This is a genomic window from Gammaproteobacteria bacterium (assembly GCA_029880545.1).
In the GTDB taxonomy this organism is placed as follows: Bacteria; Pseudomonadota; Gammaproteobacteria; order Acidiferrobacterales; family SZUA-150; genus JAOUOD01.
Genome location: JAOUOD010000003.1, coordinates 230,686 through 287,500 on the forward strand (window position 1 = coordinate 230,686; position 56,815 = coordinate 287,500).

At 54.5% G+C, this 56,815-nt stretch carries 60 protein-coding genes and 1 tRNA gene (2 of these 61 running past the window's edge); 49 read left to right on the forward strand and 12 right to left on the reverse strand.

What is annotated here, in order from left to right; translation table 11 throughout:
* On the reverse strand, positions 1–203 hold the 5' portion of the coding sequence (locus tag OEZ10_05065; protein ID MDH5632350.1) for a hypothetical protein. It extends 64 nt beyond the left edge of the window; 203 of the gene's 267 nt are visible here — the first part of the coding sequence; its start codon is at positions 201–203; its stop codon lies off the left edge, out of view.
* Positions 204–253: 50 nt separating this feature from the next.
* Here OEZ10_05065 and OEZ10_05070 point away from each other — a divergent pair, with 50 nt between their 5' ends.
* The 19 genes from OEZ10_05070 to trpC all read left to right on the forward strand — a co-directional run bounded on the left by OEZ10_05070 (position 254) and on the right by trpC (position 17,930).
* Positions 254–655, forward strand: coding sequence for a SirB2 family protein (locus tag OEZ10_05070; GenBank protein MDH5632351.1), 402 nt, complete (start codon positions 254–256; stop codon positions 653–655).
* 46 nt (positions 656–701) lie between these two features.
* Positions 702–2,336, forward strand: coding sequence for a NosR/NirI family protein (locus OEZ10_05075; GenBank protein ID MDH5632352.1), 1,635 nt, complete (start codon positions 702–704; stop codon positions 2,334–2,336).
* A gap of 215 nt (positions 2,337–2,551) precedes the next feature.
* Entirely contained in the window at positions 2,552–4,279 is a 1,728-nt protein-coding gene (locus OEZ10_05080; GenBank protein ID MDH5632353.1) for a nitrite reductase, read from the forward strand.
* A 117-nt stretch (positions 4,280–4,396) separates the two neighbouring features.
* The gene (gene cobA / locus OEZ10_05085) at positions 4,397–5,191 is read left to right on the forward strand and encodes a uroporphyrinogen-III C-methyltransferase (GenBank protein MDH5632354.1); all 795 of its coding nucleotides are present in this window, start codon (positions 4,397–4,399) and stop codon (positions 5,189–5,191) included.
* A 49-nt stretch (positions 5,192–5,240) separates the two neighbouring features.
* On the forward strand, positions 5,241–5,543 hold the full coding sequence (locus OEZ10_05090) for a cytochrome c (protein MDH5632355.1): 303 nt from the start codon (positions 5,241–5,243) through the stop codon (positions 5,541–5,543).
* Positions 5,540–6,715: a protein nirF gene (locus OEZ10_05095; GenBank protein ID MDH5632356.1), complete on the forward strand. Its 1,176-nt coding sequence runs from the start codon at positions 5,540–5,542 to the stop codon at positions 6,713–6,715. Before OEZ10_05090 ends, OEZ10_05095 begins: the two co-directional genes overlap by 4 nt.
* Positions 6,716–6,735: 20 nt before the next feature.
* Entirely contained in the window at positions 6,736–7,248 is a 513-nt protein-coding gene (locus OEZ10_05100) for an Lrp/AsnC family transcriptional regulator (GenBank protein MDH5632357.1), read from the forward strand.
* Entirely contained in the window at positions 7,245–7,769 is a 525-nt protein-coding gene (locus OEZ10_05105; protein ID MDH5632358.1) for an AsnC family transcriptional regulator, read from the forward strand. The genes OEZ10_05100 and OEZ10_05105 overlap by 4 nt, the downstream gene beginning before the upstream one ends.
* Positions 7,762–8,205: an Lrp/AsnC family transcriptional regulator gene (locus tag OEZ10_05110; GenBank protein ID MDH5632359.1), complete on the forward strand. Its 444-nt coding sequence runs from the start codon at positions 7,762–7,764 to the stop codon at positions 8,203–8,205. Before OEZ10_05105 ends, OEZ10_05110 begins: the two co-directional genes overlap by 8 nt.
* 51 nt (positions 8,206–8,256) lie before the next feature.
* On the forward strand, positions 8,257–8,751 hold the full coding sequence (locus OEZ10_05115; GenBank protein ID MDH5632360.1) for an Lrp/AsnC family transcriptional regulator: 495 nt from the start codon (positions 8,257–8,259) through the stop codon (positions 8,749–8,751).
* A gap of 10 nt (positions 8,752–8,761) precedes the next feature.
* Positions 8,762–9,961, forward strand: a complete 1,200-nt coding sequence (gene nirJ / locus OEZ10_05120; protein MDH5632361.1) for a heme d1 biosynthesis radical SAM protein NirJ — start codon at positions 8,762–8,764, stop codon at positions 9,959–9,961.
* 31 nt (positions 9,962–9,992) lie between these two features.
* Positions 9,993–11,558: a nitrite reductase gene (locus OEZ10_05125; GenBank protein MDH5632362.1), complete on the forward strand. Its 1,566-nt coding sequence runs from the start codon at positions 9,993–9,995 to the stop codon at positions 11,556–11,558.
* Between the two features lie 52 nt (positions 11,559–11,610).
* Positions 11,611–12,309: a hypothetical protein gene (locus tag OEZ10_05130; GenBank protein ID MDH5632363.1), complete on the forward strand. Its 699-nt coding sequence runs from the start codon at positions 11,611–11,613 to the stop codon at positions 12,307–12,309.
* Between the two features lie 131 nt (positions 12,310–12,440).
* Positions 12,441–13,133 carry a ribulose-phosphate 3-epimerase gene (gene rpe / locus OEZ10_05135; GenBank protein MDH5632364.1) on the forward strand — a complete coding sequence of 231 codons (693 nt, stop codon included), beginning with the start codon at positions 12,441–12,443 and terminating at the stop codon, positions 13,131–13,133.
* Positions 13,134–13,151: 18 nt separating this feature from the next.
* Positions 13,152–13,844, forward strand: a complete 693-nt coding sequence (locus OEZ10_05140; GenBank protein MDH5632365.1) for a phosphoglycolate phosphatase — start codon at positions 13,152–13,154, stop codon at positions 13,842–13,844.
* A gap of 160 nt (positions 13,845–14,004) precedes the next feature.
* On the forward strand, positions 14,005–15,480 hold the full coding sequence (gene trpE / locus OEZ10_05145; GenBank protein ID MDH5632366.1) for an anthranilate synthase component I: 1,476 nt from the start codon (positions 14,005–14,007) through the stop codon (positions 15,478–15,480).
* Positions 15,481–15,490: 10 nt separating this feature from the next.
* On the forward strand, positions 15,491–16,054 hold the full coding sequence (locus OEZ10_05150; GenBank protein MDH5632367.1) for an aminodeoxychorismate/anthranilate synthase component II: 564 nt from the start codon (positions 15,491–15,493) through the stop codon (positions 16,052–16,054).
* Between the two features lie 15 nt (positions 16,055–16,069).
* Complete coding sequence (trpD, locus tag OEZ10_05155; GenBank protein MDH5632368.1) at positions 16,070–17,092, forward strand: anthranilate phosphoribosyltransferase; 1,023 nt, start codon at positions 16,070–16,072, stop codon at positions 17,090–17,092.
* A 40-nt stretch (positions 17,093–17,132) separates the two neighbouring features.
* Complete coding sequence (trpC, locus tag OEZ10_05160) at positions 17,133–17,930, forward strand: indole-3-glycerol phosphate synthase TrpC (GenBank protein MDH5632369.1); 798 nt, start codon at positions 17,133–17,135, stop codon at positions 17,928–17,930.
* A gap of 291 nt (positions 17,931–18,221) precedes the next feature.
* On the opposite strand, the gene crp is transcribed toward trpC, so the two are convergent.
* Positions 18,222–18,848, reverse strand: a complete 627-nt coding sequence (gene crp / locus OEZ10_05165) for a cAMP-activated global transcriptional regulator CRP (GenBank protein MDH5632370.1) — start codon at positions 18,846–18,848, stop codon at positions 18,222–18,224.
* 189 nt (positions 18,849–19,037) lie between these two features.
* Between crp and OEZ10_05170 the strand changes: the two genes are divergently transcribed.
* From OEZ10_05170 to OEZ10_05205, 8 genes are all read left to right on the forward strand, one after another.
* On the forward strand, positions 19,038–19,463 hold the full coding sequence (locus OEZ10_05170) for an OsmC family protein (GenBank protein MDH5632371.1): 426 nt from the start codon (positions 19,038–19,040) through the stop codon (positions 19,461–19,463).
* A gap of 112 nt (positions 19,464–19,575) precedes the next feature.
* Complete coding sequence (locus tag OEZ10_05175) at positions 19,576–19,842, forward strand: phosphopantetheine-binding protein (GenBank protein ID MDH5632372.1); 267 nt, start codon at positions 19,576–19,578, stop codon at positions 19,840–19,842.
* A 10-nt stretch (positions 19,843–19,852) separates the two neighbouring features.
* Positions 19,853–20,512 (forward strand): hypothetical protein, encoded by a 660-nt coding sequence (locus OEZ10_05180; GenBank protein ID MDH5632373.1) that lies wholly within the window; start codon positions 19,853–19,855, stop codon positions 20,510–20,512.
* 5 nt (positions 20,513–20,517) lie between these two features.
* Complete coding sequence (locus OEZ10_05185; GenBank protein ID MDH5632374.1) at positions 20,518–21,864, forward strand: AMP-binding protein; 1,347 nt, start codon at positions 20,518–20,520, stop codon at positions 21,862–21,864.
* A 2-nt stretch (positions 21,865–21,866) separates the two neighbouring features.
* The gene (locus OEZ10_05190) at positions 21,867–22,823 is read left to right on the forward strand and encodes a dialkylresorcinol condensing enzyme (GenBank protein MDH5632375.1); all 957 of its coding nucleotides are present in this window, start codon (positions 21,867–21,869) and stop codon (positions 22,821–22,823) included.
* Positions 22,824–22,887: 64 nt separating this feature from the next.
* Positions 22,888–24,042: a beta-ketoacyl-ACP synthase III gene (locus OEZ10_05195; GenBank protein MDH5632376.1), complete on the forward strand. Its 1,155-nt coding sequence runs from the start codon at positions 22,888–22,890 to the stop codon at positions 24,040–24,042.
* A 21-nt stretch (positions 24,043–24,063) separates the two neighbouring features.
* Positions 24,064–24,477 (forward strand): hypothetical protein, encoded by a 414-nt coding sequence (locus OEZ10_05200; GenBank protein ID MDH5632377.1) that lies wholly within the window; start codon positions 24,064–24,066, stop codon positions 24,475–24,477.
* A gap of 5 nt (positions 24,478–24,482) precedes the next feature.
* Positions 24,483–25,508 carry a BtrH N-terminal domain-containing protein gene (locus OEZ10_05205; protein MDH5632378.1) on the forward strand — a complete coding sequence of 342 codons (1,026 nt, stop codon included), beginning with the start codon at positions 24,483–24,485 and terminating at the stop codon, positions 25,506–25,508.
* A 17-nt stretch (positions 25,509–25,525) separates the two neighbouring features.
* Here OEZ10_05205 and OEZ10_05210 read toward each other — a convergent pair whose 3' ends face one another.
* From OEZ10_05210 to OEZ10_05235, 6 genes are all read right to left on the reverse strand, one after another.
* Positions 25,526–27,124: a diguanylate cyclase gene (locus OEZ10_05210; protein MDH5632379.1), complete on the reverse strand. Its 1,599-nt coding sequence runs from the start codon at positions 27,122–27,124 to the stop codon at positions 25,526–25,528.
* 69 nt (positions 27,125–27,193) lie between these two features.
* Positions 27,194–28,144, reverse strand: a complete 951-nt coding sequence (locus OEZ10_05215; GenBank protein MDH5632380.1) for a hypothetical protein — start codon at positions 28,142–28,144, stop codon at positions 27,194–27,196.
* Positions 28,137–29,291, reverse strand: coding sequence for a hypothetical protein (locus tag OEZ10_05220; protein MDH5632381.1), 1,155 nt, complete (start codon positions 29,289–29,291; stop codon positions 28,137–28,139). Before OEZ10_05220 ends, OEZ10_05215 begins: the two co-directional genes overlap by 8 nt.
* 6 nt (positions 29,292–29,297) lie before the next feature.
* Complete coding sequence (locus OEZ10_05225; GenBank protein ID MDH5632382.1) at positions 29,298–29,570, reverse strand: phosphopantetheine-binding protein; 273 nt, start codon at positions 29,568–29,570, stop codon at positions 29,298–29,300.
* Between the two features lie 33 nt (positions 29,571–29,603).
* A complete protein-coding gene (locus OEZ10_05230; protein MDH5632383.1) occupies positions 29,604–30,893 on the reverse strand; it encodes an ABC transporter permease in 1,290 nt (429 codons plus the stop codon).
* 28 nt (positions 30,894–30,921) lie between these two features.
* Positions 30,922–31,908: an ABC transporter ATP-binding protein gene (locus OEZ10_05235; protein MDH5632384.1), complete on the reverse strand. Its 987-nt coding sequence runs from the start codon at positions 31,906–31,908 to the stop codon at positions 30,922–30,924.
* Between the two features lie 202 nt (positions 31,909–32,110).
* Between OEZ10_05235 and OEZ10_05240 the strand changes: the two genes are divergently transcribed.
* From OEZ10_05240 to OEZ10_05290, 11 genes are all read left to right on the forward strand, one after another.
* The gene (locus OEZ10_05240) at positions 32,111–33,427 is read left to right on the forward strand and encodes a tryptophan 7-halogenase (GenBank protein ID MDH5632385.1); all 1,317 of its coding nucleotides are present in this window, start codon (positions 32,111–32,113) and stop codon (positions 33,425–33,427) included.
* A 6-nt stretch (positions 33,428–33,433) separates the two neighbouring features.
* A complete protein-coding gene (locus OEZ10_05245; protein ID MDH5632386.1) occupies positions 33,434–33,715 on the forward strand; it encodes a hydroxymyristoyl-ACP dehydratase in 282 nt (93 codons plus the stop codon).
* A gap of 33 nt (positions 33,716–33,748) precedes the next feature.
* Positions 33,749–34,696 carry a lipid A biosynthesis acyltransferase gene (locus OEZ10_05250; protein MDH5632387.1) on the forward strand — a complete coding sequence of 316 codons (948 nt, stop codon included), beginning with the start codon at positions 33,749–33,751 and terminating at the stop codon, positions 34,694–34,696.
* A gap of 7 nt (positions 34,697–34,703) precedes the next feature.
* Positions 34,704–35,612 carry a lipid A biosynthesis acyltransferase gene (locus OEZ10_05255; protein ID MDH5632388.1) on the forward strand — a complete coding sequence of 303 codons (909 nt, stop codon included), beginning with the start codon at positions 34,704–34,706 and terminating at the stop codon, positions 35,610–35,612.
* Positions 35,587–36,225: an outer membrane lipoprotein carrier protein LolA gene (locus OEZ10_05260; GenBank protein MDH5632389.1), complete on the forward strand. Its 639-nt coding sequence runs from the start codon at positions 35,587–35,589 to the stop codon at positions 36,223–36,225. Before OEZ10_05255 ends, OEZ10_05260 begins: the two co-directional genes overlap by 26 nt.
* 11 nt (positions 36,226–36,236) lie before the next feature.
* On the forward strand, positions 36,237–38,591 hold the full coding sequence (locus tag OEZ10_05265) for a hypothetical protein (GenBank protein ID MDH5632390.1): 2,355 nt from the start codon (positions 36,237–36,239) through the stop codon (positions 38,589–38,591).
* 58 nt (positions 38,592–38,649) lie between these two features.
* On the forward strand, positions 38,650–39,840 hold the full coding sequence (locus tag OEZ10_05270; protein ID MDH5632391.1) for a beta-ketoacyl-[acyl-carrier-protein] synthase family protein: 1,191 nt from the start codon (positions 38,650–38,652) through the stop codon (positions 39,838–39,840).
* Entirely contained in the window at positions 39,840–40,643 is an 804-nt protein-coding gene (locus tag OEZ10_05275; protein MDH5632392.1) for a beta-ketoacyl synthase chain length factor, read from the forward strand. The genes OEZ10_05270 and OEZ10_05275 overlap by 1 nt, the downstream gene beginning before the upstream one ends.
* A gap of 2 nt (positions 40,644–40,645) precedes the next feature.
* Complete coding sequence (locus OEZ10_05280; GenBank protein ID MDH5632393.1) at positions 40,646–41,065, forward strand: hydroxymyristoyl-ACP dehydratase; 420 nt, start codon at positions 40,646–40,648, stop codon at positions 41,063–41,065.
* A 5-nt stretch (positions 41,066–41,070) separates the two neighbouring features.
* Positions 41,071–41,790, forward strand: coding sequence for a 3-oxoacyl-ACP reductase FabG (gene fabG, locus OEZ10_05285; GenBank protein ID MDH5632394.1), 720 nt, complete (start codon positions 41,071–41,073; stop codon positions 41,788–41,790).
* Between the two features lie 183 nt (positions 41,791–41,973).
* Positions 41,974–42,390: a hypothetical protein gene (locus OEZ10_05290; GenBank protein MDH5632395.1), complete on the forward strand. Its 417-nt coding sequence runs from the start codon at positions 41,974–41,976 to the stop codon at positions 42,388–42,390.
* 66 nt (positions 42,391–42,456) lie between these two features.
* Here OEZ10_05290 and coq7 read toward each other — a convergent pair whose 3' ends face one another.
* Positions 42,457–43,101 (reverse strand): 2-polyprenyl-3-methyl-6-methoxy-1,4-benzoquinone monooxygenase, encoded by a 645-nt coding sequence (gene coq7 / locus OEZ10_05295; GenBank protein ID MDH5632396.1) that lies wholly within the window; start codon positions 43,099–43,101, stop codon positions 42,457–42,459.
* Between the two features lie 50 nt (positions 43,102–43,151).
* On the reverse strand, positions 43,152–43,556 hold the full coding sequence (locus OEZ10_05300; GenBank protein MDH5632397.1) for a (Fe-S)-binding protein: 405 nt from the start codon (positions 43,554–43,556) through the stop codon (positions 43,152–43,154).
* A gap of 59 nt (positions 43,557–43,615) precedes the next feature.
* On the opposite strand from OEZ10_05300, the gene OEZ10_05305 reads away from it, so the two are divergent.
* The 9 genes from OEZ10_05305 (at position 43,616) to erpA (ending at position 50,537) form a co-directional block, all read left to right on the forward strand.
* Positions 43,616–43,933, forward strand: coding sequence for a (2Fe-2S) ferredoxin domain-containing protein (locus OEZ10_05305; protein ID MDH5632398.1), 318 nt, complete (start codon positions 43,616–43,618; stop codon positions 43,931–43,933).
* A gap of 484 nt (positions 43,934–44,417) precedes the next feature.
* Positions 44,418–44,846, forward strand: coding sequence for a 50S ribosomal protein L13 (gene rplM, locus OEZ10_05310; protein ID MDH5632399.1), 429 nt, complete (start codon positions 44,418–44,420; stop codon positions 44,844–44,846).
* Positions 44,847–44,867: 21 nt separating this feature from the next.
* Positions 44,868–45,260: a 30S ribosomal protein S9 gene (gene rpsI, locus OEZ10_05315; protein MDH5632400.1), complete on the forward strand. Its 393-nt coding sequence runs from the start codon at positions 44,868–44,870 to the stop codon at positions 45,258–45,260.
* Positions 45,261–45,326: 66 nt separating this feature from the next.
* Positions 45,327–45,400, forward strand: a tRNA-Gln gene (locus tag OEZ10_05320).
* A gap of 842 nt (positions 45,401–46,242) precedes the next feature.
* The gene (locus tag OEZ10_05325; GenBank protein ID MDH5632401.1) at positions 46,243–47,463 is read left to right on the forward strand and encodes a porin; all 1,221 of its coding nucleotides are present in this window, start codon (positions 46,243–46,245) and stop codon (positions 47,461–47,463) included.
* A gap of 206 nt (positions 47,464–47,669) precedes the next feature.
* Complete coding sequence (gene argC / locus OEZ10_05330) at positions 47,670–48,713, forward strand: N-acetyl-gamma-glutamyl-phosphate reductase (GenBank protein ID MDH5632402.1); 1,044 nt, start codon at positions 47,670–47,672, stop codon at positions 48,711–48,713.
* 164 nt (positions 48,714–48,877) lie between these two features.
* On the forward strand, positions 48,878–49,591 hold the full coding sequence (locus OEZ10_05335) for a hypothetical protein (protein ID MDH5632403.1): 714 nt from the start codon (positions 48,878–48,880) through the stop codon (positions 49,589–49,591).
* A gap of 20 nt (positions 49,592–49,611) precedes the next feature.
* Positions 49,612–50,031 (forward strand): polymer-forming cytoskeletal protein, encoded by a 420-nt coding sequence (locus OEZ10_05340; GenBank protein ID MDH5632404.1) that lies wholly within the window; start codon positions 49,612–49,614, stop codon positions 50,029–50,031.
* Between the two features lie 161 nt (positions 50,032–50,192).
* Positions 50,193–50,537 (forward strand): iron-sulfur cluster insertion protein ErpA, encoded by a 345-nt coding sequence (erpA, locus tag OEZ10_05345; GenBank protein MDH5632405.1) that lies wholly within the window; start codon positions 50,193–50,195, stop codon positions 50,535–50,537.
* A 77-nt stretch (positions 50,538–50,614) separates the two neighbouring features.
* Here erpA and OEZ10_05350 read toward each other — a convergent pair whose 3' ends face one another.
* Positions 50,615–51,727 carry an anhydro-N-acetylmuramic acid kinase gene (locus tag OEZ10_05350; GenBank protein MDH5632406.1) on the reverse strand — a complete coding sequence of 371 codons (1,113 nt, stop codon included), beginning with the start codon at positions 51,725–51,727 and terminating at the stop codon, positions 50,615–50,617.
* 13 nt (positions 51,728–51,740) lie between these two features.
* Complete coding sequence (locus OEZ10_05355; GenBank protein ID MDH5632407.1) at positions 51,741–53,132, reverse strand: peptidoglycan DD-metalloendopeptidase family protein; 1,392 nt, start codon at positions 53,130–53,132, stop codon at positions 51,741–51,743.
* 168 nt (positions 53,133–53,300) lie between these two features.
* Here OEZ10_05355 and tyrS point away from each other — a divergent pair, with 168 nt between their 5' ends.
* Together tyrS and OEZ10_05365 are read left to right on the forward strand one after the other, a co-directional pair.
* On the forward strand, positions 53,301–54,497 hold the full coding sequence (gene tyrS / locus OEZ10_05360; GenBank protein ID MDH5632408.1) for a tyrosine--tRNA ligase: 1,197 nt from the start codon (positions 53,301–53,303) through the stop codon (positions 54,495–54,497).
* Between the two features lie 239 nt (positions 54,498–54,736).
* Positions 54,737–56,815, forward strand: partial view of a PAS domain-containing protein gene (locus OEZ10_05365; GenBank protein ID MDH5632409.1) — the 5' portion only. The gene runs 348 nt beyond the window's last position; 2,079 of the gene's 2,427 nt are visible here — the first part of the coding sequence; the start codon lies at positions 54,737–54,739; its stop codon lies off the right edge, out of view.

The following is a 56,815-nucleotide window of genomic DNA, read 5'->3' on the forward strand; positions in this document are numbered from 1 at the left end:
GTCGCGCCCGGCTTGCCCGACGGTGTATAGAGCCTTATCAGTTCAAAGGAAAACATAACCAGTCCGAGAAACAGTGCAAAAAACACGATGCTTCGATATTCGGCAAATTCCTTGCCACGGAATTTTTCGATTTGTCGAAGCAGCCAGTCGGCAGCGAAATAGACCAGGATACCAACCAGGGTAAACGTCAGGACTTCAGTCATATGAATAAACACCGGTTCCGGATTAATTGTTGAATATAGTATAGCAAGCGATGTTGATAAAATTCTATCCGGTATTGTTAACAGTACATGTTTCCGCGGTGGCGGTCAGTATCAGCCTGTTTATTCTGCGCGGTATCTGGATGATGCAACAATCACCCATGCTTGCACGGAAATGGGTCAGGGTGGCACCGCACGTATCCGACACGGTTCTCATAGCCAGCGCCGGGCTGCTGGCTGCAGCCATTGGACAATACCCGTTTGTAAATGACTGGCTGACAGCAAAATTCATTTTGATGTTCCTGTATATAGGTTTTGGCTATTTTGCGATCAATCATGGCCACAACAGGGGCAGCAGAATCATCAATGGCGCGACAGCCATAGTGATCCTGGTATATATAGTATCTGTTGCAATAACCCATAACCCGTTCCCGTTAACCCTGTTGTTTTATTGACGGGATCGATACAGGACCCGCAGCACGTAATGGAGTGAGAGGCTCAATGCGTAGATCGCTCAATTACCCGAACACATTATTCCGCAATGGCATGATATGCCTGCTGCTGGCGCTGGTTCTGGTTCTGCCGCTCCCGGTTCATTCCGGCGAAAACGCTGAAACCGTGGACGCTCATGCTGATCGCTTCTTCCCGGGATGGCAGAGCGTCGGTGAGTTTGAGGGCGATCCGTTGGCAGCCGTCGTGCTTGGCAAGCAAGGCCCCATGGGCTACCTGTTCAGAACTGATGATATTTTTGCCATACCCGCTTACTCTGGCAAACCCATTTCCACGCTGGTCGGTATAGACCTGCAAGGCACGATTCGCGGCATTCAGATTTTGCATCACGAGGAACCGATTCTGGCCGTGGGTGTCAGCGAGGAAGACCTAGCCCGTTACGTAAACCAGTACAATGGGCTCAGAATGAATGAGCAGGCCAAGATTGGTGGTCGTGATCGTCCTGGTTACAAGGCTATCGATGGTATCAGTGGTGCCACCATAACAGTCATCGTAATCAATTCCACTGTCGTCAGGTCCCTGAAGGAGGTGGCCAGGAGCCGTGGTATTGCCGTTGAAAAGAAAATTACAAAGCCCGTAACAGCCGCAAAAAAACCCGGATCACAACCGGCGAGAAAAAGCGTTCAGCAAACCAGGCAAGAGCCCGGAACCAGGAAAACTCGGGAAGTGCCGGTTGGCAGGGAGTTCGAGGCGGATGAGCATGGGCCGATCTGGCTGACCACCTGGCGTGATCGACAATTGCAGATTGTCATTCTGATGTTGGCACTGGGTTCTCTCGGGTTGCTGCTGATATTCCAGGACTGGTTGGCGAGACATTCCGCAGTGTTGACTCAAATCCGGAATACGTACCTCGTGTTTACCGTGCTGGTACTGGGCTGGATCATGTTGGCGCAGTTGTCGGTCGTCAATGTTCTGACTTTTGCCAGTTCAATAATGCATGGATTCAGCTGGGACGTGTTCCTGATGGAACCGGCGATTTTCCTGCTGTGGGGATTTGTTGCGGTAACCCTGTTGTTATGGGGGCGTGGAGTGTATTGCGGCTGGTTGTGCCCGTTTGGCGCCTTGCAGGAACTGATCAACAAGCTGGCCCGTTACCTGAAAATCAGGCAGATCGAATTCCCTTCGGTTGTGCATGAGCGGTTGCTGGCACTCAAGTACATTATATTCATCCTGCTCTTTGGGCTGTCGTTGCAGTCCATGGAACTGGTGCTGCCCTATATTGAAATTGAACCATTCAAGACTGCGGTGATTATGCATTTCAACCGGGATTTGCCGTTTGTTGCCTATGCAGTCGGACTGCTGGTTATCACCATCTTTAACCGAAAATTCTATTGCAAGTACCTGTGTCCGCTGGGGGCGGCCCTGGCCATTCCATCACAGTTGAGATTGTTCGACTGGCTGCGTCGACGCAAGGAATGCGGCCGCCCGTGCCAGACCTGCGCCAGCGAGTGTGAGGTGCAGGCGATTCGGCCCACTGGTGAAATTAATGCTAATGAGTGCCATTACTGTCTGGATTGCCAACTGAGCTACTGGAACCCCCATAAATGTCCACCAATGATTGAAATCCGCAAGCGCCAGGAAAAGCGTGAACAGGCGACCGCTCGCCTGGCAAAAAAGACTACCTGAGTCCGGAATTTCCGCGGTTTCATTCAGATTTCACCGTCCCCGGCTTGTTGCGGTCGAGCGGGCAATTCTTGACTAAAACAGGTACAAAAAAGATATATTTGATTTGCATCAATGAAGTAATAAATATCGATGGGTATGGTTGCGATGCTTAGGAGTGCTCGCGGAGCGGCAAGATCGGGCGTTGGCGAGTTTCAGGAAATTGAGGAGATCAAACCATGAACAAAAAACTAGGTAGCGTTGCGGCTGCCGCGATTTTGGCGTTGTCGTTTGGCGGCATTAGCCAAGTCGTGTTTGCGGCCAAATCCGAACACCCGGGCACCACCGAAGGTGAAATGCGTTACAAGGGTGCGCCTGTGCCAGAGCGTGATACCACCCAGACGCGCACACCCGGCGCGCCAGCCATAACCGAAGCGGAATTTGCACGGGCAAAGAAAATATTTTTTGAGCGTTGCGCCGGCTGTCATGGTGTATTGCGCAAGGGTGCAACGGGCAAGCCGCTGACACCCGATATCACATTGAAGAAGGGTACAGATTATCTCAAGGCATTTATCGGCTATGGATCACCGGGCGGTATGCCAAACTTCCAGACCTCGGGAACCCTGTCGGCAGCAGACGTGGACCTGATGGCCCGGTACCTGCAACATGAGCCGCCGATGCCGCCGGAATATGGCATGAAGGAAATCAAGGAAACCTGGAAAGTGTACGTGCCGGTAAACAAGCGGCCGAAAACCAAGAAGAGCAAGTTCAATATCGAAAACCTGTTTTCAGTCACCTTGCGTGACAGTGGTCAGGTTGCCCTGATTGACGGTGATACCAAGAAAATTGTCAGCATTATCGACACCGGTTATGCCGTACACATTTCGCGTCTGTCTGCTTCCGGCCGCTACCTGTTCACTATAGGTCGTGATGCCAAGATCAACATGATTGACCTGTGGATGAAGAATCCGAAAACTGTAGCTGAAATCAAGATTGGCATGGAAGCGCGTTCTGTTGAGACATCCAAGTACAAGGGTTTCGAGGACAGGTACGCTATTGCCGGATCCTATTGGCCACCGCAATACGTCATCATGGACGGCGATACGCTTGAGCCAAAGAAGATCGTCTCCACCCGTGGCATGACCGTGGATACCCAGGAATATCATCCTGAACCTCGCGTTGCCGCGATTGTCGCCTCTCACGAGCATCCGGAGTTTATTGTCAACGTCAAGGAAACCGGCAAGATCCTGCTGGTCAACTACAGCGATATAGACAACCTGAAAGTCACCACCATTGGTGCCGCCCGGTTCCTGCATGATGGTGGCTGGGACTCTACCAAGCGTTACTTCCTGACAGCGGCTAATCAATCCGACAAGATTGCCGTGGTCGATTCCAAGGATCGCAAGCTGTCAGCATTGATTGATGTCACCAAGATTCCGCATCCGGGTCGCGGTGCCAACCTCAATGATCCCCAGTACGGTCCGGTATGGGTCACGAGCGCCCTGGGTAACGAAAACATCACCTTTATCGGTACTGATCCAAAGGGTAACTCCAAGAACGCCTGGAAAGTCGTGCGCACGCTCAAGGGTGCAGGTGGCGGATCACTGTTCGTCAAGAGCCATCCCAAGTCTACAAACCTGTGGGTGGATGCTCCGCTGAATCCCAATGCTGCAATCAGCCAGAGTATTACGGTCTGGGATGTAAACAGCCTCGACAAGGGCTTCAAGACCCTGCCTATTGCTGAATGGGCTGGTCTTGGTGCGGGTCCGAAGCGAGTTGTCCAGCCTGAATACAACAAGGCCGGCGATGAAGTCTGGTTCTCTGTCTGGAGCGGCAAGAAGGAAGAGTCAGCCATTGTTGTTGTTGACGACAAGACCCTGAAACTGAAGAAAGTCATAAAGGACAAGCGCCTGATCACTCCTACAGGCAAGTTCAACGTATATAACACCATGCATGACGTCTACTAACTGAAACAGAACTGCAGGGGCCAGGCGCCCCTGCAGTTCTTGCCAGGTTGTCCTGGGCTGGATGCCTGCAGTGCAACCTGGCAAGAACCGGACAAGTCAAAAAGGGCGAAAAACTGTATGGGGAACAAAGTTTATCTCGTAGGTGCCGGACCCGGTGACCCTGACCTGCTGACAGTCAAGGCGCTGCGCCTGATCCGGAATGCTGAAGTAATTGTCTATGACCGGCTGGTATCGCCTGAAATCCTTGAGCTGATCCCGCCCGGGGTCAAGCGTATCTATGTTGGCAAGGCCACTGGCCAGCATCACATGAACCAGGACGAGATCAACGACGTATTACTGAACCTGGCCCAGACCGGCCATCATGTTGTGCGCCTGAAGGGTGGTGATCCGTTTACTTTTGGCCGTGGTAGCGAAGAAGCGCAGTACCTGGTGCGCCACGGTATCGAGTATGAGGTTGTTCCGGGGATCACTGCCGCAGCCGCGTGCAGCGCCTATGCTGGCATACCGTTGACCCATCGCGGCCTGGCACGCGGCGTTCGGCTGATGACCGGCCATTGCCGTTCCGATGAACCGCTGGACCTGGACTGGCGCAGTCTTGCTGATGCGGAAACCACGCTGGTCTTTTACATGGGCCTTGCCAATGCCGACCAGATTAGCGAAAAACTCGTGGCCGCCGGTCGTGCCGACAGCACACCGGTCGCAATCGTGGAAAACGGAACCAAAAGAGCGTCGCAACGAAGTTGTATCACGACTTTGGGCAAGTTGCCCGAAACCATTCGTGATCAGTCTATCCAGGCGCCGGCAATCATAATAATTGGAGATGTAGTGAGCTTTGCCGATGAACTTGCCTGGTTTAACATGTCGACAAATGAACCAGGTGACGTCTGTGACCAGCAAAACTCGGGAAGATAAATCCTCTTTTGCCGCAACCTTTGCCGGTTTTGCTGTTGCGTTCCCGCTGTTGTTGCCGGTTGCCGTATCCGGCTCTGATCTCGCTGCTGCAACTGCAGTGCCCCAAAGCCGCCAGCAGGAACTTCGCCATCTTCTTTTGCATGATTGTGGCTCCTGTCATGGTATGACCCTTAAGGGCGGCCTGGGCCCGGCTTTGTTACCGGAGACTCTCCGGGGAAAATCAGTCGAATTTCTTGTTTACACCATACTCGAGGGACGCAGCAACACTGCCATGCCGCCGTGGCGCGGCCAGTTGACAGAGGCTGACGCCAGGTGGCTCGCCGTAACCCTGCGCGAAGGCATAAAGCCATGAAGCTTGCCTCCCACGCCAGCGCAGTATTGGTAATCACGCTGCTGTCTGCATGCGCCATGCCGCTGCGTGGTACCGGCGACCTTGGCGTTGTCATTGAGCGTGCCAATGGCAGTCTGGCCATTGTTGAAACCACGACCCGTACTCGCCTTGGCCAGGTCAACGGTCTCGGTGACCTGTCTCATGCTTCTGTTGTCTATTCTCGTGACGGCCGCTATGCCTTTGTCTTTGGTCGAGACGGCGGCTTGAGCCGGGTAGATGTACTGCGCCAGCGTATCGACAAGCGCATTATTCAGTCGGGCAACAGTATTGGCGGTGCCATTTCCCAGGATGGTCGACTGGTAGCGGTATCCAATTACACGCCTGGAGGGGTGCGCGTTTTTCGCAGTGATACCCTTGAGCCGGTTGCCGATATACCGGCGAGTTATGGCAACAATGGCAAGTCATCAAAGGTGGTGGGATTGGCCGATGTTCCCGGAGGTGGATTCGTCTTTAGCCTGTTTGATGCCGGTGAGATATGGCTGCTTAATTTTGACGGGCAATACAACCCGATGTTAACGAAATTTAAACATGTCGGACAACAACCCTATGATGCCCTGATTACGCCGGATGGTCGCTATTATATCGCCGGCCTGTTTGGTGAGGACGGCATGGCCATGCTGGACCTGTGGTACCCGGACAAGGGTGTGCGCCGGATCTTGCACGACTACGGTCGTGGTGACAAAAAGCTGCCCGTATACAAGATGCCGCACCTTGAAGGCTGGGCCATGGCCGGTGACTACATATTCGTACCGGCGATAGGGCATCACCAGGTGCTGGTTATCGACAGGCAATCATGGAAGGTTGTCAGGAGAATTGATGTCCAGGGTCAACCCGTGTTTGTGATGGCTCGACCGGATTCACGGCAGGTATGGGTGAATTTTGCCCACCCGGATAACTCGGTAGTTCAGATTATTGACGTGGCCTCGATGGCACTTATCAAGACGCTGACGCCAGGCAAGGCGGTTCTGCACATGGAGTTTACGCCACGGGGCGAACATGTGTGGGTATCAGTTCGTGATGATGACAAGGTTGTTGTCTATGACACGGCCAGTTTCAGACAGTTGGCGCTGGTGCCGGTCGCCAAACCCAGTGGCATTTTCTTTTCCAGTCGTGCCGGCAAGATCGGGCTATAGCCGTGCAACGGGATCAATCCATGAACAACACGATTCTGTCCGAACTTGAAAAACACCTGCTGAACGACTACCAGCACGGCTTTCCACTCACTGCTACGCCCTATGCCGACATCGCTGCACAGCTGGGCGTATCGGAAGCCGAAGTATTGCAGGCACTCGAGACGTTGACCGAAGCCGGTGTTGTCAGCCGCGTGGGCGCGGTATTTGCGCCAAACCATGTGGGTGTCAGTACGTTGGCCGCCATGTCAGTACCTGCCGAACTGGTAGATGAAGTCGCTGGTTTGATAAACAGCTATCGGGCGGTAAATCACAATTATGAGCGCGAGCACGCGTTTAATATCTGGTTCGTGGCCACGGCGCCGGACCAGGCCAGCCTGGATGCAACTCTGGCAGACATTGAAAGACGCAGTGGCTACGCCGTGATGTCGCTACCCATGGTCGAGGATTACCATATTGATCTTGGTTTCCCGCTGCAGTGGGGGCACGGGCTGATTGAAGACTATGACGTCAATGGCGGCGGAGGCAGGCGATGAAAAAATTGACTGATCAGGATCGCGCATTGATCGAGGCCATTCAGAAGGGGCTGCCCCTGGTCAGCCACCCCTATGCCGAGATTGGCGAGCAACTGGGATTGACCGAGCAGGAGGTGATCCAGCGCCTGCAATCCCTGACCGGGATTGGCGCCATACGACGCATGGGTGTGGTGGTTCGTCATCGCAAGCTGGGTTATCGCGCCAATGCCATGGTGGTGTGGGATGTGCCGGATGCGCGTATCCGTGACCTTGGCCGCTGTTTCGGCCAGTTCGAGTTTGTTACCCTTTGTTACCAGCGCCCAAGGCGTTTGCCGCATTGGCGTTACAACCTTTTTTGCATGATTCATGGCCGTGATCGTGAAGCGGTACTGGCTAACCTTGACCGGCTGAAGACCGCCTGTGGCGCCGATGCGATTCCGCATGATGTTTTGTTCAGCAGTCGCTGTTTCAAGCAGCGTGGCGCGCTGTATGTTCATGGCGGTCAGTCGTCTGAGCCCGACACGAGGCTGAATTATGGATAGCGTGGACCGGGATATCATCAACGGCCTGCAGGGCGGTTTTCCCGTGTGCGAGCACCCATTCAGGGAAACGGCAGCCCGGTTTGGAATCGAGGAGGCTGAACTGATCAGCCGAATCCAGCAGCTTCAGCAGGAGGGATTTATCAGCCGGTTCGGACCGATGTACCATGCCGAGCGACTGGGTGGCGGCCTGACTCTGGCGGCCATGGCAATAGCTGAACGCGACTTCGGACGAGTCACGCGCATCGTCAATGCCTACCCGGAAGTGGCGCATAACTACCGGCGTGAACACGAATTCAATATGTGGTTTGTACTGGCTACGGAATCACCGGCGCGTATCGACAGCGTGATCAGGGAGATCGAACGGCAGACCGGGTACCTGGTATACAACATGCCAAAGCTGGAGGAGTTTTTCATCGGACTGAAGTTCGAGGTTTGATGTGTTATGGCGAGTGCAAGCGCAAAACCTGTTCCGAGACTTGATATCGTTATGAGCGAAGCAACCGTGTATCGTCCTGATGAAAAAGACCTGTTGATCATCGAGGCAACCCAGGGTGGTTTGCCGGTGTCACCGACGCCGTATCATGACATAGCTGAAGCCCTGGATATGGACCCGGAAGATGTGATGCAGCGTGTACGCACAATGCAGGAGCACGGCGTGATTCGGCGAATCGGTATTGTGCCCAATCATTACAAGCTCGGTTATACGGCCAACGGCATGTCTGTTTGGGATGTTGATGACCGGCATATACGCGAACTGGGGCGAAAGATAGGCAGGCTGGATTTTGTCAGTCATTGTTATCATCGACCGCGACATTTGCCGGAATGGCCGTATAACCTGTTTGCCATGGTGCATGGCAGGAACCGTGATGAAGTGTTCAGCAAGGTCAAGACTATTGCTGATATGCTGGGTGATGCCAGGCGTGAATACCAGGTATTGTTCAGTACCGAGATTCTGAAAAAGACCGGATTGAGATTAAGCTGAGGAGATCGCAATGTTCCGTATAACCCGATACATGCAGGAGCTGGTCTCGCCGACACCACTGCTGCCGGCACGGCAACCGGCCGGGCCGGTAGTGATATGGAACCTGATCCGGCGTTGCAATCTCAGCTGCAAGCATTGTTACTCCATTTCCGCGCCGAAGGATTTCCCCGGTGAACTGAATACGGACGAGGTGTACACGGTAATGGATGACCTGCGCCAGTTCCGCGTACCGGTGCTGATTCTGTCCGGCGGTGAACCATTATTGCGACCCGATATTTTCGATATATCCCGGCGCGCCAAAAACATGGGGTTTTATGTCGGCCTGTCCACCAATGGCACGCTGATTGATGAATCCAATATTCAGCAGATTGCCGACATGGGCTATGACTATGTGGGCATCAGCATAGACGGTATTCGTGAAACCCATGACCGGTTTCGCCATCTTGACGGCGCGTACGAGGCATCGATGCGCGCGATTCGCCTGTGCCGCGATCACGGCATCAAGATCGGCATGCGCTTTACATTGACCCAGGACAATGCGCACGAGTTACCGGAATTGCTGAACATCATGGAACAGGAAGGTGTGGACAAGTTTTACCTGTCGCACCTGAACTATGCCGGTCGTGGCAACATCAACCGCAAAACCGATGTTGTGCACCAGATGACACGTAACGCCATGGACCTGTTGTTCGATACCTGCCTGCGCTTCATCAACGAGGGCCGTCCGCGTGAATTTGTTACCGGCAACAATGATGCCGACGGCGTTTACCTGCTCAAGTGGGCGGCATCACGCTTCCCGGACCGCCTGGATCACTTGCATGCCTTGCTTGCCCAATGGGGCGGCAATGCCAGTGGTGTCAATATTGCCAATATTGATAACCTTGGTGTTGTTCATCCTGATACCTTCTGGTGGGATTATCCCCTGGGTAACGTCAAGGATCGTCCGTTCTCCGAAATCTGGCAGGACGTATCCGATCCGTTAATGGCTGGCCTGAAACAAAAGCCTCGACCATTGAAAGGACGGTGTTCGGCCTGTCATTATATGGATATCTGTGGCGGCAATACCCGCGTGCGCGCCTGGCAGCTGACACAGGATCCCTGGCAAGAGGACCCGGCGTGCTACCTGTTTGACGAAGAACTGGGCATTGAAACGGTTGAAGGCCAGGAGCGACTCAAGGCGACGCCATTCAAATGGCATGCTCGGGGCTGAATTCGAACATAACAAGAACCGGAAATACATCATGCGTTACGGGTTACTGGTTGCATTACTGGTCAGTGTTCCCCGGGTCCTGGCTTCTGCGGAAGCCGGCAATCCGGGCACTGCCGACGTTGCCAAACTGTACACAACTCATTGTGCATCCTGTCATGGCACTGATCGCCTGGGCTCCATGGGGCCGGCGCTGCTACCGGAAAATCTTGGTCGACTGAAAAAGCCCATGGCCGAGCAGGTTGTTGCCAAGGGGCGCGCGGCAACACAAATGCCGGGCTTTGCCGACAAGCTCAAACCGGGGCAAATCACTTCGCTGGTGGATTATGTCTATTCGCCCCTGGCCAGTGTGCCGGACTGGGGCATGAAAGAGATCAAGGCCAGTCATGTACGCCATTACGATGTGAACAAGCTGTCTTCATCCATGACCTACAAGGCCGACCCGCTGAACCTGTTTATTGTTGTTGAACTGGGTGATCACCATGCCACGGTGCTGGATGGCGACAAGCTGGAACCGATTCATCGTTTTGCCACGCGCTTTGCCCTGCATGGCGGACCCAAGTATTCACCGGATGGCCGGTTTGTCTATTTTGCCTCGCGCGACGGCTGGATCAGCAAGTTCGACATGTACAACCTGAAGACCGTTGCCGAAGTGCGTGCCGGTATCAATACCCGCAATCTTGCCGTGTCCGGTGATGGCCGTTACGCCATGGTGGCCAATTACCTGCCGCATACACTGGTGGTGCTGGATACCGAAACGTTACAACCCATTAGCGTCATCCCGGTCAGGAACGAGCAGGGCAAGAGTTCGCGTGTCAGTGCCGTGTATACGGCATCACCAAGAGAAAGTTTTGTTGCCGCGCTTAAGGACATCCCGGAAGTCTGGGAAATCAGTTATTCGGACAATCCCGAGCCGGTGTACAAGGGCCTGGTGCATGACTACCGCTACAAGGAAGGCCTCGCAGACGAGAGCCGGTTCCCGGTTCGCAGTATCCCGCTGGAAGATTACCTCGATGACTTCTTTTTCGATCAGTCCTACACGCACCTGATGGGCGCGGCGCGCAACGGCAAGAATGGCCAGGTGGTTAACATGAATATCCGGCGCAAGATTGCTGATCTTGATTTGACCGGCCTGCCGCACCTGGGTTCAGGAATTACCTGGGACTACAAGGGCAAGCCGGTGCTGGCGACGCCCAACCTGAAAAAGAATGAAATCAGCATCATTGATATGAAGACCTGGAAAACCATCAAGCGCATCGAAACGCAGGGCCCGGGATTTTTCATGCGCAGTCATGAAAACACAGATTACGCCTGGGCCGATGTGTTTTTCGGTCCCAACAAGGATGTCGTGCATATCATCGACAAGCGCACGCTCGAGATCGTCAAGACGCTGCGACCAGAGCCGGGCAAAACCGCGGCTCACGTGGAGTTTGATCGTCACGGGCGTTACGCCTTATTAAGCATATGGGACGATGACGGCGCGCTGGTGATTTATGACAGCCAGAGCCTGAAAGAGCTGAAGCGCATTCCCATGAAAAAGCCGTCCGGCAAGTACAACGTCTATAACAAGACACGGCTGTCGTCCGGAACCAGTCACTGACGGGGATCGACTTTACTAGACCCGGTTCCGGCAGCGGTTTATGCTCCGGCCCATGTCAGAATTGAGTCAGCTAGATTTATCCCGCCTGCGCCAGTACCGCACCCACCTGTTTTACGAAGGCAGCAGTACCCGTCCGGAAGTGGCCTTGATCGAGTACCAGGGTGAAAAAGCCGTGCTCAAGGACTTCAATGCCGGTCACGGCGGCTTTGGTTTCCTGTTCGGGCCATTACTCATCTGGCGCGAGGTCCGCGCCCTGCGATACCTGGAAGGCGTTCCGGGTATCCCGAGACTGCTGTCCCGGCCCAATCGCCGGGCGGTATTGATGCAGCACATTGACGGACGCACCGCCAAGGCCGTGCCCAAGGGTGAGTTGGGCGCCGACTTTTTTGTGCGTATGACCGAGCGGATTAATGCCATGCATGATCGTGGCGTGGTGCACTGTGACCTGCGCAGTGGCGGTAACACTATAATAGATAATGATGGAAACCCGTATTTTATCGATTTTGTCTCGCACCTGCGCCGCGGTGGTCGCTGGAATCCCGTCGGTCGCTGGGTATTTCGCCAGTTTGAAATTGCCGATCACATTGCCATTATCCGGCTCAAGCGCCGGCTGGCGCCGGGACTGCTGACCGAGGCGGACCAGGCGCTGCTGGATCTGGACAAAAACCATCCCATTGCCCGTAGTGCCCGCTTTGTCGGCCACGGTATTCGCCGGGTATTGCAGTTGATTCTGGGCAAACCCCGACTTTAAGGGTTTTTTCCCGGCCCGTTGGGGCTGCAAAGCCCGGAATGTTCGGGTAAAGTCCGCGTTCACATTTTTTTGGCCGCGCCACGGCAGTGCCGGTTTGGGCGCGAAAACTGACATTTTAGGAAGGCAAGCTCATGGCTGATTTCAAGATTGCACCGTCTATTCTTTCCGCGGATTTCGCCCGCCTGGGTGAGGAAGTGGACAACGTCATCAAGTCCGGTGCCGATATTGTGCACTTTGATGTCATGGACAATCACTACGTGCCCAACCTGACTATTGGCCCGCTGGTGTGCGAAGCCCTGCGCAAGCATGGCGTAACGGCCGAGATCGATGTGCACCTGATGGTGAAGCCGGTGGATCGTATTATCCCGGATTTTGCCAAGGCCGGTGCCAGCTACATTACATTCCACCCGGAAGCCTCCGAGCATGTCGATCGCTCGCTGCAACTGATTCGTGAATTGGGCTGCAAGTCCGGCCTGGTATTCAACCCGGCGACACCGCTGGACGTACTGAAGTACGTCATCGACAAGGTCGACATGGTGCTGCTCATGTCGGTTAACCCCGGCTTTGGCGGCCAGTCCTTCATTCCTTCAGCGCTGGACAAGCTGCGCGAGGCACGCAAGATCATCGACGACTCCGGTCGCGATATTCGCCTGGAAATTGATGGCGGCGTCAAAGTGGACAATATTCGTGAAATCGCTGAAGCCGGTGCGGACACCTTTGTTGCCGGTTCCGCCATCTTCGGCGCCAAGAATGACTCCGATGCCAATGTCTACGACACGGTGATCAAGGCCATGCGAGACGAGCTGGCCAAGTCTGGCAAGTAACCGGAGTACCAGGGAGCCATGATCAACAAACCGGAAATGATCCTGATCGACGTGGATGGCACGCTGGTGGACAGCGTGCCTGATCTTGCTTATTGCGTCGATGAGATGATGAAAGCCGTGGGTCGCCCGGAACATGGCGAGGCTGCAGTACGCAACTGGGTAGGCAACGGCGTTGAGCGACTGGTACGGCGGGCCCTGGTCGGGCAGCTGGATGGCGAGCCGGATGATGCTGACTTCGACGAGGCCTACCCGATATTTCTCGACCTGTATGCGGAAAATACCAGCAAGCGCAGCTGCCTGTACCCGGGCGTGAAAGAGGCGCTGGACTATATGAAGGGCGAAAGTTATCAGCTTGGCTGTGTAACCAACAAGGCGGCACAGTTTACCGAGCCGTTACTGGCCGACCTGGGCGTGAAGGATTATTTTGGAATTCTGGTTTGCGGTGATACGCTGATGAAGAAGAAGCCGGACCCGCTGCCGCTGCTGCATTCGGCCCGGCATTTTGGTGCGGCGCCGGAGCGCAGTCTCATGATTGGTGACTCCATCAGCGACGTCAAGGCGGCCCGGGCAGCCGGTTTCCAGATTGTGTGCATGAGCTATGGCTACAACCACGGCGTTGATATCCGCGAGGCTGAACCTGATGCGGTCATGGACTCCATGATCGAGATCCGGGAGTTGCTGGAAAATGCGCAAGAACTGAAAGCCGGGTAAGATAGCTGGCAGAATGTCACGTTGACAGGATCATTCCAAAAGCATCACCAGGAAAGAATATGAAACAACAACACATGGAATTGCTGAAAGGTCGATGGCGGGGTTGGTAGTTACCGTTTCGGTTTTGTGTTGTTGTCAGAAATTATAATGGTGATCATTCATGGACAAATTACGTTTTCAGGCGCTGGCCGCCGAGGGCTATAACCGCATTCCGCTCATGCGCGAGGTGCTGGCCGACCTCGATACACCCTTAAGTACCTATATCAAGCTGGCCAAGGGGCCATATTCCTATCTTTTTGAGTCAGTCCAGGGCGGCGAGAAATGGGGGCGTTACTCCATTATCGGACTGCCTTGCCGTACCGTGCTCAGTGTTCGCGGTTTTGATATCGAGATATCGCGTGACGGCAACGTGATTGAACGCGAAACCGTTACCGATCCGCTGCGTTATATTCGTGACTTCAGGCAACGTTACCGTATGCCCGAGATTGACGACTTGCCGCGATTCACCGGCGGACTGGTTGGCTACTTTGCCTATGAGACTGTTCGCTACATTGAGCCGCGCCTGCGTACCGAGCGCAAACCGGACACCATTGATTCGGCAGATATCATGTTAATGGTATCGGATGAAGTAGTGGTGTTCGATAATCTCGCCGGCAAGCTTTATATCGTTATTCATGTCAACCCTGAAATTGATGATGCCTATGACCGCGCCAATGCGCGACTTGATGAACTGGCAGCACGCCTGCATGGCCCGCTCCCGGATTCGGGCAACGACCATGAACCAGGCAGCGTAAATGAAGACGATTTTGCATCCGGTTTTCCCGAGCAGAAATTCATGACCGCGGTCGAGCGTGCCAAGAAGTACATTCATGACGGCGATATCATGCAGGTAGTGCTGTCACAACGCATGTCGATCCCGTTTGCAGCGCCACCGCTGGATCTGTATCGCGCGTTGCGCAGCCTGAATCCTTCGCCGTACATGTACTTCATGGATATTGGCAACAGCCATATTGTCGGTTCATCGCCGGAAATCCTGGCTCGCCTGGAAGATGGCGAGGTTACGGTTCGGCCCATAGCCGGGACACGCCGGCGCGGCCATACGGAGGCCGAGGACAAGGCCATGGAAGTCGAGCTGCTTGCCGATCCCAAGGAGCGCGCCGAGCACATCATGCTGATGGACCTGGGTCGTAACGATATTGGCCGTGTGGCAGAAATCGGTTCGGTAGAAGTGACTGACCAGATGGCCATCGAGCGCTATTCGCACGTGATGCATATCGTGTCCAATGTCACCGGCAAGCTGGAAGATGGCTATGACGCCATTGATGTATTGCGCGCAACATTCCCTGCCGGTACCGTCAGCGGCGCGCCCAAGGTAAGGGCAATGGAGATCATTGATGAGTTTGAACCGGCCCGGCGCGGCATTTATGCCGGCGCGGTCGGTTATATCGGCTGGAACGGCAACATGGATACCGCCATTGCCATACGCACCGCGGTGATCAAGGACGGCATGCTGTATATTCAGGCGGGCGCCGGCATAGTCGCCGACTCGCAGCCGCAGATGGAATGGAAGGAAACCATGAACAAGGGTCGGGCTATATTTCGTGCTGTCAGCCATGCTGTAGCCGGATTAAGGTAAGGGGATCGCCATGTTACTGATGATTGATAATTACGATTCCTTTACCTACAACCTGGTGCAGTACCTGGGTGAGCTGGGGCAGGATGTGCACGTTTATCGCAATGACCAGATCGGCATTGAGCGCATGGAACAGTTGAACCCGGATCATATCGTGATATCGCCGGGACCTTGTACGCCCAATGAAGCCGGCATCTCCGTTGCGGCGATCAGGCACTTTGCCGGCAAGGTACCGATACTCGGAGTGTGTCTCGGCCATCAGAGTATTGGCCAGGCATTCGGCGGCAAAATCATTCATGCCAGGCAAATCATGCACGGCAAGACGTCAATGATTCATCATGATGATCGCGGTGTATTCTTTGGGTTAAGCAACCCCTTCGAGGCGACTCGTTATCATTCACTGGTTATCGAGCGCGAAAGCCTGCCGGAGTGCCTGGAAATTTCAGCATGGACCGATGATGGTGAAATCATGGGTGTGCGTCACAAGCAACTGGCAGTGGAAGGTGTGCAATTTCACCCGGAATCAATACTGACCAGGCACGGCCACGACATGCTGCGCAATTTTGTTGGCAGCTAGGACAAGGGGGTAACAATGGATATGCAACAGGCAATCAAGGCGCTAACCGAACGTCGTGACCTTGGCAGTGATGACATGCGCGCGGTGATGCGCTTGATCATGACCGGCGAGGCAACACAGGCGCAGATCGGCGGCTTCCTGATTGGTTTGCGCATGAAGGGCGAAACCGTGGATGAAATTGCCGCTGCCGCAACGGTAATGCGCGAACTGGCCGCCCATGTTGGAGTTAGTGGACCTCACCTGGTGGATACCTGTGGTACCGGCGGTGATGGCGCCAGCACGTTTAATATTTCCACGGCGTCGGCATTTGTTGCTGCAGCGGCCGGCGCCCGGGTGGCCAAGCATGGCAATCGATCGATCTCATCGAAGTCGGGCAGTGCCGACGTACTGGAAGCGGCCGGGGTGAATCTCGAATTGACGCCGGAGCAGGTGGCGGAATGTGTGAACGAAATTGGCGTCGGGTTCATGTTTGCACCGAAACATCATGGCGCCATGAAACACGCTATTGGACCACGCCGGGAAATGGGTGTGCGTACCATCTTTAATGTGCTGGGCCCGTTGACCAATCCGGCCAATGCGCCAAACCAGGTGCTGGGCGTATTCAGCAAGGACCTGGTCGAGCCCATGGCGCAGGTGTTGCACAAGCTTGGCAGTGAACATGTTATGGTGGTGCACGCCGACGACGGCATGGATGAAATCAGCATTGTCGCACCGACGCATGTCGCCGAACTGAAGGATGGCAAGGTAAAGACGTACACGCTGAAACCGGAAGACCTGGATATTGCCGCCGGTGATATCAAGGCGCTGGCGGTTGATGGTGTTGAAGCAAGCCTGGCGCGGGTCAAGGCAGTACTGGAAAATGAAGCCGGGCCGTCGCGCGACATCGTTGCGCTGAATGCCGGCGCGGCCATTTACGTGGCAGGGTTGACAGACAGCCTGCAGGCAGGTGTCGACAAGGCATTGCAGGTTATTGCTGATGGTAGTGCCCGCAAAAAACTGGATCAACTGGTTGAATTGAGCAGCAGGCTCGGCCAGTAACAGCAGTCAGTAACAACAGATAGAGAGGCAGCTCGGTAAAGTGTCTGATACACCGGATATACTCAGAAAAATTCTTGCCCGCAAGCACGAAGAAGTTGCCGAGCGCAGCAGACAGGTTTCGCTGGCACAAATGATTGTGCATGCCGAGCAGGCACCAGCAGTACGCGGTTTTGTCGAGGCGCTGCAAAAGAAGATCGCCGCGGGCAACTCCGGCGTTATTGCCGAAATCAAGAAGGCGTCACCCAGCAAGGGCGTGTTGCGTGAAGATTTCAGGCCCGCCGAGATTGCCGACAGCTATGCAAAGAATGGCGCGGCCTGCCTGTCAGTGCTCACGGATATTGATTTTTTCCAGGGCGCGGACAGTTACCTGGTGCAGGCGCGTACTGCCTGTGACCTGCCGGTGTTGCGCAAGGAATTTATTGTTGATCCCTACCAGCTATATGAAGCGCGCGCCATGGGTGCTGATTGCATTCTGTTAATCGTAGCAGCCCTGGATGATGTCCAACTCGCGGAATTCAGCGAACTGGCATTGCGCCTGGACATGGATGTGCTTGTGGAAGCGCATGATGCCGGTGAGCTGGAGCGGGCGTTGCTTCTGAATCTGCCCATGATCGGTATCAATAACCGCAACCTGCATACTTTCGAAACCCGGCTTGATACCACCACGCAGTTGCTCGGTCGCATCCCCGGGCATGTACTGGTTGTTACCGAAAGCGGTATTCACAAGCCTGACGATGTGGCGTTCATGCGCGAGCATGGAGTCAATGCGTTTCTTGTTGGTGAGGCATTTATGCGCGCCGATGATCCGGGGGCGGAACTGGCCAGGTTATTCGAATAGCGTCGGCAACGCCGTCAGGCGCGTTTCTCCCAGTGAGCCATGCCCGGCATGGCTCGTTCAAAATTCCCAGGTATCGGATTGGCACCGAGGGCGATGGCGGGAAGATTTTGTATTCAGCAGGAGCAGGCCAGCCTGTTCTTTCACGGGAATCGTTAGTGCCTGGAATTCGTCTGCTGCGGTCGACAAGCGATTTGCTGACTACAGGCCCAGCCGAAGCCGGAATGGCCGGGTTGCCGTACACGCGAATATCAAACGCGGAGCCATCCCCCGATCTCGAGGCGGAACGCTCCTCTAGCGGGTGTTGTTGACCACGATATTGCGGCCATCAATCTGGACCAGGCCTTGGGTTTCCAGGTTCTTGAGTACCTTGCCGGCCATCTCTCGCGAGCAGTTAACCAGTTTGCCCAGCTCTTCACGAGAAATGCGTACCATCATGCCGTCCGGGTGGGTCATGGCTTCGGTATCCTTGGCCAGATCCAGCAATGCACGGGCCACGCGACCGGTGACATCAAGGAATGCAAGCTGTCCGAGTCGGCGACTGGTTTCCTTCAGGCGCTCGGCAGTCTGGCCACATAGTTGTGGCCACATGTCCGGTTCTTCCTTGCAGAACGCGCGGAAGCTGTCGTAATCAATGCTGGCTACCTCGGTTTCGGTGCGAGTCTTTACCCAGGCGGTACGGCCTTCGCCCTTGTCGAACAGGCCCAGTTCGCCAAAGTAGGTGCCAGGGCCCAGGTAAGCCAGGATCAGCTCATTACCATCATCATCTTCCATGTAAACCATGACCGAGCCTTCGGTAATGTAATAGAGTGACTTGGGTACTGCGCCAGCGCGAACAATGAATTCCTTGGCTTTGTAGCGGCGGCGAACCGATTGTGCCAGCAGTTTTTGTACTTCGGGGGTAAGTTTGGATTCTACAATTTTCGACACAACGTCTTCGTCCCTAGTCCGTGATTTTGTGCTAATTATCTAATTATATAGTGAAACGACACGTCATACCGCGGTATCGCCCGTGACGGTTCCTGACCGATTTTTTGTATTGCAGGCGGCGACTTCGCCTTTGAAGTATTCGGTAATATACTCCGCCTCCATTGTTAGTCGGGAGGCGCCATGAAAGCAAGTATTGAATGGACTGGAGACGCCGGTTTTATGGGAAAAACCGGCAGTGGCCACAGTGTGCAAATGGATGGGCCACCGGATCATGGTGGCAAGAACCTGGGACCTAGGCCTATGGAAATGCTGTTGCTGGGCCTGGGCGGCTGCGCCGCGTTCGATGTGACGCTAATATTGCGCCGTGGTCGACAGGAGATTATGGCTTGTCGCGCTGAAATTGAGGCCGAGCGCGCCGAGGAGGATCCAAAAGTTTTTACCCGTATCCACATGCATTTTGTGATCGAAGGTCGAGACGTGGACCCGAAACGGGTGGAGCGGGCTATTTCCCTGTCTGCAGAAAAATATTGCTCTGCCTCCATCATGCTGGCCAAAACCGCTACCATCAGCCATGATTTTGAGATTGTCGAGCTTTCAGGGCGATAATTTCTGATGGGGTCGGGCAGATGGCTGTGGTAAAGTCAGCCCCGCTGGAGACCTTGGCCGAAGGCCGGAATCAGCGTGGCAGTATGGTTGTATTGAAGCAGGTGAGTGATAGATGAGCGAAAAAACCCAGTTGGAAATAGAAGTGGCAGAGCTGATTATTGAAGCGCTGAACCTTGAAGACATTACCGTGGATGATATCGAGCCTGAAGCTGCCCTGTTCCGCGAGGGCTTGGGCCTGGATTCGATCGATGCCCTGGAGCTGTCCATGGCAGTATCACAAAAATACGGTTTCAAGATTGATTCGGATAATAAGGAAAACGCGGCTATTTTTTCCTCGTTGCGAGCCTTGAGCAAGCATATCGAGGAAAACCGGCAATAACCGGGAAACCATGCGTGCTGGCGTGCTGGTTATCACCACGATTGCCGGATTGTTGCTGTATCCACTGGCAACCCATTTTTTAATCCTGATTAACGCCGAACATTTTGCTTTAATCGGGCTTATGGGGCTGAGTGCGCTGGCCGTGACCTGGCGCTGGTGGAAGCAAAAGAGCATTGCTTTGGGAGGCGTGGAGTTGTATCTCATCGTTCTGATTGTGGGGACGATCAATCTGTTTACCCTGTCCGCGCAGGCCTTGTCTGTGCCGTTCGTCGTCGTCAATTTCATGCTGGCGATTTTTGTGCTGCGCTCTCTGGAGCCGGCCAGGGTGCCGGTATTTGAGCGAATAGTGCGGTTGGCGCATGGCGAGAATCTGCCTGCCCGGGTTTGTCGCCTGGCCCGGTTGTTCACCCGTATCTGGGGCTGGTATTTCATGTTGGTTGCAGCGGTGTCATTAACGTTGGCGCTGGTGGCGCCATTGGCGTGGTGGTCGTGGTTTTCCAATATCGGCTATTTTGTTGTCACTCCCCTGGTCGTGGGCGTCATGCATGTTTACCAGGTAACTGTGTTTCGTCGCCACGGTGTAGCCATGACCTGGCGCGAGCTGTTGCGAGTGGCAAAAACGCCGGTATCTGACCCACGTCACCCCCTGTCAGGATTCAGAAGGGGGTAGTTGTCATGAATTCATATTTGTCGGTGTTTGCACAAGGCGATAGCGCTAGCCCGGTTGCCTGGCGCGATGGCAGCAGGATCAGTCGCGGCGAGATGATCGCTCACGCCAGCGCGCTCGCCAAAATGTTGCCGGACAGTGGCTGGATGCTGAATCACTGCGAGGACAGGTACCTGTTTGCCATCGGCTTTTTTGCGGCGATGATGCGAGGCCAGGTGAGCCTGTTCCCGTCCAGCAAGGCGCCACAGGTGCTGGAACAATTAACGGTTGATTACCCGGGAGTGTATTGCCTCACCGATCAGGATGAGCATCCTGCTTCCATGGAGACCGTGTTGATTACCGAGCCGCCGTTGGCGCATCCGAACGGCGACTCGGATATTGCTTTTGCGTCGGATCAGTTGGCCGCCATTGCCTTTACTTCCGGCAGTACCGGCAAGCCCAAAACCTATCGGCGACACTGGGGCGCGTTCGTACGCGAGGCCGAGGTCGCTGGAAAAGCTCTGGCCCTGGACAGTCAGCGCGGTGGCCACGTTGTCGCAACGGTGCCATCGCAGCACATGTATGGCTTCATGACCGCTTTTATTATGCCGCTGAAGTGGGGTTACACCCTGGGTGCCGAGCGACCATTTTATCCGGAAAATATTCGTAAGGTGCTGGTCAGTCGGCCGACCCCGTCGGTACTGGTGACCACGCCGGTGCAGTTGCGCGCCTGCGTACTGGAAGATACCCGGTTACCGGCGACCGAGTTTATCCTGTCTTCGACAGCACCGTTGTCAGCCGATATGGCTGAAAAAGCCGAAACCGCTTTTTCAGCCACCGTGAAAGAGTTTTACGGCAGCACTGAAACCGGCGCCATTGCCGTCAGGCGCCAGGCGGATGGCCAGGTCTGGACGACATTTGATGATGTATCGGTCAATCCCGCAGATGACGGGTTCGAAGTGCATGGGCGATATTTTTACCAATCCCCCATGGTTCTCGGTGATTCTGTCGAATTGCTGGATGACAGGCAATTCCGCCTGTTTGGCCGTAACGCCGACCTGGTTAAGGTCGCGGGCAAGCGAATTTCTATTGGCGATCTCAATCAGAAACTGCTGTCCGTTGATGGCGTTGAGGACGGCGCATTTTTTCTGCCTGATATCGGCGCAGACGGCCGCGAGCCGCGCCTGACAGCTTTTGTCGTGGCGCCGGGTCTGGGACGCGAGCAGTTGATGACCGCGCTGCGCGATAAAATTGACGCGGTATTTCTGCCGCGACCGCTGCATATGGTCAGCAGCCTGCCGCGTAACGATACCGGCAAATTGCCCAGACAGAATCTTGTGCGGTTACATGAACAGCAAATCGCAGAGGCGGGGTAACAATGCCGAGAATCCTGGTACTGCATTATTCCCAGACGGGGCAATTAACCGAGGGTATCCGCCAGATGATGGCGCCCCTGGAGGCCCGGGATGATGTCGAAGTGGTCTGGCAGGAACTGGTGCCTGAGCAGGCGTCGCCATTCCCTTGGCCGTTGATGACCTTTTTTGACACATTTCCGGAGTGTGTTTACATGGATGCGCCACCGAACCGGCCGGTGGCATTTGATCCGGATAGCCGCTTTGACCTGGTAATCCTGGCCTACCAGGTGTGGTTCCTGTCGCCATCGTTGCCAATCAGCGCATTTCTGAATTCACCGGAAGCCAGGGTGCTTCGTGATAAGCCGGTCATGACTTTTATCGCCTGCCGTAATATGTGGCTGTCGGCACAGCAAAAAATGGCGCGCAAGTTATCGGAACTTGGCGCCCATTTGATTGATAATGTCGTATTGATTGACCGGGGGCCAGCATGGTCTACCTTTATCACCACACCGGTATGGATGCTGACGGGAAACAAGGGACCCCTGTGGGGTATTTTCCCCAAGGCCGGGGTCTCGGAACGTGAACTTGAGGCCGCGAAACGTTTCGGTAAAGCTCTCGCTGACGGACTGCCTCTGCTACAATCGGTGCCACCGGTGCCCCTGCTGACAGGATTGGAGGCGGTGAAGGTAAATCCCCGGTATATTGCCGGAGAGAAAATCGCCCACCGCAGTTTTCAGATCTGGGGGCGTTTGCTGAGGCATTTGGGCAAACCGGGAAGCCGCTTGCGTCGGTCTGTCCTGGTGATTTATATCCTGTTTTTGATCCTGATGATCTTGACGGTAATGCCCTTAGGTATGATAGTGCGGGCCCTGCTTCGCCCGCTGATGCGAAAACGCCTGGATGACCAGGTGCGCAGGCTGGAGCAGCCTTCGGGTTCTTCCGGAGAACGGATGGCGCAGTATGCGTCGGATTTGAAGTAGACTCGGGTGGCGCGAGACCTGGTCAGCGCAGATTATTTAGCACGTTAAAGGTAGTAGAGTGGTAATGCAGCTTCGGGACGTTTACATCACAGATTTGGCCATTTTTCTGCCCAATGACCCGGTCGATAACGATTCCATTGAATCTGTTCTTGGCATGGTTGCCGGCAAACCGTCGCGTTCGCGCAAGATCGTGTTGCGTAACAATGGCATCAAGCGTCGTTTTTATGCCATTGACCCAAATACCCTGAAGTTGACCCATACCAATGCGCAATTGGCTGCCGAGGCCGTGCGCAAACTGATTGACAAGGCCGGCATTGAGGCCGCAGATATTGAATGCCTGGCCTGCGGCACATCCAGCAGCGACCAGGTTGTCCCGGGTCATGCCAGCATGGTGCATGGCGAGTTGGCCAACCCGCCTTGTGAAATCGTATCCACCGCCGGAATCTGCAGCGCCGGGGTGACGTCGCTGAAATACGCCGCCATGGATGTTATGACCGGCCAGGCCAGGAAAACAGTGGCCACGGGTTCCGAGCTGGCATCCAAGCATTTACGCGGCACCAGCCTGGAATCAGAAATTGAAGCACGTATTGACGCGCTTGAAAAACGCCCGGAAATTGCATTCGAAAAAGATTTTCTGCGCTGGATGTTGTCTGACGGCGCCGGCGCGGCGCTGCTCTCCGATACACCGAATCCCGATCGGTTGTCGCTGAAAATTGAATGGATTGATGGCTATTCGTATGCCAACGAATTGCCTGCGTGTATGTACAGTGGCGCTATCAAGCTGGAAGATGGCAGCCTCGAAGGCTGGTGTGTGCCGGAAAACCAGCGTGATATTGTCGACAAGGGTTACATGCCATTGAAGCAGGATGCGCGCCTGCTGGATGAACACATTATGCCGATTTCCGGCCGGGCACTGGCAGGCCTGGTCAAGCGCCACAACCTGGACCTGGATGATGTCACCTGGTACCTGCCGCATTATTCGTCAGAATACTTCCGTTCCAGGCTGCATGATCAAATGGTGGCCCATGGCGTAGCTATTGAGTACGACCGCTGGTTCACCAACCTGCCTCAAATCGGCAATATCGGGTCCGCCTCCATTTACGCAATCATGGAAGAGCTGATGTACTCGGGCAAGCTCAACAAGGGCGATACGCTGTTATGCTATATCCCTGAAAGCGGACGCTTCTCGATTTACTATATGCTGTTGACCGTGGTCTGATCTCATGCGCAATATAGGCGCATGAAGAAGTCGGACGTCCCTCAGAAAGAGAATTCCATGCTGCACGGCCATCGCCGTGCCTGCTATGCCGTCGATGATGATGGTCGATATACCATGGTGCCCAGCAAGGGCTGGGATGTGGAAGACATTGTCAATGGCCAGGCTGTTGACGCCATGGAGCACCATATTGAATCTGTCCGGCAGCAGGCGTTGGCCGGTGAAGTCAGTCCGTTGGCCTACCATATGGCCCGTTGTCATATGGATGTGGGCCTGCTGGCAGCCAACGCCGGGTTCTGGCGCTGGCAGGTAAAGCGTCACTTGACGCCAGCAGGCTTCAGCAAGCTGGATGATGACAAACTTGCCCGTTATGCCCAGGCGTTGGGTCGTGATGTGGATCGCCTGAAAACCATTCCTGAACCGGAACCTGCGAAGTAATCGATATGCAAACCAGTACAGCGGCAGTGGCCCCGGAAAATTTCGAGCACCGACATGCAGCTCATTGCGAGTCCGGAACAGTGGCGACACTGCTTCGTAGTCGCGGGCTGGATCTCAGCGAACCGATGATATTCGGAATTGGTAGCGGACTGTTTTTCTTTTACATGCCCCTGATCAAAATGGGCGGTATGCCGTTGACAGCCTATCGTGATGCACCGCGAACCATTATCAAGCACATCAGCAAGCGCCTTGGTATCCGGTTCGAGAGCCACCGTTACAAGTCACCGGCACAGGGCAAGGTGGCGCTGGATGCCTTTCTCGCCAAGGGCATGTCTGTCGGAATCCAGGTCAACGTTTTCTGGCTACCCTATTTTCCACCGGAAATGCGTTTCCAGTACAACGGTCACAACATGGTGGCATACGGCAGGCAAGGCAACGATTACCTGATCAGTGACCCGGTCACAGATCATCCCGTGACCTGCGACAATGATTCATTGCAGCGTGCCCGGTTTGCCAAGGGCGCTTTTGCGCCCAAGGGTTTAATCTATTACCCGGTGCAGGTGCCGACAAATCCGGACATCAAGCCGGCTGTCATTGATGCCATCAACTACACCGCCAAACGTATGCTTGATATCCCGATGCCGTTTTTCGGCGTTCGCGGCATTCGCTGGCTGGCGAAGCTGATGGAGCGCTGGCCCCGGCGGCATGGCGAGAAGAAGGCCGCTGCCATGGTTGGCAACGTTGTTCGCATGCAGGAGGAGATTGGCACCGGCGGGGCAGGTTTCCGTTTCATGTACGCGGCCTTTCTGCAGGAAGCGGGTGAACTGCTGAATAATGACAAACTGAAACAGGCGTCGTCCATGCTTTCGGATGCGGGTGATCGTTGGCGCGAGTTTGCCCTGCAGGGTGCAATGTTATGCCAGGGTCGCAATTCGGGCGCGGATGCTTACCTTGGTCTCGCCGAGATCATGCGTGATTGCGCTGACCGCGAAGAAAAAGTTTACCAGTTGATGCGTGAAGCAGTGAGCTGATAAATGTGTCCGGCTGATCAGCCGGACACCAGCACCACCTGGTTTCTTCCCTGCTGCTTGGCCTTGTAGACGCCCTGGTCGGCACGCTCAAAAGCCTGTTCCGGTTCATCGCCTTTTACAAATTCACTGACACCGCAAGAAATGGTGATAGGGACGCGCGACCCATGATAGTGAAACTCGGTAAGTTCAATTTTTTTGCGAACAGCGTCGGCCGCGGTATACGCATTGCTGCCATCGGTGTTGGGCAGCAACACGACAAACTCCTCGCCACCAAAACGGGCAATGAAATCAGAGCTGCGCATGTGTTTTTTCAGTGAGCGCGCAATGAGCGCCAGTGTCTTGTCTCCGGCCTTGTGACCGTAGCTGTCATTGATCTTCTTGAAGAAATCGATATCAATAACTGCCAGTGACAGCGGCTGGCCATAACGCGACCAGCGGTCATACTCCTGTTGCATGCGTTCATTATAGGCAAGTCGGTTGGGTAGCTGTGTCAGTGCATCGGTATGCGATCGAGCGCGTTCCTGTTCAAGTTCCTGCCTCAATTTTCCGGCAATACTGTTGGCCTGGTCGAACTGTTGTTTCATGGAATGCAGTTCTGACAGGAGTTCGGCGTGACTCTTGAGGCCGCTGGTTCGGAACTGGCCCAGGTGTTCATGAATTATATTGATGCGCGTGCTCACCGACTGCTTGAGTCGATCAAGATCGTCGGCCTGGTCAAGATCATGACGCATACTCCTGATTTCTGCGGCCATGTTTCGATCAAACTGTTCGGCGCTGTTCTGAAGTTCGGCGCTGAGTTCGCTGGTTCGGCTGATGCCCTTGTCTATTTCCGCCAGTTCAATGTTCAGTCGGCGCAGGAATTCCCCGATCTCGGCCCTGTCCTTGTCAACAGACTTGCGCAAGTCGGACACCAGCCTGGCAATGGCTTTGAGTGCAGGTGATAAAGAAGCATCGCTGGCTGCCGACTCGATACGGTTGCGTAAAAGTTCGGCCTGCCTGTTCAGTGAGTCCGGCAGGTCCAGTTGCTCAAGTAATTGCATGAGCAGCTCTTTTGATGACGTGGTGCCAGTTGTTTCGACAGTGCCGACAGCTGTTGACGTCTCGGTTGGGTCGGCAGTCCTGGATTGGTCATGACCAAGCAACAGCTCGACAAACTCGTCAACGATTGATGTGGCCTGTTCGGCTGAAGCGCGGCTGCTACGGGCGCGCAACGCAGCGCTTGTGCGACTTTTGCCAAATTTGCGGTCATGGATGTCAGCGATGTGAACCAGCAGGCCGCTGACGATACGGTTGCTGTCCGCAGCGGAAGCTGGTTCGGTTTCCATTTTTCCGGAACCGGCGTTGCGACGCAATTCAATTTCCTTCAGGTTATCGGCAACTCTATCCAGTAACCGATCGATTTCCCCCAGTGACTCGGTGCGCTTGGCCAGGTTGCGCAATTTCTCAAGATGCTTGTCCAGTGCCGGATGCTGGCCCAGGGCGGCAACCGGCAGGCGCGACAGGCTGTTGCGCAAGGTGCTGGTAAGCTGTTCAACACGCCTTTCGTTGCTCTCGATTTCATCAAGCGCGGAATAGTATTTTTGTTTCCACTGATCTGGTCTGGATGTGTTCGTCACACGAGTGCCCCTGGCGCATGGCTGCTATGTCATCCAGAGTTTTCGGCAACAGGGTGGCCGAGCTTGAGCTTATGCCAGTGTATTTGCCAGGGTAATGGCCGAGTTGCCGATGGGATCGCGGTTGATGTGTACCAGCGTGGTGCCAGCGGCCGCGTTGTTGACGGCGTCAGCAATACCGAACGCTGCAGCCGTGTGATAGCAACCGCTGTATTGCACGTATGGCCTGACCTGGTAGCCGAGTTTCTCCAGATTGCTGATGGTCTCGGGGGTGATACGGAATCCTGGCAGAATCACCGGGTTATTGTATGGTTCCGGAATGGCCGGCAGAATGCTTTTCAGCCATTCATCGTTGCTTGCAGGATTGTTACCGGCAACAAATACCGGTGCTGATATGGTGGCGCGCGCGCCGGACGACTCCTGGCTCAGGTACAGCCAACCGCAGCCTTCGCCCAACACCTGGTCGTTACGAATCTGTATGCGTCTCAGCTGGTAATCAATATCCAGCGATCGCTCGTCCAGTCCGCCCGCGAATGCATGGGTATACCCGTCAGAGACGATGTCATCTATCGCCAGTTTCAATGCGTATTCAAATGAAAACTCATCCTGGCTGATGGTCAGGTTGCGCGTGCTGAGGCCGAGAATCTTGGCCACATAGAATGCGGCAATGTTGCTCGATGAGTTGATGAAATCAAAGGGTGACGCCATGCCATTGGCTGGCGGCATGACCTGCTCAAACAGGCCACGACACTTGTCCATTTCGCCAAGGCCGGTACCCACGTATATAGCGGCATTGTTGTCTACCGGCAGCCTCACCTGTTGCCGGCACGACATGATTCCAATGACCGCCATTTTTACGAGATGAGACGCCTGTCGCAGCGGGTCGCCAATCAGCTGTTTGACCCTGGCGGTGGCGTCAGCTTTTTCCGGTAAACCGGTTAACGCTTGCCGTGACGATGGGTCGGTATTCAGTGCCGGGTCTATAGCTGATGCGGCGTGAATATAAACTGTCGACTCAGTCATAACTGACCACCAGTGACGCGTAATTGCCGCCGAAACCAAAATAGTTCAGCAGGTAATGCCCTTGCCTGGCAGTTATTGCCTGGGCCAGCGGCGATACATCAAGCCTGGCGTCGTACTGGTCATAGCCCGCGGTAGCCGGCAAAAAGCCGGCCTGCAGGCAGCCTGCAAAACCGGTCAATTCAACAACGCCGCAGGCGCCCAGAGTGTGCCCGATGTAGCGCTTTATTACGGTGAAGTCCGGTATCTGGTGATGAAATACGCTGTGCATGGCAGCAGACTCGGCGGTGTCGTTGTCATTACTGCCGGTTCCGTGGGCCTTGATGCCGACAATATCGCTGGCACTGATATCCGCATCGTGCATGGCATTGGTCATGACGCGCGCCATGCTGCTGCCATCAGGACTGGCGCTGGTGACGTGGTGAATATCACACAGGTTGGCACCTCCGCGCAGGACCAGTTTGCTATTTATGGAATCCGCATCCAGCAATACGGCACCGTAGGCTTCGCCGAGTTGTAATCCGCGCCGCCGGGTATCAAATGGATGGCAGCCGTCCGGGTCCAGTAACATCATTGAATAAAATCCGCCCAGGGAAATGGCGCTGAAACCTTCTGCGCCGATGACAATGGCGCGCCTGACTTCACCGCGGGCGATCATGTCACGGGCAACGATCAACGCATTGGCGCTGGAGGAGCAGGCTGTATGGATGGCCAGTACCGGGCCGGTGACGCCAAACTCCCGCGCAATCGGGCCGGTGACATCTGCTGAACTGCCGGCTTTTCGTTTGCCGGGATCGCTGTAGATATCAAGATGCTTGCGGTACTCGGCTTCACCGACAAACAGGAAGCTGGTGGCACCGAAAATCATGGCACAGTCGGTAACAGCTTCGTCCGGGTTGAGGCCGGCCTGGACCAGCGCCTGGCGTACGCAGCTCTTTATTATGGCCAGTATGCTGTCGCGGCCTTCGCCAAAGCGCTGGCGATCAACCTGGTTGGTCTTGATGTTGGCGGCAAAACGAAGATCCAGCGCGGTGAGTGGCGAGATGCCGTCGCGCCCTTCGCGCATCGCATTAACGCAGGGTTCCAGCCCCTCGCCGAAACAGGAAACCATGCCCATGCCGGCAATCGGGATAGCTGCTGGACGGGTCATGCTGTGTCAGTCGCCGGGCTGGATGAAGTCGGCAAGGGTGTTGATATTTTTCATCACCCGCCGTGCATGCTTGCTGTCATCAATGCGAATATTGAATTCATTCATGATAGCAACATTGATCTGCAATACATCAAGAGAGTCGAGGCCGACATCGGAGCGCTGGCCGATCAGTGAATCGGTATCACCAATACTGGCGGGATCGATATCCTTGTTGCAGGCCTGAATAATCATTTGTTTCAGCTTGGTCTTCAATGCATCGTCTTGCGAGCCGGCTGGCATGTCTGTAAATCCTCTTTGACATTAATCCGCACATCAGCCGTGGCGGAGTCTGTAATTAAATCTCTGTACGCCGATGAACAGGCATATTGCCCCAAGCGCTACCAGTGCACCAGCCTTGTCCAGTATGCCGATAGTGTCGGCGCCGCGAACAAAAATATCCACGTATCCATCCAGTGCCCAGGATAGTGGTGAAATCACCGTAAGCTCCTGCATTGCCGGCGGCATAACCATCTTCGGTACCATGATACCGCCCAGTGCCGCCAGTACCAGCACCGAGGTGGCGCCGAAAATGGTGGCTTGCTCGGGTGTTCGGGCAAAGGCCGCTACCAGCAGGCCGTAGCCTACTGCGGCCAGGCTGACACAAATGGAAAGCACGGCAATCGCTTGCGGGTGTGGTCCCAGCTCCAGTTGTTCGCCACCAAGCAAGGGCAAGACCACAACCCCTTCGAGCAGGATCAGTGCAATCTGTATCTGGTTGATCACGAAGTAGGGCACGATCTTGCCCATCAGGATCATGCTGGTAGGCGCTGCCATCACTTGCAATCGTGTCAGGCTGCCTTCCTGGTGTTCACGCGCCAGGGTGCTGGCCAATGGTATCACCAGGAAAAACATCGCCAACAGCCCCCATCCCGGTGCGTTCACCTGCACCGACGTCGGGGTCGGGCCGGTGGACGGGCTTTTGTCGGAGCCCAGGTAAGGGTCCGTGACCTCGGCAAACAGCGAGGCTTGCTTGGGTGGCTTCGGGATGGGCACGCTGCTCATGGCGGCAACGCGATCACGAAACTTGGAAAATGCCTGAAGCATCAACCGGGTTTCAATGCCCTGGAGTACACGGTTGATGATGGAGGCCACCAGGCTGCGGTAATCACCGCGTACTGCCGGATCGGCGAACATGCGAATGGCAATTTCATCCACGCGCGTCTGGCCACTACCGGTGCTGAGTTTCAGCTCCTGTTCGGCGCGACGGATGGCAAGTTGTGTCGAATTTTCGGGGATGTAGATAGCGAACTGAATATCGCCCGCGGTAACACGTTTTTGCAGCTCGGTTTCGTTGAGCTCGTCGTCGTGGCGCACGACAAAGCTGGCGCTGGCTGCAAAAGCTTCGGTCAGCCGCTCCCCGGTTTCGCCCTTGTCTTTATCAATAATGATAATTTCGAATTTGATACCGCCCTGTTCGCGAAATGCATCCTGCAGTGCCAGTGACATGATCAATACGAAAATGGATGGCATGATAAACAGGATAGCCAGGGCCTCGCGGTCACGCAGGATCAGTTTGGTTTCCTTGATGACCGCAGCCAGGAGTTGGGATAACCAGGTAGACATGGAATGTTTGCCTCTTTTGACCGGTTATTCAATCACGCAGGCTGGTGCCGGTGATTTGCAGGAAAACCTGCTCCAGGTTCATCACGCCCACGGAAAGCGATAGCGCCTCAATCCCGTGTGCCGCCAGCACTTCCATTGCCTTGCCAAGGAGCTCCAGCGGTTCCGTTGCGGTGATGGACAGCTGCTGGGAGACGCATTGAACAGCGCGCACTCCGGGCAGTTGAGCCAGGGCGCGGATTACGGGCGCGTCAGTGGCCAGTGCCACCGCGATGCGCATGTGCACGGTATCGCCGTTACGTCCCGTCAGCAGGTCGTTGAGCGCGCCAATCGCGATGATTTCACCCTGGTCCATGATGGCGACACGATGGCAGAGTTGCTCGACTTCTTCCATGTAATGGGTGGTGTAAACGATTGTCATTCCAGCGTCATTCAAATGGCGCAGGCTTTCAAATATAAAATTCCGTGACTGGGGGTCGATGCCCACGGTGGGTTCGTCCAGGATCAGTAACTCGGGCTCGTGCAGCAGTCCGATGGCCAGGTTCAGTCGACGCTTTAGTCCCCCGGAATACGTTGCGGCGCGGCGATCGGAATAGTTTTGCAGTCTCGCAATATCGAGACAGGCGTCAATGCGTCGGTTGAGTTCGGCGCCTTGCAGTCCTTGCATGCTGCCGAAGAATGCCAGGTTTTCCCTTCCGGTGAGGTTTTGATACAGCGCCAGTTCCTGGGGAACAAGTCCAATCAGTTGTTTGGCGGCCGCTGCAGCATGGCGAAAGTCCTGGCCCTTGATTTCAATTCGACCGCTGTCGGGCTGGCGCAATCCGCATAACATGGAAAGCAGGGTGGTTTTGCCGGCGCCGTTGGGGCCGAGCAAACCAAAGAATTCGCCCCGGGCAACGTCCAGCGACACGCCATTAACTGCCGCCCGGTCAGTACCTGGGTACTGTTTGACGAGGTCGGCAAGTCTGACCATCGGGCTCGGGGATACATCGGTCCGGGCGAAATCAGTCTGTGACATAAGGTGTTCTGGCGATTCAGCTGGCTGTTTTTATGTGGCCAGAGAATACCAGTTTGTTCGCTGGTTGCCTAAATCATTGGATCACTTGCAGTCAGGTGGACAAATTCGGGATAATTCGCGGCCTGACGCCGGCGGGTACTGCCGATCAGGCTGTATAGTCAGCCGGCGCGAATCCGCAGTTTTGCATTTCGGGTGTAGTGATATGAATCAAAAAAGCAAATCCCAGGCTATCAGCGTAGATGTCGCCGTTATTGGCGCCGGCCCTGGCGGTACTGCCGCCGCCTGCTACCTGGCGCGTGAAGGCCTGAACGTCGCGGTTTTCGAGCGCGATCCGTTTCCACGTTTCCGCATTGGCGAATCGTTGTTGCCGCACAATATGCCGATCTTCAAGGAACTGGGTGTGGCCGAGGAAATGGAAAAGCGATTTATCCGCAAGTATGGCGCTCACTTTGCTGATCGAACCGGCAATCGTCGTTCGCGCTATCCTTTTGCCACAGCCATAGACAAGACTTATCCCTATGCTTACGAAGTGGAGCGTGCCGAGTTCGATCAGGTATTGCTGGACAAGGCTGTTGAAGATGGCGCAAAAATCTATATGGGCTGGACAGTTCGCGAAGTCCTGTTTGACGGTGACCAGGCAGTTGGCCTAAAGGCAGTAAATAACGAGTCCGGGGAAGAGCTGACAGTCAATTGCCCGATGCTGGTTGATGCATCAGGGCACAGCTCGCTGGTCAATCGCACCCGGGGCAACAAGCACAAGAGTGTTCTGCGTACACGCGCCGCGTTCTTCTCTCATTTCGAAGACGCTTACCGCGAACAGGGCGATCAGGAAGGCGATATCCAGATTGTTGCTTTCCGATACGGATGGTTCTGGATGATTCCGTTCAAGGGTAATACCACCAGTATCGGTGCCGTGGTCAATGAAAAGTTCCTGTCTGAACGCACCAAGGATGAGGATGCGGAAGCATCCATGTGGCGTGCTATCAATGATACGCCGTTTGTTGCCAACCGCGTCAAGAATGCCAAACAAAAGTGGCCGGCCAAGACCATTGGCAACTATTCTTATGGCTCGACCAGCTATGCCGGTAATGGCTATGTCACTATCGGTGACGCTGGTGCATTCCTTGACCCGGTGTTTTCGTCAGGCGTATTCCTGACCATGAAGTCTGCACAACTGGCAAGTGTGGCTATCCAGCAGGCTTTCAAGGAAAAGGATTTTTCGCGCAAGCATTTTATCAGCTATGAAAAGCGTATTCGTGACGGCCAGGCTATTTTTCTGAAGTTTATCCAGGGCTGGTACGACCCGGCATTCCTGGACCTGTTCTTCTTTCCCAGCAATATCCTGGGCATTCGCACTGCCATTGTTACCGTACTGGCGGCCGACCTGTTTAATCCGAAGTACCTGTGGAGTCTCAAGCTGCGTATTCGCCTGATGTTTGTGTTTACGGCGATTCACCGCCTGCGGCTGAAGTTGTTCCGTCGCGGCTCCCGGTCATTGATCCAGCAGCAACCGGTCTGATTCGTTGTGATTATTGCCGCAGATCATCCGTCGCTGGCAGGCCACTTTCCTGGAAACCCGATAGTTCCGGGTGTGGTACTGCTGGATGAAGTTATCGCGGCACTGGCGGCGTTTGTCGATGGTGCGCCGGTTGTTACAGCAATGCCGAATATAAAATTTGTTTCACCGTTGTTGCCGGATCGGGAATTCAGTATCGACTTTGAACAGAAAAAGGATGATCTGGTCAATTTTTCCATGACTGCCGGTGACAGCGTGATCGTTACCGGGAGCATGCGTTACACCCTGTAGTGCTTGAATCTCTTTTGCCAGGCGGATCAACAAGTGACTAACCAGGCATGGCTGCAACATAAAGAGCGGGGCAACCTTCTTGGTCTTGTATTGATCGCAACCATTGCGCGCGTATTCGGGCGCCGTCTTACGAGTTTGTTGCTGCATCCTATTTGTCTGTACTTCCTGCTGTTCCATCCAAAGGCGGTAGCGGCTTCACGCGGCTACCTCGCACGTGTCCTGGACGTACGACCCGGCCTTCGCCATGTTTATCGTCATCTTTTCACTTATGCGCAAACGCTGCTCGACCGGGTTTACCTGTATACCGGTACGCTTGATGTATTGCAGATTCGTCGTTGCGGTGATGAAGTGAACAAGAAGATGAAGCAGGAGGGTACCGGCGCATTGTACATCAGTGCCCACATGGGCAGTTTCGATGCGGCGCAGATTTTTGGCAGCGATGATCTCGACCTGCCGATACATATGATGATGTACGAGGACAATGCCGAGAACTTTCGCCGGATCCGGGACTCGTTGTCAAAAGGCAAACAGATCCCGGTTATTCCCCTGGGTTACCCGGACACCATGATTCGCGCCAAGCAGGTGGTCGATAACGGTGAGGCGGTGGCGATCCTGGGAGATCGAACTTTTGGCACTGATGCCGGCATCGTCGTGCCATTCATGGGTGGCAGCGCGCGCTTCCCGCTTGGGCCGTTCATGGCTGCAGCCGTGTTGAAAGCGCCATTGATTCTCTTTATTGTGTTGTATCGGGGCGGCAATCTTTACGAGGGCCACTTTGAACTACTGGCGGAAAATATTGACCTGCCGCGCAAGAATCGTGAGCAGGGTGTCAGGCAGCTGGTCGAACTGTACGCGCGACGGCTTGAATACTACTGTCGAATGGAGCCGTACAACTGGTTCAACTTCTATGAGTTCTGGGTTGATGACAGCGACGATAATGCCGTCATCGGTAGCGGCAAGGATACGGCAAGGTCAACCTGAGAGATAAATGAAACAGGCCTGGTTACAACAAAAGGAGCGTGGCAGTGTAACAGGTTTGGTCATTGCGTCATGGCTGGCGCGCATTCTGGGTCGCCGTTTTTGTCGTGCCATACTGCATCCGGTCTGCCTGTATTTTGTATTGTTTGCGCCGGCTGCCCGCCGGGCATCAGTTTCCTATCTTGATCGTGCCCTGACCCTGGCGGTAGGCCGGCGCGCGCGGTGGCGTCATGTTTATCGTCACCTGTATTGTTTTGCTTCCACCATTCTTGATCGTTTCTACTTTCTCGTTGGCGCCATGCGTTATTTCGAAATCAACAAGTATGGCCTTGATGTTTTGCGCGATACACTAGATCGTCATGGCGCCTGCGTTTTTCTTGGCGCGCATGTTGGCAGCTTTGAGCTGTTGCGTGTTGGCGGCGCCCGCAACTGGAGCCTGACCCTGAACGTGTTGATGTACGAGGACAATGCACAGAAGATGCAGTCGGTGCTGACGCGCTTTGGCCAGGGCGTCACCCTGAAGATATTGCCTGTCGGCGGACTGGACACACCCATGCGCGCAAAGGCCTGCATTGACAAGGGTGAATCCATTGCCATTCTTGCTGATCGGGACCTGGGTGACGGACGAATGATCGAGGTACCGTTTCTTGGTGGTCCGGCCAATTTCCCGGCCGGACCATTTTTGCTGGCAGCGGCGTTAAAACTCCCTGTTGTACTGGCTTTGGGTCTTTATGATGGCGGTAACCGGTACGAAGAGCGTTTTGAGCTGTTTTCCGCGGAACTGGAACTGCCGCGCGGACAGCGCGAGCAGAAGCTTAAGGAAGTTGTTGGCCAATACGCGCAACGATTGGAGTATTATGTGCGTCGCCACCCTTATAACTGGTTTAATTTTTATGACTTCTGGAAAAAAGAACATTAGCAAGCGGCATGCAGCTGTAATGCTTGCCGCCACATTGATTGTGCTGGCCGCCCCGGGAAAGGCTGTTTATGCCGGCCTGACAGTTGACCAGCTCATGCAGAAGCTGGCAGCCGTGAAGTCATCGGAAGCCAGGTTTGCTGAAACCCGCCACAGCCAGTTCCTGGAAAAACCGATGAAGCTGTCCGGCAAGTTGATTTATGAGGCGCCCGACACGCTTATCAAGCAAACGACGCGACCGCTGAATGAAACCTTTACCATCAAGGGGCAGCGGCTTGTTGTTGAGCGTATGCAGGAAGGGAAAAAGCTGCAGCACGAAGTTGGCCTGCATGACTTCCCGGCGCTGGCGCCGGTGGTACTCGGGCTCAGGTCGGTACTGGCAGGCGACCTGAAAACGCTGGAGAAATACTACGATGTCACGATTCAGGGTAGTGAACAGGATTGGACGCTGAGACTGAAACCCAGGCGGCACGGTTTTGAAGAAGACGACTGGCTTAAGGATGTGGTCAAGCTGGTTACCATGCGGGGCCAGGGTGTCTTGCTCAGCCAGGTGGAAATAATTGAACCATCAGGAGACAAAAGCGTCACGCTTATCACCCATCCTGACCGCAGGTAACGGATGTAATCATGCCGGTGCGATGGAGAATCCTGTCCGCTTTCATTCTGCTCATGTCCGTCGCGACCGTGATTGTGGCTACGCGACTGCAGGTCAGCAGTGATCTCAGCATGTTTCTGCCCGGCGGCGCCAGTTGGCCACAACAGGTCCTGGTCGAGGAATTGCGCAAGGGCGCCAATGGCAGGCTCATTCTTCTTGCCATTGAAGGTGGTGATTCCGCCGTGCGCGCCCGCGCCAGCCAGGAGTTGGCAGCGGCGTTGCAGCACAGCGGGCACTTTGTCTACGTAACCAACGGTAGCGGCAGTCTTCCCGGCCGTGAACGAAGCCTGCTAATGACCAATCGCTACCTGCTTTCGGATGGTGGTTCTGCAGAAGAGTTGTTTTCTGCTGCCGGTCTGCGCGGGATGCTGGAAGCCAGGCTGGCTGACCTGGCATCCGTTGCCGCACCATTGATCAAGACCTATCTTGCCAATGACCCGGGCCTGGCGGGCCTGGCGGTGTTGCGTCAATGGGCCGGAGAACGTGATATCCGGAAGTCCAATGGTGTCTGGGTATCGCCCGATCAGCAACGCGCATTGCTGCTGGCGTACCCGCGCAGTGCCGGCAGTAATCTTGATGAGCAGGAACAACTGGCCCGGAAGATTCGCGGCGAGTTTGTTGCCACGGCCGCCAAAGTTAACGGCAGTAGCCTGGCCCTGATCCTGTCCGGACCGGCCATGATTGCTGTCGACAGTCGCAATGAAATCCGGAGCGACGCCCAGTGGCTTTCGGTTTTCGCTTCGGTTACTGCGATGTTGTTTCTGTACCTGGCGTTTCGTTCGTGGCGCGTGGTGATGTTTGGCATCTTGCCGCTGGCTGGCGGCGCACTGGCCGGGCTGGCAATAACAACCCTGGTTTACGGCCAGGTGCACGGCATTGCCATTGCATTTGGTGTCACGCTGATCGGTATTGCCGTGGACTACCCGATGCATTTTTACAGTCACGCGGCCGGATCCATGGGCGGACCGGCGCTTGGAATACAGAGGATTTGGCCAACTCTCAGGCTGGGTGTAATGACCACGCTCGTAGGGTTCGCAGCACTGGTGTTTGCCGGCTACGGCGGGCTCACCCAGTTGGGTGTGTTTTCCATTGCCGGGTTGACAGCAGCAGCGGCTATTACACGTTTTGTGTTGCCGATCCTGACCCCGTCATCGTTTGAGCTGCCTGTTGCATTGCCCGGTGTGCAGCAGCGGCTGCTGCAATTCGCCCGATTCCTGGGCCGGCTCCGGAGCGTGGTATTGCTGTTAACAGTCGCCGCGGCCACCACATTGGTAATGATCGGCAACGATCTCTGGCAAACCGATGCCTCGCGCATGGCGCCGTTGTCAGATGAGGTGCGAAAACGTGACGCGCGTCTCAGACAGGATTTGAATGCGCCTTTTGCCGATGAAATGCTGCTGGTGCGCGGCGCCAGCGCCGAAGCTGTACTGCAGAAGCTGGAGACAATTAATGAACGGCTGCTGCAACTGAAACAGCGAAACCAGCTGCAGTCATTTGAGATCGCCAGTCGCTACCTGCCAAGCGTGGCTCGCCAGCAGCAACGTCAGGCACGCCTGCCGACAGCTGAAAGCTTGCGGGCCGACCTGTCCTGGGCGGCGCGGGGACTGCCGTTTCGCGCCGATCTGTTTTCGACCTTTGTTTCGGAAGTGGCGGCAGCCAGGGTGGCGAAGCCGGTAACACTTGCTGATTTTCATGGCACCATGCTGGCGGAGCGACTGGAGCCCCTGTTGTTTGAATTCGGAGAGTACTGGGTAGCCCCGGTTCTGCTCTATGGTGTCAGCGATTCCGCCAGTCTGCCCGTCCTTGCCGACAACTTCGGGGATTCGGTAAGTTATGTTCATACTCGAAATGTAACCCGGGAGATGATGACAGCGTATCGGCAGCACAGCCTGACCGTGTTTTTATATGGGGCGCTGGCCATCCTGGTGGTGCTGATACTGGGTCTTGGGTCGCTAAAACTGGCCCTGCGCACATTACTTGTGCCGTTATCGGTGGTATTACTGACCATGCCGCTCGTGTATGTCATGGTTGATGGCGGCCTGGGATTGTTCCACCTGGTGGCATTGTTGCTGGTTGTCGGCCTCGGGATTGATTACGCATTGTTTTTTAACCGTCTGTACCGCCGGGAGCAGGAGTGGCACAGCACGTTCCCGGCATTATGGAAGTCATGGTTGACCACGGTGCTGGTTTTTGGGAGCCTCGCCCTGTCTGATACCGTTGTTTTGCAGGCCATTGGCCTGACAGTCAGTATCGGTGTCAGTCTTTGCTTTGTATTGGGAGCCGTATGGATGCGACGCAGGCCGGTCACGATACCAGGACATGGCTGACGATCATTGCGTCCGATAATGCTAGAATCAGCCCGCTGATCAATAAAGTAGAGTATTCATGTTCCCGTTAGTTATTACCGCCTTCACCACAACCAGTGCATTGGGCCGGGGCGCGGAGGCCATGCGTTCGGCATTGCAGGCCCGGCAAACCGGGCTGGCGCCGTGTACATTTGATACGCGCGCCCGCACCTATACAGGTGCCGTTGATGGCGTGGATGATGTACATTTGCCCGAAGCATTGGCCGTGTTCAATTGCCGCAACAATCGCCTGGCGCAGCTGGGTTTGGAACAGGACGGGTTTATGGATAGCGTTCGGTCTGTGCGTGAGCGCTACGGCGCCCGGCGTGTCGGCGTGATCCTGGGAACCAGTACGGCCGGGATTCATGAAACTGAAATTGCCTATAACCATCTGGACCCGGTATCCGGCAAGTTGCCGGCTGAATATCATTTTGAAACCACGCATAACCTGTTTGCCACGTCACAGTTTGTGCGTCGTTACCTGGATCTGCAGGGTCCTGCGGCCATGGTATCAACGGCGTGTTCGTCCAGCGCCAAGGTGTTTGCATCGGCATGGCGACTGATTGCGGCAGGAGAAGTGGATGCAGTGGTTGTCGGCGGTGTCGACAGTCTTTGTTATAACACCCTGCATGGCTTCGGCTCCCTGGGCCTGGTCAGTGAAACACCAACACGACCCTGTGCACCTGACCGCAGTGGAATTTCCATTGGCGAAGCGGCAGGCTTTGCCATAGTTGAACGTGCCGGCAGTGTTGGGAATCATACCGGCCTGGCTTTGTATGGTTATGGCGAGAGCTCCGATGCCTACCATATGTCGACGCCGCGCCCGGATGGTGCCGGCGCTGCACTGGCCATGGAGCGCGCGCTGTCCTGCGCCGATCTCAAGCCGGATGCCATCGGCTACGTCAACATGCATGGCACCGCCAGCGAAGTAAATGACGCCATGGAAGACAAGGCCATCAGTCGCGTGCTGGGCACCAATACCCCGGCAAGTTCCACCAAGGGCTGGACCGGTCATACATTGGGAGCAGCCGGTATCACTGAGGCTGCCATTTCGTTTATCGCGCTCAAGAATGGCTTTCTGCCAGGTACACTAAATACACAGCAAGTCGATCCGACATTCACCAGTCGAATTATTCTTGAAAATGAATCCGCTGAAGTCAGTTATATATTGAGTAACTCGTTCGGCTTTGGCGGCAGCAATTGCAGCCTGATTTTCGGGATGCACGAATAATGAAACAAGTATACCTGCATGGAATTGGTGTGTTTGGCCCAGGCCTGGTCGGCTGGCCGTCCTGCCGGGCAGTCTTGTCTTCTGCACAGGCGTATGTGAATGAAGAACTGCCCAAACTGGCACCACAACGGCTGGCACCAGCCGTTCGACGTCGTACTGGCGACTATATTCGCCTGGCCATTGAGGTGGCCTCGGAAGCGGTAGACCAGTGCGGCATTGATGCGTCAACGCTCTCCAGTGTGTTTTCCACGTCGGATGGAGATGGTCAGATTGCACACAATATTTGTGATGCTGTCAGGCTGGACCAGGCAGAGCCGCCGGTTTCACCAACCCAGTTTCATAATTCCGTTGCCAATGCACCGGCTGGCTACTGGCAGCAGGCGGTAGAATCATTTGAACCATCGACCAGTGTTGCCGGGTTCGATCACGCGTTCGCCGTGGGTATGGTCGAGGCGGTGATGCAAGTCACCATGGAAAACCGGCCGATCCTGTTGGTCTCTCATGATGTCAGGTTTCCGGAGCCGCTACACAGCGCGCGCCCCATGGACAGCAGTTTTGGTGTGGCCATGGTGCTTGCGTCGGAGCCGATGTCGGGTTGTATCGGTTCATTGGATGTGAGTATCCAGTACGAAACCGGGATCGAAACCGTGCTTAAAGATGCGCAGCTGGACAAGGTGAGGCTGGGAAATCCGGCGGCGCGTTCGTTGAGCTTGCTGAAGGCGATTGCCGATGGTGGTGGCGAAGTGGCGCTTAATTATCCCGACAGCGGCCTGCTGTTGATCAAGTATTCGAAAATGGACTAACCATGAATCATAGTGCCATTTGTGAACGTATTCCGCATCACGGCAGTATGTGCCTGCTTGAAGAAGTGATGGACTGGGATGAGCAATCGCTGTCCTGTCGTGCGACGTCGCACCGGCTGCATGACAACCCGTTGCGCGGTCACGGTCGACTGGCTGCGGTCGCCGGTGTTGAATATGCCGGTCAGGCCATGGCTCTGCACGGCGGCCTTACTGGTGACGAGGGCGCGCCGCGCACCGGCTACCTGGCCAGTGTGCGTAACCTGGATATGGTCGTGGATCGGCTCGACGACATCGAAAGCGATCTGGAGATTCGCGTGGAACGCATGGCCGGTGGCGCCGATAGCTTTATGTATGCATTTTCCGTGAGCGCAGACAACCGCGTGTTGTTATCGGGTCGCGCCGCGGTCAGGCTGATGGAGTAAGGCTTATGAAGCGGGCATTGGTGACGGGTGGTAGTGGTGGTATCGGTGCTGCAGTGTGTCGACGCCTGGCAGCGGATGGCTTTCACCTGGTTGTGCATGCCAACAGTAATGTCGCGCGTGCAGAAGCGGTAGTTGACGAGATTCGGGCCGCAGGCGGGTCAGCCGAAGCTGTCAGTTTTGATGTTACCGATCACGCCGCGTGTGTGAGCGCAATGGAATCCCTGCTCGGCAGCGGGCCAATCCAGGTGCTGGTCAACAACGCCGGCATCCATGACGATGCGCCGCTGGCGGGCATGAGTGCCGAACAGTGGCAGCGTGTAGTCGATGTGACCTTGTCCGGTTTTTATAATGTCACCCAGCCGCTATTGTTGCCGATGATGCGGACGCGCTGGGGCCGCGTTATCAGCATGTCGTCAGTTGCCGCAGTGATCGGCAATCGCGGACAAGCCAATTATGCCGCTGCGAAAGCCGGGCTGCATGGCGCCAGCAAGTCGCTGTCCCAGGAGATAGCATCAAGAGGTGTTACGGTAAACGTCGTGGCGCCTGGAGTGATAGAGACCGCCATGACCGAATCAGTTTTCAGCAAGGACCAGATCAAGGCCATGGTACCGGCCCAGCGGGCCGGTACCGCAGATGAAGTTGCTGCACTGGTAGCGTTCCTGGTATCGGAAGACGCCGGTTATATTACCGGTCAGGTAATTTCCATAAATGGCGGTATGGGCTAGACCAGGCACTGCGTCGTTTAAAAGGATTCAAAATAGCTTTCGCAATAGCCCGAATTTTTCTTTTCCTGCTTGACCCGCGCCCGATGTAGAGGCTAGGGTAAAAAGATAACTAAAAAATTAATACGACACGTGACATGGCATTTTCTGTTTGAGAGTTAATCCATTGGTTCAAGGAGTTGTCATATGATTATCAGGAAACTTACTGCATTATTGTTGGTCCCCGTGCTCGCCGGCTTGCTGGTGACCGGAGAAGCGGATGCGCGTCCACGCACTGAGCCGGTTTTTGCTGCCGAGACTATTAACTACAAGGGCAGCGTTGCGGATGCCGCCAAGCGTGTGCGCAAGGTCATCTTCAGGCGCAAGTGGGAAGCCAAGGACAAGGGCGCCGGTCACATCCGGGCGACCTATGAAAAATCCAGCAAAAAGACCACCTTGATGGCCGCAGTTAACATCAAGATCAGTGGTGGCAAGATTCGGATCAGTTACGCTGGCAGCGAAGGTTTTTCCTATGACTCCGCCGCCAAGACAATACATCACAAGTATAATTCCTGGGTAGCCAACCTGGTGCGGGATATGCGCGTAGAATTTGGTGATTACTAGTTTGATTTGAAGTGATATCCGTCCGGTAAAAAAGCCGCCCTGCGGGGCGGCTTTTTGTTGGCGCGATCAAATATACAGGGCCGTCCGGGTCATCAGCTTTGAAGACAGTCGCATAATGGTTTTGACAGGCGCCGGGAAGCTGGCGGCACCGGCATTGAGTGCCGTGGTGGCGTGACGACCTTCGTCTTCCTTCATGAGTTCGAGGATTGCGCGGCTCTTCTCGTCGTCCGGTGATAGCTCTCGTAAATGTCCGTCGAGATGCTCCATGACCTGGTTTTCGGTTTCAACCACAAAACCGAGGCTCCATTTGTCGCCGATGGCGCCGGCAAGGGCGCCGATGGCAAAGGAACCGGCATACCATAGGGGATTGAGCAGGCTTTTGTGGGTGCCGAGTTCGCGGATGCGCTCTTCTGTCCAGGCGAGGTGGTCGTTTTCCTCGTCGGCAGCTTTTTGCATTTTTTCCCGCACCGTTGGCAGTCGTGCTGTCAGCGCTTGACCCTGGTACAGGGCCTGGGCGCAAACCTCGCCGGCATGATCGACACGCATGAATTGTCCGGCCCGGCGACGATCAGTGTCACTGAGTTCGGCTTCTTCCAGGTTTTTGGCCGGCGATTCCCGTTCCGGTCTGGGTGCCGGACCAAATACCGTGCGCAGAGCGTCATCCGCCGCGCCAAGCAAATTGTCCATGAGGCTAAATTGACGTTGTTCCATATTTGGCGCCTAAAAAAGATTGGAATTTGGCCAAGCATGCCAAGTTCGCGTTACCGGCTCAACCAGTGCATCGTGGCGTGTGTCAGCCAACGGAGTTTTGCCAGTACCAGGCGCAGCCCTCGAAAAGGCCGTGAATCAATCGCGTGAAGCGCCCGTCTCAGTCGGTCGTAGTTCACTTTCGATGGGCACATGCGAGTGCAGGCGTGGCATTCAACACAGCTGTCAAGATGTCGCCATGCAGCCTTGTCCGAGATTTTGTGGTTGGCTATGGCCGCAGCCAGGGCAATCCGCCCGCGTGGCGACTCGGACTCCGAATTGCTTAGCCGGAACGTCGGACAAAACGGCAGGCATTGGGCGCATTGGACGCAGCGCGCGGCTTCTTCGGCGATTATGTCTTGCGGCGCCAGCCGGGCGGCCTCTGGATGGGCCAGGTGTGGAGTTTGTTCGTGGATCATGGATGTGCGGAAGTATACCTGCTTGCCAGCAGGTCCGCTGCACCGGTATCTTACTTGCCATGAGTCACTACCAGTATCATGTATTTTTTTGCACCAATCAGCGCGATGATGGCAGGTCCTGCTGTCAGGATCATGGCGCTACCGATGCCCGTGCCTACCTGAAGGGCAAAATCAAGGAGCTCGGGCTGTCCGGCGCTGGTAAGGTGCGCATCAATACCGCGGGCTGCCTGGATCGTTGCGATCTGGGGCCGGTAGTTGTGATTTATCCCGAAGAAACCTGGTACAGCTACGTCGATCGCGAAGATCTGGACGAAATTCTCGAATCTCATCTGAAAAACGGCCGTGTTGTGCAGCGGTTGTTGCTTGATCGTCGGTAATCGTCGGTCATTCCCACTTTTTATTGCTTTTTCGTTTCCTGCCGAGTTAACCCGAATTGCTGTCGGGCACGTTGAGATTTGTCATGAAAAAATTATTATTGGTCGTGGAATCAACTACTTACATGACGACCATGGCGGTAGCAAAAAAATCAGAAAATGGGTTGACAAAAAGATTAGCATATTAGAAAATACTAATACTGATTGAGGCAGCAGGATGACCTTGAAAAATCGCCGAAAAAGCCCAATCAGAGAGTACAGCAAAGATTTATATCGGCGTGGCCAGCCCGGAAAAACAGCGAAAGGCGGCGGCGCAGATGAACGGCTCCTCCATCCTCCTAGTGGTGGTTCAGGCGTGGCTCCCCCAGCCACGCTATTTTTTTGTCCGGAAATTGTTGATTTGGCACGAATCAGGCCTTGTAACTTGCAACCGGCTTTTGTAATATCCGCCGTCTTTCTGAAACGGCTCAGCCTAACGAGTGAACAGATGAAAACAGTATCAACCAGACCGCAGGACGTGAAACACGATTGGTACGTGGTGGACGCCACCGATAAGGTGCTCGGCCGCCTGGCTACCGAAATTGCCCGTCGCCTGCGTGGCAAACACAAGCCTGAATACACGCCGCACGTGGATACCGGCGACTACATTGTTGTGGTCAATGCCAACAAGATTCACGTTACCGGTAACAAGGAACAGGCCAAGACCTATTACCATCACACCGGCTATATTGGCGGCATCAAGTCCATTACCCTGGACAAGCAGCGTGCCAAGGCTCCGGAGCGAATCATTGAATCTGCTGTACGCGGTATGCTGCCCAAGGGTCCCCTGGGTCGCGCCATGTTCCGCAAGCTGCGTGTATACGCAGGTGCCGAGCATGATCATACTGCCCAGCAGCCGAAAACCCTCGACATCTAAGGGATCCCAAAGGGTAAATCCATGGCAGATAACCAATATTACGGCACTGGCCGACGCAAATCCTCCACCGCGCGTGTGTACCTGCGTCCAGGTTCAGGCAATATCACGATCAACAAACGCACGTTGGAAGAATACTTCGGTCGCGAAACTTCCCGCATGATCGTGCGTCAGCCGCTGGTCACCACAAACCTGAAAGACAAGTTTGATATTCTGGTGAACGTCAATGGCGGTGGCCCTAATGGCCAGGCCGGCGCGATACGCCACGGCATCACCCGCGCACTGATGGAATACGACGAAGCCCTGCGTAGCGCACTTCGCAAGGCCGGCTTTGTTACCCGCGATGCGCGTGAGGTGGAACGCAAGAAAGTCGGCCTGCACAAGGCTCGCAAGCGTCCGCAATACTCCAAGCGCTAAGCTCGGGCGCCATACTCAGTATTACCTGCCGCCCTTTCCAGGGCGGTTTTGGTTTCTGAACAGTTTTGGGGAATCGTCTAACGGCAGGACAGCGGACTCTGACTCCGTCAATCTAGGTTCGAATCCTAGTTCCCCAGCCAATATAAAAACCCGCCTTGAGCGGGTTTTTATATTGGGGTTGATAACTGGGACGACACCCGGAGTCCGAGACGAGGGTGCGCATGACAAACGCGCCGGCGTTTTATGCGAGCATTGTGAGAATCCGACCAGAACGAGCTTGCGAGTTCAGGAAGTGCCCAATAAACCCCTGAAAGGGGTTTTAGGGCCTAGTTCCCCAGCCAACACAAAACCCGCCTAGAGCGGGTTTTGTGTTGGGGTTGACCGCAGCCAGGATGCCGCCCGGAGCCAAAGACCACGGCGCACATAGTGGAGCGGCTCACGGCGATTCTATGTGAATCAGGCTCGACCCTGGAGTCGGGGGTGACGCAAAAAGAACATCGCGCTCTGCGAAAACCGGGACAGAAGCCGCTATAATTTCGAGAAGTCGCTTTGTTGCGAGCCGCCCGGAAGCATGGGTAGCAGTGCCAATTATTGCGTGGATAGCTCAAAAATATACCGGTTGTACTTGCTGTCGCATGAAATACACAGTTTTTTTCATTGATGTATTGATGTCGAAGGCTTCAGCTTTGGGGCGATTCCTTGTATTAATCCACCAAAACAATACCTTAAATCCAATAATGCGAAAATCTGAGATGTTTTCCCTATAATTACCGCTTATTTCAGGCCCTTAGCAACCGCTTATCCATATGCATGTAGCATATATACAACAATTTGACCTTTTGTCGTATATTAGCAATTGCTTGTTGTGTTTTACGCAACAGCTGTGTTTAATAGCGGCCGTATTGCAGGAATGCGATGCGACTTAAGTTAACTTGGGTTTTAAAACTGTAACCATATAACTAACCTCATCAGGAGGATTTACATGAACAAGAAGTTACTGACGATGGCTGTTGGTACTGCTCTCGCTATGGGCGCGATGAATGCCAATGCCGAAACTACTGCGTACGGTCAGCTGCAAATGGAACTGGCCAGCGTAACTAAAGATATCGATTCCGATAACGTTGGCGTTACCACTGCTGACGGTAACAACAGCGACAACCAATCCGGTCTGGACGCTGACGACAACAAGCGCGGCCGTCTGGGCATCAAGGCCTCTGAAGACCTGGGCAATGGCATGACTGGCCTGGCCAAGTTCGAATGGCAGGTTGATACTTCCAATGCCAATCTTACTGATGGTACTCGCGAAGCCCTGGTTGGTCTGAAGGGCGGTTTCGGTACTATCGAAATCGGTCAGCTGAAAGGCGCCTACAAGTACACTGGCGGTGTTATGTATGATGCCTTTGTGACCACCTTCCTGGAAGCTCGTGGCAGCAACGGCGCCATGTTGGGTAATGACATTCAGACTGGTGAACTGGGCAACAACAAGGCCAAGGCCTGGTTGCAGCACGCTTTCGTTCAGGACGCGCTGAACTACAAGAACAAGTGGGGCATCGTTTCTCTGTGGGTTACCCTGGGTCTGCAAGGCCTGAACACTGAAACCAGCGACGACCGTAACACCCTGGGCGATATGGCTCTGGCTGTTTCTGTTGGCGACAAGAACTGGGAAGCCTTTGTTGCCATGGTTGGCAAGGAAGTGCGTAACAACAATGGTGCTGGTACTCTTCAGAACCGCGGCGGCTTCGGCGCTACCAAGATTGGCGGCAAGTTCAAGTTCGGCGGTGGCAGCATGAGCCATACCATCAAGCTGCAGCTGGAATCTTTCGCGCTGATCGGTGACGAACAGGTTGATATCGACACTGGCAATGCTACCTTCGGTTCCGCGACTGCCGCTGTTATTGATGATGAGATGACTGGTTCGGCCACCTTCTTAGGTTACGATCTGGGTCTGGGTAACACCACCATCACTCTGCAGGCTGGTAACAGCGTACAGAGCCTGGACAACCAGGACGGCACCACTGCTGGCGACTACGACCGCACCCGCACTTACACTGCGCTGGGCGTGACTCACAAGTTCAGCAAGCAGACTCGCGTGTTTGCCGGTTTCCGTACCACGGTTCAGGAAACTGACAACCTGCCAGTTGGCGCCGCTGATCCTACGCTTACTACCTCTGTGGTCAGTGTAGGCCTGCGCAAAGACTTCTAATCGAGTTCTCGATAGGAAGACGGAACGGGGTGCTTCGGCACCCCGTTTTTTTGCATCCCCGGTCATGGCGCAATAAGTGGAATCCAGTGTTGCACCGCTGATGCGAACTTCTCCGGTTCGCTTCGACAGGCCGGAATTTGCGCTTGTCCCTTGTTTCCCTTTCTATGCTACAGTTCCGCCAAAATCATCATGAGATCCGAGCTGGCATGATAAAAGCAGGCATTATCGGTGGCACCGGCTATACCGGGGTTGAGTTGTTACGCTTATTGGCGGTGCATCCTGAAGTCAGTCTTCAGTTGATTACCTCTCGCGGAGAAGTGGGCAGGCCAGTAGCTGACTTATTCCCGAGTTTGCGTGGTCACGTGGACCTGGTGTTTTCAGAACCCGATACTGAAAAACTGGCTCAGTGCGACGTCGTATTTTCGGCGACGCCCAATGGCATCGCCATGCAGCATGCGCCGGACTTGCTGGCTGCCGGCACCCGCGTAATTGATCTGGCCGCGGATTTTCGAATCAAGCATGTGCCGACCTGGGAAAAGTGGTATGGAATGAGCCACGCTTGCCCGGAACTGGTTGAGGAAGCGGTGTACGGCTTGCCCGAGATCAATCGCGAAAAAATTCGCCAAGCCAGGCTGGTAGCGAATCCCGGTTGCTACCCTACGGCGGTACAGCTTGGATTCATGCCTTTGATTGAGGCAGGACTGGTAGATACAGACTCTCTGGTTGCTGATGCCAAGTCCGGCGTATCCGGAGCCGGCCGTGGCGCCAATGTCGGAACCTTGTTGGCGGAAGCCGGTGACAGCTTCAAGGCCTACGCGGTTCCGGGTCACAGGCACTTGCCTGAAATTCGCCAGGGCCTTGCCATCATGCACGGTGCTGATGTGGGCCTCACGTTTGTGCCCCATCTGGTACCAATGATTCGGGGTATTCATGCAACCTTGTATGGCCGGATCAAGCCGGGTACAGACATCAGTATTGCCGAGTTGCAAACCTTGTACGAGAAACGCTATGCCATTGAACGTTTTGTTGATGTGTTGCCGGCAGGCAGTCATCCCGAGACCCGTTCGGTTCGAGCAATCAATACCTGCAGAATTGCGATTCATCGTCCACAAGGTGCTGACACGTTGGTAGTGTTATCCGTAATTGATAACCTGGTGAAAGGTGCAGCCGGCCAGGCAGTGCAGAATATGAACATCATGTTTGGTGTTAACGAAACCATGGGGCTTGATCAGCCCGCAGTGCTGCCTTGATTCGAACCCGTTGCTGCTCGTCCGGTTTCCCGGGTGCGCCGATGATCGAGAGATTGTGAGGGATGGCTGGTCAGCCACTGATCAAACGGATCAATGCATCGGGTTTGTCTGTTGACGCCCGGGAGTTATACTTGGAAAACAGCAAGAAGTAAGCCGAAGTTAAAATGTTTCAGAAAAATCGTACCAGTGAAATGATCGTAAAACCGGCATGGTCACCCAAAGCCAAAATGACCATAGCTGGCATTGTTGCCTTGGTTGTCGTGTTAGGTGGAACCGGGCTATATAACTATGGCCTGAACACCGCCGGGTTTAAAAAAATGCTTGCGAACCAGCAGGTGTCAAGCCTGGAGTCTCGTGTAACCGCGCTGCAGGAGGAAAATCAGGATCTTCGTGATGCCCTGGCTCGCGCCGAGCGCACTTTGCAAATGGATCAGACGGCGTACCAGGAGCTGGAAGGCACCTTGGCAGGCTCTTCCGGGGAAATTGCCAAGCTGCGGGAAGAGCTGAATTTTTATCGAAACATCATTTCACCACCCAACAAAAAGGGTGGTTTGCGAATCCAGAGCATGAAGCTGGAGCCGACGCGGAAAAACGGCGAATTCAGTTACAAGCTGGTTCTTATTCAGGCGCTCACTCATGAGCAAACCATCCGGGGCGACGCCAAGTTTGAAGTAACCGGAATGCAGGCAGGAAAAACGGCCACCATAAGCTTTCCGGAATCCAAGCCAATTGATGTGAACTTCCGTTACTTTCAGGATGTTGAGGGCAAGTTGGCATTACCCGGCAATTTTGAACCCAGGCAAATCAGGGTGCAGGTGACTACCCGTGGCCGCAACGCCCAAACCGTTGAAGCAGTCTACACTTGGCCGCGCGCCTGACTACCCAATTAGGAGACAGCATGAAAAAGCAGAACGACAAACCGTGTAACACTATTGATACGCTGATTGGTGTCAATACCGAAATCAAGGGCGATATCAGCTTTAATGGCGGATTGCGTGTTGATGGCAAGGTTATTGGCAATATTCTGGCAGGCAATGACAAGAGCAGCACCCTGGTGCTGAGTGAGCATGCGCTGGTGAAGGGCAATATCGCGGTCCCGCACCTGGTGATAAATGGCCGTATTGAGGGTAATGTTTCCGGTGCTGAAAGTATCGAATTGCAGGCGCAGGCCGAGATCGTCGGCGATGTTCACTACCGAATGATCGAAATGGCCCTGGGGGCCAGCGTCAACGGCAACCTGGTTCGAGACGATTCCGAAACCAGGAGCTCGGTCACTCCCCTGAAAACAGTAGCCGGGGGAGCGGAAGACGACAATTAGCGTTGTCGTTGGCCGACAAAAGCCTGACTTATTTGCTCAAGTATTAAAACCTGCTAATATTGCCCCGTTGCAGCGTGGGATCGATGGCCGGAGGCAGTGCTTCCGGGCTCCCTGTTGCGGGTTCAATCCGGTTTCCGGAAAGCATATTGAGGGTAGTGAAGATGAGCGAAACAATGGCCGATCCATTGGTGTTTACTGACGCGGCAGCCAACAAGGTCAGGCAGTTGATTGAGGAAGAGGGAAACCCCAATCTGAAGCTGCGTGTTTACATTCAGGGTGGCGGCTGTTCAGGATTCCAGTACGGATTCACTTTTGATGAAACGGTTGCCGAGGGTGATACCAGCGTGATCACCAACGAGGTCACCATGTTGGTGGACCCGATGAGCATGCAATACCTGATGGGCGCAGAGATTGATTACAAGGAAGATCTTCAGGGTGCCCAGTTTATCGTAAAAAATCCCAACGCCTCGACAACCTGTGGCTGCGGATCATCGTTTGGCGTGTAGCGAAAAATAAACGGGTGACATCAGGAGTCGCGATAACCTCGCGGCTTTTTTGTTTATCTTCAATGTGTCTGCGTTTGTTACACCGGATCGGGTTGGTGAACCTGTCCCAGGATAACCGCCTGTTTTGCGCCGGTGACTGATGGAATATTTCCCGGGCGACCGGCGAGCGTTTCCCGGGCCAGCCAGGCAAACGCTGCTGCTTCCACCCAGTTCGGATCCAGGCCCAGCGCCATGGTGGTATCTACCGGAATATCTCCCATATGAACCTGTAATTGCCGCATCACCGCTTTGTTATGAGCACCGCCTCCGCAAACGTAAACCCGTTCCGTGTCGTGGTGCTGACTGTGTATTGCTTGCGTGATACTTCGTACCGTCAGTTGAAGCAGGCTTGCCTGGACCACCGCGGGCTCCAGTGATCGGTTGAATTGCTCCAGTGTGTCGTGCAGCCACGGAAGATTGAAATACTCACGGCCGGTGCTCTTGGGAGGTGCCATCTTGAAATAGGCATCATCCAGCATCAGTGCGATCAGGTCTTCGTCGGCAGCAGCGTCTTGCGCCCAGGTGCCGTCTCGATCAAAGGGTTGCTGCCGGTGCGTTTCGATCCAGCGATCCATAAGGGTGTTGCCGGGGCCGGTATCGGAACCGCCGAGAATATGGCCCCCGGTATCAAGCAGTGAGATATTGGCAATACCCCCTATATTGAGAATGACGCAGGCCTTTCCTGTCTCACCCGCGAGCCAGCCATGAAACGCAGGTGCCAGCGGCGCTCCTTGTCCACCCGCCAGAATATCGGCAGTTCGAAAATCGTAAACAGTGGTAATGCCAGTGCGATTCCCGATGATGCTGCCATCACCAATCTGCAAACTGTAAGGCGGATCAGCATTGGGCGCGTGATGCACAGTCTGGCCGTGAGAGCCAATAGCGTGAATAACGGATGGATCGACTCCGGACTGACTGAGAAGTTCCAGTGCCGCGTCAGCAAACGCTTCACCGATTTCGAAATCCAGGTCTATGACCTGGTCACGGGTCAGTTGCGTCTGCTTGCAGGCCGTGTGTATCCGGGCCTTGAGTGAAGCGGAATAGTCCGTAGAGGAGGCCGCGATTACCACCTGGTCACGCTGGTCAAAATCGACTATCGCTGCATCGATGCCGTCGACGCTGGTTCCGGACATGAGGCCAAGATAGTACACAGCGTTTAGTAGCCTAGTCAGCGTTGGCGAGGCGAGTGTTGCCTGTCAACACATCCAGTTGTGCAGTCAGTGTCCGGGCCTTGGCCTGAAACGACTCACGTAGCGCTGCGTGAATGGGTTCTGACTTGGGGAAGCTGTAGTTGAGCGGGTTGTGGTGCTGATTGTTGACGCGGAATTCATAATGCAGGTGAGGGCCACTGGCCAGCCCGGTTTTGCCGACTCGGCCGATGAGTTGTCCCTGTTTCACCGAAACGCCTTTACGCATGTTTCGTTCAAATCGGGACATGTGGGCGTACAAGGTGCTGTATCGACTGCCGTGTCGAACAATGATTGTGCGTCCGTAGCCGCCTTTCCATCCGGCAAATACCACGGTACCGTTTGCGGTGCTGCGCACCGGGGTGCCGGTGGGTGCTGCGTAGTCTACACCCTTGTGGGCGCGCCATCGTTTCAGCACGGGATGAAAGCGCTTGCGTGTGAACCTTGAGCTGATTCGGCTGAATTTGACCGGCGAACGCAGAAATGTGCGCCGTAAACTGTGACCATCCGGTGTGTAGTAGCCTATTAGACCATTGGCGTCCTTGTGGGAAATGGCCCGGTATGCCTGTCCCTGGTTAATGTATTCGGCAGCCAGCACGTTGCCCGTGCCCACATGAACGCCATCGCGGAACAGCATTTCATATACCAGTGCGAATCGGTCACCTTCGCGAACATCCAGGGCAAAATCGATATCCCAGCCAAACATTTCGACCATTTGTGCGATCAGGCGATCATCAAGCCCGGCGTCCTGGCCGGCCATGTAAAGTGAATGATCAATTACCCCGGTTGCATAACCCGGGCGCACTTCGATATCCAGTGTCTCGCGGGACAGCTTGAAAGTGTCCCCATCCCGGGAGAGGGTTAGTCGGGAATCCAGCGAGGCAGGGTAGATCAGGCGATGAAGCTCGTTCCCGTCTAGTTGCAGTGTCAGCGTCTGCCCCTGGCGGAGGCTGCGGAAGTCCCTAATTTTTAGCGATGAAATGGCGCCCAGGTCGGCCGGGCTGACATTGTGGCGTCGCAAGGCATGAATCAGCGTATCGTTTCGGCGAATCGTTGCCGTCTCCAACCGCAGGTTACTGACCTGTTGCTGACGAATTTGACCCTTGGTCTGTGGCAATTGCGGATCGAGAACAAACTCTGTTTTTGATCCGTCCGGGTTGGCAATACTGACCAGGCTGAGCGCGGCTCCAGGGCTTGCCGCGTCGGCATTCATATCCCCGGTATTTGAATCCGAATTATGAATGTTGGCCAATGCAGCGGAAGCGATGCCTGCCGCCAACAATAGCCACAGGCTGCGATGGCGCAGTTGCCGTTGTCGCGCCATGCGTCTTAACTGGGCCAAGCGTAACTTGACAGTGTTGTTATTCAAGGGTGTTATGCCCCTTATCTGTATTATTTTATTAAGTTTATCTGTAAACTCACTGATTTGTAAGTACTTTATTTGCGATAATACCAAATTTCAGCCCAGACGGGAATGCTGCTCCGACAAGGTGGCTGTGATACCCTTCGCGCGGTTTTTTCAGGATTCAGGATTGTCATGACAAATAACGACATATTTGCCGAACTCAAGCGCGGAACAGAGGAAATCCTGCTCGAGGATGATCTAAAACAGCGGCTGGCCGAAAATCGTCCACTGCGAATCAAGGCCGGGTTTGATCCCACGGCACCTGACATTCACGTTGGCCATACTGTGCTTATTAATAAGATGCGCCAGTTCCAGGATTTGGGTCATGAAGTCATTTTCCTGATCGGCGACTTCACCGGCATGATCGGTGACCCAACGGGTAAAAACAGTACTCGACCACCCCTGACTCGTGACGAAGTGATTGAAAATGCCAGGAGTTATGAAGAACAGGTTTACAAGATACTGAATCCCGAGAAGACGTTGGTCATGTTTAATTCAAGCTGGATGAACGAAATTGGTTCTGCAGGCATGATTCAGTTGGCCGCACGCCATACGGTAGCTCGAATGCTGGAGCGCGATGATTTCAGCAAGCGCTACAGTTCCGGCAAACCCATTGCCATACATGAGTTCCTGTACCCATTGGTGCAAGGTTACGATTCTGTTGCGATCAAGGCTGATGTTGAGCTGGGGGGTACCGACCAGAAATTCAATATGCTGGTGGGCCGCGAGCTGCAGAAAGATTATGGCCAGAAACCGCAGGTGGTAATGACCGTGCCGATTCTTGAGGGTACTGACGGGGTTAACAAGATGTCCAAGTCCCTTGGTAATTATATTGGCATCAACGAGTCACCTGATGAGCAATTCGGAAAAATCATGTCCATATCGGATGAGCTGATGTGGCGTTATTTTGAGCTTTTAAGTTTCAGGCCGCTTGCCGAAATCAGTAGCCTGAGACAAAGCGTGGACCAGGGTGCCAATCCACGGGATATCAAGTTCCAGTTGGCGGATGAAATTATTACCCGGTTTCACGGATCGACCGAAGCAAAAAAAGCACAGGAAAATTTCATTGCCCGCTTCCAGAAAGGAGCGTTGCCCGAGGATATGCCGGAGCTGACTGTTGAATCCGACAATGGCCGTATCGCCATTGCCAATTTGCTAAAAGAGGCCGGTTTGACCGCCAGTACTTCTGACGCATTGCGTATGCTGAAGCAGGGCGCAGTCAAGATTGATGGAGAACGGGTTGAAGACCGCGCGCTGGCGATTGAGTCAGGAAAAACAATTGTTGCCCAGGTCGGGAAACGCCGCGTCGCACGGATTACTGTTAATTAACCCAATACTTCATAAAATCACATTAAATTTTACAGGGCTTAACATTTCCTAACGGTTTTTCACCCTCAAGCTGTTCTACACTATGGTGGAATGTTGTGGTTAGGCCGACCATGACATGAAACCCTGTTTACAACATGGAGGGTTGTTTTCTACTCCTCTGGATTATGAGCGCGCAAATTCACCCGGAAACCGCAACCAGCCTCCCTGCAGAAAGGCTGAAATCGGCGCAACTTGCCAATATGAATGGTGCTATGCCGACGGCGTTGGCATACGGCCTTATTATTGGAGCCGCGTTGATCGGAATGCTGTGGCAGAGTTTCGATTCTTACGTGCCACTTTACTGGTATGCCGCGCTGGTCATTGTAAGCCTGTTGAGGGCGCTGATCGTACCGGGCATCGTGGGCAAAAACTCTAAGCCGTTGATAGGATTGGATACGCTTGAGAGCCGGATATTCTGGACCATGGTCGGTGTCGTGTTCTCGGGGTTGACCTGGGGCTCAACAGCGTTCCTGCTGTTCAGTGATGACCCGATAATGCAAATCTTCCTGGCCTTTATCCTGGGCGGCCTGAGCGCAGGAGCAACAACCACCCTTTATGCAAATCGTCTGGCTGGATTTGGCTTTCTGTGCCTGACCCTTGTACCGCTTTGTATCCGGTTCCTTGTTATGCCCGAGTCACTGGACCAGGTTATGGGAATCATGATGTTTTTGTTTTGCAGTGGAATGATGTTGAGCGTGGCAAGGGCGAACAGGCAGTTTGTTCAGTCTGTCTTTGACGCGTACCAGGCGGCAACCATCCCGGCGATCAGGGAAGACTGGCGTCGCATGAAAGGTCGCGCCGATGAAGGCGAGCGAATTATCCAGAATTATATTCGGATGATGAGCCAGACGCACGATGCAGTTATCGGATTTGATCTTGATCTGAAAATCAATTTCTGGAGCGACGCTGCCGAGACTATTCTAGGTTATCGCGCCAATACGGTGCTGGGAAAATCAATTCTGGATCATGTAATAGATACGGATATCAAGGGATTAAAAGCGGAAATTCCGGAGCGTATGCGTATGGAAGATTACCTGGAAAAGGAAATCAGGTTTGCCCGGGAATCCAATGAACCGATATTCCTGAAAATGTCCATGATACTGGTTCGCAATGATGATGGTGAACCCGAAGCCGTGATTGCCTATCTTGCAGACATTGATGAGCTGAAAAAAACAGAGCTGGCCCTGATCAGTTCCGAGAAAAAATACAAGAGTGTTGTCAATTCACTGCCGCTGGGCATGATTATATTTGAGTCATCAAAAAGCAGTGAATTGATACCCAGGGATTACAATCCGGCTGCTGATCGTATTCTCGGTATTGATTGCAGTATCTACTCCGAAAGGCCGGTAGAACAGTGTTTTCCAGAGTTGGCGATTTCGGATATTTCGGAACGTCTGCATGAGGTGGTGAGGACCGGCAATCCCTGGTCAAGTGAACAGATCAGGTATTGCGATGACGAAATCGGTGGCGGCTTTATGGTGCACGCCTTCAAGATAGATGAAAACAGGGCCGCGCTGTGTTTTGTTGACATTACCGCCCGCTTGAGGGCTGAACGTGCGTTGCGCGAAAACGAGGCGCAACTGGATTTCCTGGTAACCGGCAGTCCGGTGGTGATTTATTCGTGCAAAATAACAGAGACAGCATTTGTGCCCACGTTTGTCAGCAGGAATATTTCGGAGATTCTCGGCTATAGTCCGGATGAATGCTTGGGTAATCCCGGTTGGTGGCCGGAGCATTTGCATCCTGACGACAAGGCCGCGGCATTCGCCAGTTCCGGCAGAATCTTCTCAGAGAATGCCATCATGCATGAGTATCGCTTCAGGATGCGTGATGACAGTTATCGGTGGATAAGGGATGAGGTCAGGGTTATACGGGACGAAAATGGTGTGGCAACGGAAATCATTGGCTATTGGGCTGATATTTCCGAGCAGAAACGTGCCGAGAAATTCAAGGATGAGTTCATTGCTACCGTAAGTCATGAACTGAGAACACCGTTGACGTCAATTCGTGGTGCGCTCGGCCTGCTGGAAGGCGGCGTGGCATTTGCCAGCCAGGAAGATTTTTCAAGGATGATTTCCATAGCCAGCAGCAATAGCGAACGCCTGTTGTTGTTGATCAACGATATTCTCGATATCCAGAAACTGGATTCAGGGGTTAGCCAGTTTGTTTCGACGACGTTTGAGCTGGGTTCATGGCTGGAGGGGGTGGTGCACGATAACGTACCGTTTGCCGGCCAGTTTGGTGTTGAAATCCGGGTAGACCTGAAGCAACGGGAGCAA

Coding starts and splice junctions, on each gene's coding strand:
- OEZ10_05220 (MDH5632381.1), bottom strand. CDS start 29,291: ATGACCCGTCCAGCAGCTATCCCGATTGCCGGCATGGGCATGGTTTCC.
- OEZ10_05290 (MDH5632395.1), top strand. CDS start 41,974: ATGATTATCAGGAAACTTACTGCATTATTGTTGGTCCCCGTGCTCGCC.
- OEZ10_05125 (MDH5632362.1), top strand. CDS start 9,993: ATGCGTTACGGGTTACTGGTTGCATTACTGGTCAGTGTTCCCCGGGTC.
- OEZ10_05300 (MDH5632397.1), bottom strand. CDS start 43,556: ATGATCCACGAACAAACTCCACACCTGGCCCATCCAGAGGCCGCCCGG.
- nirJ (MDH5632361.1), top strand. CDS start 8,762: ATGTTCCGTATAACCCGATACATGCAGGAGCTGGTCTCGCCGACACCA.
- OEZ10_05265 (MDH5632390.1), top strand. CDS start 36,237: ATGCCGGTGCGATGGAGAATCCTGTCCGCTTTCATTCTGCTCATGTCC.
- OEZ10_05185 (MDH5632374.1), top strand. CDS start 20,518: ATGAATTCATATTTGTCGGTGTTTGCACAAGGCGATAGCGCTAGCCCG.
- OEZ10_05230 (MDH5632383.1), bottom strand. CDS start 30,893: ATGTCTACCTGGTTATCCCAACTCCTGGCTGCGGTCATCAAGGAAACC.
- OEZ10_05175 (MDH5632372.1), top strand. CDS start 19,576: ATGAGCGAAAAAACCCAGTTGGAAATAGAAGTGGCAGAGCTGATTATT.
- OEZ10_05225 (MDH5632382.1), bottom strand. CDS start 29,570: ATGCCAGCCGGCTCGCAAGACGATGCATTGAAGACCAAGCTGAAACAA.
- OEZ10_05235 (MDH5632384.1), bottom strand. CDS start 31,908: ATGTCACAGACTGATTTCGCCCGGACCGATGTATCCCCGAGCCCGATG.
- OEZ10_05075 (MDH5632352.1), top strand. CDS start 702: ATGCGTAGATCGCTCAATTACCCGAACACATTATTCCGCAATGGCATG.
- argC (MDH5632402.1), top strand. CDS start 47,670: ATGATAAAAGCAGGCATTATCGGTGGCACCGGCTATACCGGGGTTGAG.
- cobA (MDH5632354.1), top strand. CDS start 4,397: ATGGGGAACAAAGTTTATCTCGTAGGTGCCGGACCCGGTGACCCTGAC.
- OEZ10_05195 (MDH5632376.1), top strand. CDS start 22,888: ATGCAGCTTCGGGACGTTTACATCACAGATTTGGCCATTTTTCTGCCC.
- rplM (MDH5632399.1), top strand. CDS start 44,418: ATGAAAACAGTATCAACCAGACCGCAGGACGTGAAACACGATTGGTAC.
- OEZ10_05260 (MDH5632389.1), top strand. CDS start 35,587: ATGACTTCTGGAAAAAAGAACATTAGCAAGCGGCATGCAGCTGTAATG.
- OEZ10_05105 (MDH5632358.1), top strand. CDS start 7,245: ATGAAAAAATTGACTGATCAGGATCGCGCATTGATCGAGGCCATTCAG.
- OEZ10_05150 (MDH5632367.1), top strand. CDS start 15,491: ATGTTACTGATGATTGATAATTACGATTCCTTTACCTACAACCTGGTG.
- erpA (MDH5632405.1), top strand. CDS start 50,193: ATGAGCGAAACAATGGCCGATCCATTGGTGTTTACTGACGCGGCAGCC.
- OEZ10_05275 (MDH5632392.1), top strand. CDS start 39,840: ATGAAACAAGTATACCTGCATGGAATTGGTGTGTTTGGCCCAGGCCTG.
- trpD (MDH5632368.1), top strand. CDS start 16,070: ATGGATATGCAACAGGCAATCAAGGCGCTAACCGAACGTCGTGACCTT.
- OEZ10_05305 (MDH5632398.1), top strand. CDS start 43,616: ATGAGTCACTACCAGTATCATGTATTTTTTTGCACCAATCAGCGCGAT.
- OEZ10_05130 (MDH5632363.1), top strand. CDS start 11,611: ATGTCAGAATTGAGTCAGCTAGATTTATCCCGCCTGCGCCAGTACCGC.
- fabG (MDH5632394.1), top strand. CDS start 41,071: ATGAAGCGGGCATTGGTGACGGGTGGTAGTGGTGGTATCGGTGCTGCA.
- OEZ10_05340 (MDH5632404.1), top strand. CDS start 49,612: ATGAAAAAGCAGAACGACAAACCGTGTAACACTATTGATACGCTGATT.
- OEZ10_05170 (MDH5632371.1), top strand. CDS start 19,038: ATGAAAGCAAGTATTGAATGGACTGGAGACGCCGGTTTTATGGGAAAA.
- rpe (MDH5632364.1), top strand. CDS start 12,441: ATGGCTGATTTCAAGATTGCACCGTCTATTCTTTCCGCGGATTTCGCC.
- OEZ10_05115 (MDH5632360.1), top strand. CDS start 8,257: ATGAGCGAAGCAACCGTGTATCGTCCTGATGAAAAAGACCTGTTGATC.
- OEZ10_05110 (MDH5632359.1), top strand. CDS start 7,762: ATGGATAGCGTGGACCGGGATATCATCAACGGCCTGCAGGGCGGTTTT.
- trpE (MDH5632366.1), top strand. CDS start 14,005: ATGGACAAATTACGTTTTCAGGCGCTGGCCGCCGAGGGCTATAACCGC.
- OEZ10_05080 (MDH5632353.1), top strand. CDS start 2,552: ATGAACAAAAAACTAGGTAGCGTTGCGGCTGCCGCGATTTTGGCGTTG.
- OEZ10_05100 (MDH5632357.1), top strand. CDS start 6,736: ATGAACAACACGATTCTGTCCGAACTTGAAAAACACCTGCTGAACGAC.
- OEZ10_05280 (MDH5632393.1), top strand. CDS start 40,646: ATGAATCATAGTGCCATTTGTGAACGTATTCCGCATCACGGCAGTATG.
- OEZ10_05205 (MDH5632378.1), top strand. CDS start 24,483: ATGCAAACCAGTACAGCGGCAGTGGCCCCGGAAAATTTCGAGCACCGA.
- OEZ10_05140 (MDH5632365.1), top strand. CDS start 13,152: ATGATCAACAAACCGGAAATGATCCTGATCGACGTGGATGGCACGCTG.
- tyrS (MDH5632408.1), top strand. CDS start 53,301: ATGACAAATAACGACATATTTGCCGAACTCAAGCGCGGAACAGAGGAA.
- OEZ10_05180 (MDH5632373.1), top strand. CDS start 19,853: ATGCGTGCTGGCGTGCTGGTTATCACCACGATTGCCGGATTGTTGCTG.
- OEZ10_05335 (MDH5632403.1), top strand. CDS start 48,878: ATGTTTCAGAAAAATCGTACCAGTGAAATGATCGTAAAACCGGCATGG.
- OEZ10_05070 (MDH5632351.1), top strand. CDS start 254: ATGTTGATAAAATTCTATCCGGTATTGTTAACAGTACATGTTTCCGCG.
- OEZ10_05325 (MDH5632401.1), top strand. CDS start 46,243: ATGAACAAGAAGTTACTGACGATGGCTGTTGGTACTGCTCTCGCTATG.
- OEZ10_05255 (MDH5632388.1), top strand. CDS start 34,704: ATGAAACAGGCCTGGTTACAACAAAAGGAGCGTGGCAGTGTAACAGGT.
- OEZ10_05095 (MDH5632356.1), top strand. CDS start 5,540: ATGAAGCTTGCCTCCCACGCCAGCGCAGTATTGGTAATCACGCTGCTG.
- OEZ10_05200 (MDH5632377.1), top strand. CDS start 24,064: ATGAAGAAGTCGGACGTCCCTCAGAAAGAGAATTCCATGCTGCACGGC.
- coq7 (MDH5632396.1), bottom strand. CDS start 43,101: ATGGAACAACGTCAATTTAGCCTCATGGACAATTTGCTTGGCGCGGCG.
- OEZ10_05270 (MDH5632391.1), top strand. CDS start 38,650: ATGTTCCCGTTAGTTATTACCGCCTTCACCACAACCAGTGCATTGGGC.
- OEZ10_05240 (MDH5632385.1), top strand. CDS start 32,111: ATGAATCAAAAAAGCAAATCCCAGGCTATCAGCGTAGATGTCGCCGTT.
- rpsI (MDH5632400.1), top strand. CDS start 44,868: ATGGCAGATAACCAATATTACGGCACTGGCCGACGCAAATCCTCCACC.
- OEZ10_05190 (MDH5632375.1), top strand. CDS start 21,867: ATGCCGAGAATCCTGGTACTGCATTATTCCCAGACGGGGCAATTAACC.
- OEZ10_05215 (MDH5632380.1), bottom strand. CDS start 28,144: ATGACTGAGTCGACAGTTTATATTCACGCCGCATCAGCTATAGACCCG.